This is a genomic window from Nonomuraea sp. NPDC026600 (assembly GCF_040638335.1).
Taxonomy (GTDB): Bacteria; Actinomycetota; Actinomycetes; order Streptosporangiales; family Streptosporangiaceae; genus Nonomuraea.
The window spans coordinates 1-56,641 of sequence record NZ_JBEZYD010000035.1 but is presented as its reverse complement, the minus strand read 5'-3'; the positions used below and the strand labels follow the sequence as shown (position 1 = coordinate 56,641).

The 56,641-nt window shown below is 70.6% G+C and carries 51 protein-coding genes (1 of these 51 cut by a window edge); 25 read left to right on the top strand and 26 right to left on the bottom strand.

Translation table 11 applies throughout. The features are described from left to right. On the top strand, positions 1–854 hold the 3' portion of the coding sequence (locus AB0F17_RS49870; protein WP_358038860.1) for a hypothetical protein. It extends 193 nt beyond the left edge of the window; only the last 854 of its 1,047 coding nucleotides appear in the window; its start codon lies off the left edge, out of view; it ends in the stop codon at positions 852–854. Positions 855–860: 6 nt separating this feature from the next. Here AB0F17_RS49870 and pseI read toward each other — a convergent pair whose 3' ends face one another. Both pseI and AB0F17_RS49860 read right to left on the bottom strand, forming a co-directional pair. After that, the gene (pseI, locus tag AB0F17_RS49865) at positions 861–1,904 is read right to left on the bottom strand and encodes a pseudaminic acid synthase (RefSeq protein WP_358038857.1); all 1,044 of its coding nucleotides are present in this window, start codon (positions 1,902–1,904) and stop codon (positions 861–863) included. After that, the gene (locus tag AB0F17_RS49860) at positions 1,901–2,404 is read right to left on the bottom strand and encodes a GNAT family N-acetyltransferase (RefSeq protein ID WP_358038854.1); all 504 of its coding nucleotides are present in this window, start codon (positions 2,402–2,404) and stop codon (positions 1,901–1,903) included. The genes pseI and AB0F17_RS49860 overlap by 4 nt, the downstream gene beginning before the upstream one ends. Positions 2,405–2,559: 155 nt before the next feature. On the opposite strand from AB0F17_RS49860, the gene AB0F17_RS49855 reads away from it, so the two are divergent. From AB0F17_RS49855 to AB0F17_RS49845, 3 genes are read left to right on the top strand one after another with little or no spacing between them, the layout of a single operon-like run. Further along, on the top strand, positions 2,560–3,999 hold the full coding sequence (locus AB0F17_RS49855) for a glycosyltransferase (protein ID WP_358038852.1): 1,440 nt from the start codon (positions 2,560–2,562) through the stop codon (positions 3,997–3,999). Between the two features lie 49 nt (positions 4,000–4,048). Continuing rightward, positions 4,049–4,894, top strand: a complete 846-nt coding sequence (locus AB0F17_RS49850; RefSeq protein ID WP_358038849.1) for a CDP-alcohol phosphatidyltransferase family protein — start codon at positions 4,049–4,051, stop codon at positions 4,892–4,894. Positions 4,895–4,911: 17 nt separating this feature from the next. Further along, positions 4,912–5,961 carry a sulfotransferase gene (locus AB0F17_RS49845; RefSeq protein WP_358038846.1) on the top strand — a complete coding sequence of 350 codons (1,050 nt, stop codon included), beginning with the start codon at positions 4,912–4,914 and terminating at the stop codon, positions 5,959–5,961. Between the two features lie 4 nt (positions 5,962–5,965). Here the strand turns inward: AB0F17_RS49845 and AB0F17_RS49840 are convergent, their stop codons facing one another. From AB0F17_RS49840 to AB0F17_RS49805, 8 genes are all read right to left on the bottom strand, one after another. Continuing rightward, on the bottom strand, positions 5,966–7,030 hold the full coding sequence (locus tag AB0F17_RS49840) for a glycosyltransferase (protein WP_358038843.1): 1,065 nt from the start codon (positions 7,028–7,030) through the stop codon (positions 5,966–5,968). Beyond that, positions 7,027–9,660, bottom strand: coding sequence for a CDP-glycerol glycerophosphotransferase family protein (locus tag AB0F17_RS49835; RefSeq protein WP_358038840.1), 2,634 nt, complete (start codon positions 9,658–9,660; stop codon positions 7,027–7,029). Before AB0F17_RS49835 ends, AB0F17_RS49840 begins: the two co-directional genes overlap by 4 nt. A 96-nt stretch (positions 9,661–9,756) precedes the next feature. Further along, positions 9,757–10,452: an SRPBCC family protein gene (locus tag AB0F17_RS49830; RefSeq protein WP_358038837.1), complete on the bottom strand. Its 696-nt coding sequence runs from the start codon at positions 10,450–10,452 to the stop codon at positions 9,757–9,759. Between the two features lie 90 nt (positions 10,453–10,542). Continuing rightward, entirely contained in the window at positions 10,543–11,397 is an 855-nt protein-coding gene (locus AB0F17_RS49825; protein WP_358039124.1) for a xanthine dehydrogenase family protein subunit M, read from the bottom strand. Further along, entirely contained in the window at positions 11,394–13,709 is a 2,316-nt protein-coding gene (locus AB0F17_RS49820) for a xanthine dehydrogenase family protein molybdopterin-binding subunit (RefSeq protein ID WP_358038834.1), read from the bottom strand. The genes AB0F17_RS49825 and AB0F17_RS49820 overlap by 4 nt, the downstream gene beginning before the upstream one ends. Next, on the bottom strand, positions 13,706–14,188 hold the full coding sequence (locus tag AB0F17_RS49815) for a (2Fe-2S)-binding protein (RefSeq protein WP_358038831.1): 483 nt from the start codon (positions 14,186–14,188) through the stop codon (positions 13,706–13,708). Before AB0F17_RS49815 ends, AB0F17_RS49820 begins: the two co-directional genes overlap by 4 nt. A gap of 71 nt (positions 14,189–14,259) precedes the next feature. Beyond that, entirely contained in the window at positions 14,260–14,463 is a 204-nt protein-coding gene (locus AB0F17_RS49810; RefSeq protein ID WP_358038828.1) for a hypothetical protein, read from the bottom strand. Beyond that, complete coding sequence (locus tag AB0F17_RS49805) at positions 14,453–16,087, bottom strand: PspC domain-containing protein (RefSeq protein ID WP_358038825.1); 1,635 nt, start codon at positions 16,085–16,087, stop codon at positions 14,453–14,455. Before AB0F17_RS49805 ends, AB0F17_RS49810 begins: the two co-directional genes overlap by 11 nt. Positions 16,088–16,200: 113 nt before the next feature. Between AB0F17_RS49805 and AB0F17_RS49800 the strand changes: the two genes are divergently transcribed. The 6 genes from AB0F17_RS49800 (at position 16,201) to AB0F17_RS49775 (ending at position 21,283) form a co-directional block, all read left to right on the top strand. Then, entirely contained in the window at positions 16,201–17,412 is a 1,212-nt protein-coding gene (locus tag AB0F17_RS49800) for a PspC domain-containing protein (protein ID WP_358038822.1), read from the top strand. Next, entirely contained in the window at positions 17,409–18,041 is a 633-nt protein-coding gene (locus tag AB0F17_RS49795; RefSeq protein ID WP_358038819.1) for a response regulator transcription factor, read from the top strand. The genes AB0F17_RS49800 and AB0F17_RS49795 overlap by 4 nt, the downstream gene beginning before the upstream one ends. Before the next feature lie 136 nt (positions 18,042–18,177). Next, positions 18,178–19,584: a glutamate--cysteine ligase gene (locus tag AB0F17_RS49790; protein ID WP_358038816.1), complete on the top strand. Its 1,407-nt coding sequence runs from the start codon at positions 18,178–18,180 to the stop codon at positions 19,582–19,584. Between the two features lie 5 nt (positions 19,585–19,589). Further along, positions 19,590–20,225: a neutral zinc metallopeptidase gene (locus tag AB0F17_RS49785; RefSeq protein ID WP_358038813.1), complete on the top strand. Its 636-nt coding sequence runs from the start codon at positions 19,590–19,592 to the stop codon at positions 20,223–20,225. Between the two features lie 80 nt (positions 20,226–20,305). Continuing rightward, entirely contained in the window at positions 20,306–20,563 is a 258-nt protein-coding gene (locus AB0F17_RS49780) for a WhiB family transcriptional regulator (RefSeq protein ID WP_358038811.1), read from the top strand. Between the two features lie 24 nt (positions 20,564–20,587). Continuing rightward, positions 20,588–21,283 carry a CPBP family intramembrane glutamic endopeptidase gene (locus tag AB0F17_RS49775; RefSeq protein ID WP_358038808.1) on the top strand — a complete coding sequence of 232 codons (696 nt, stop codon included), beginning with the start codon at positions 20,588–20,590 and terminating at the stop codon, positions 21,281–21,283. A 174-nt stretch (positions 21,284–21,457) separates the two neighbouring features. Here the strand turns inward: AB0F17_RS49775 and AB0F17_RS49770 are convergent, their stop codons facing one another. Beyond that, positions 21,458–22,177, bottom strand: a complete 720-nt coding sequence (locus AB0F17_RS49770) for a PIG-L deacetylase family protein (protein WP_358038805.1) — start codon at positions 22,175–22,177, stop codon at positions 21,458–21,460. Between the two features lie 200 nt (positions 22,178–22,377). On the opposite strand from AB0F17_RS49770, the gene pcrA reads away from it, so the two are divergent. Then, positions 22,378–24,597 (top strand): DNA helicase PcrA, encoded by a 2,220-nt coding sequence (gene pcrA, locus AB0F17_RS49765; RefSeq protein WP_358039121.1) that lies wholly within the window; start codon positions 22,378–22,380, stop codon positions 24,595–24,597. On the opposite strand, the gene AB0F17_RS49760 is transcribed toward pcrA, so the two are convergent. Next, entirely contained in the window at positions 24,594–25,601 is a 1,008-nt protein-coding gene (locus AB0F17_RS49760; RefSeq protein WP_358038802.1) for a L,D-transpeptidase, read from the bottom strand. The two genes, pcrA and AB0F17_RS49760, sit on opposite strands and share 4 nt — an antisense overlap. 134 nt (positions 25,602–25,735) lie before the next feature. Next, positions 25,736–26,509 carry a hypothetical protein gene (locus tag AB0F17_RS49755; RefSeq protein ID WP_358038799.1) on the bottom strand — a complete coding sequence of 258 codons (774 nt, stop codon included), beginning with the start codon at positions 26,507–26,509 and terminating at the stop codon, positions 25,736–25,738. Between the two features lie 145 nt (positions 26,510–26,654). Here AB0F17_RS49755 and galE point away from each other — a divergent pair, with 145 nt between their 5' ends. From galE to AB0F17_RS49735, 4 genes are all read left to right on the top strand, one after another. Then, entirely contained in the window at positions 26,655–27,641 is a 987-nt protein-coding gene (gene galE, locus AB0F17_RS49750) for a UDP-glucose 4-epimerase GalE (protein ID WP_358038796.1), read from the top strand. Positions 27,642–27,731: 90 nt separating this feature from the next. Beyond that, positions 27,732–28,172 carry a MarR family transcriptional regulator gene (locus AB0F17_RS49745; RefSeq protein WP_358038793.1) on the top strand — a complete coding sequence of 147 codons (441 nt, stop codon included), beginning with the start codon at positions 27,732–27,734 and terminating at the stop codon, positions 28,170–28,172. Further along, entirely contained in the window at positions 28,162–28,431 is a 270-nt protein-coding gene (locus tag AB0F17_RS49740; RefSeq protein ID WP_358038790.1) for a zinc ribbon domain-containing protein, read from the top strand. The genes AB0F17_RS49745 and AB0F17_RS49740 overlap by 11 nt, the downstream gene beginning before the upstream one ends. Continuing rightward, positions 28,428–28,790, top strand: a complete 363-nt coding sequence (locus AB0F17_RS49735; RefSeq protein WP_358038787.1) for a VOC family protein — start codon at positions 28,428–28,430, stop codon at positions 28,788–28,790. Before AB0F17_RS49740 ends, AB0F17_RS49735 begins: the two co-directional genes overlap by 4 nt. Positions 28,791–28,828: 38 nt before the next feature. On the opposite strand, the gene AB0F17_RS49730 is transcribed toward AB0F17_RS49735, so the two are convergent. Then, positions 28,829–29,716, bottom strand: coding sequence for a hypothetical protein (locus tag AB0F17_RS49730; protein WP_358038784.1), 888 nt, complete (start codon positions 29,714–29,716; stop codon positions 28,829–28,831). A 158-nt stretch (positions 29,717–29,874) separates the two neighbouring features. Further along, positions 29,875–30,777, bottom strand: coding sequence for a hypothetical protein (locus tag AB0F17_RS49725; RefSeq protein WP_358038781.1), 903 nt, complete (start codon positions 30,775–30,777; stop codon positions 29,875–29,877). Between the two features lie 221 nt (positions 30,778–30,998). Here AB0F17_RS49725 and sucC point away from each other — a divergent pair, with 221 nt between their 5' ends. The 3 genes from sucC (at position 30,999) to AB0F17_RS49710 (ending at position 35,002) form a co-directional block, all read left to right on the top strand. Further along, entirely contained in the window at positions 30,999–32,180 is a 1,182-nt protein-coding gene (gene sucC, locus AB0F17_RS49720; protein WP_358038778.1) for an ADP-forming succinate--CoA ligase subunit beta, read from the top strand. A 3-nt stretch (positions 32,181–32,183) separates the two neighbouring features. Beyond that, positions 32,184–33,059: a succinate--CoA ligase subunit alpha gene (gene sucD, locus AB0F17_RS49715; protein WP_358038775.1), complete on the top strand. Its 876-nt coding sequence runs from the start codon at positions 32,184–32,186 to the stop codon at positions 33,057–33,059. Between the two features lie 338 nt (positions 33,060–33,397). Beyond that, positions 33,398–35,002, top strand: coding sequence for a DUF6350 family protein (locus tag AB0F17_RS49710; RefSeq protein WP_358038772.1), 1,605 nt, complete (start codon positions 33,398–33,400; stop codon positions 35,000–35,002). A 34-nt stretch (positions 35,003–35,036) separates the two neighbouring features. On the opposite strand, the gene AB0F17_RS49705 is transcribed toward AB0F17_RS49710, so the two are convergent. Beyond that, a complete protein-coding gene (locus AB0F17_RS49705) occupies positions 35,037–35,456 on the bottom strand; it encodes a hypothetical protein (protein ID WP_358038769.1) in 420 nt (139 codons plus the stop codon). 73 nt (positions 35,457–35,529) lie between these two features. Between AB0F17_RS49705 and purN the strand changes: the two genes are divergently transcribed. The 3 genes from purN (at position 35,530) to AB0F17_RS49690 (ending at position 37,987) form a co-directional block, all read left to right on the top strand. Next, on the top strand, positions 35,530–36,159 hold the full coding sequence (gene purN / locus AB0F17_RS49700) for a phosphoribosylglycinamide formyltransferase (protein WP_358038766.1): 630 nt from the start codon (positions 35,530–35,532) through the stop codon (positions 36,157–36,159). After that, positions 36,156–37,697, top strand: a complete 1,542-nt coding sequence (gene purH, locus AB0F17_RS49695) for a bifunctional phosphoribosylaminoimidazolecarboxamide formyltransferase/IMP cyclohydrolase (RefSeq protein WP_358038763.1) — start codon at positions 36,156–36,158, stop codon at positions 37,695–37,697. The genes purN and purH overlap by 4 nt, the downstream gene beginning before the upstream one ends. Positions 37,698–37,804: 107 nt before the next feature. Further along, on the top strand, positions 37,805–37,987 hold the full coding sequence (locus AB0F17_RS49690; RefSeq protein WP_358038760.1) for a hypothetical protein: 183 nt from the start codon (positions 37,805–37,807) through the stop codon (positions 37,985–37,987). Positions 37,988–38,013: 26 nt separating this feature from the next. Here the strand turns inward: AB0F17_RS49690 and AB0F17_RS49685 are convergent, their stop codons facing one another. From AB0F17_RS49685 to AB0F17_RS49675, 3 genes are all read right to left on the bottom strand, one after another. Continuing rightward, complete coding sequence (locus AB0F17_RS49685; protein ID WP_358038757.1) at positions 38,014–39,012, bottom strand: ROK family protein; 999 nt, start codon at positions 39,010–39,012, stop codon at positions 38,014–38,016. A gap of 150 nt (positions 39,013–39,162) precedes the next feature. After that, positions 39,163–40,158 carry a hypothetical protein gene (locus tag AB0F17_RS49680; protein WP_358038755.1) on the bottom strand — a complete coding sequence of 332 codons (996 nt, stop codon included), beginning with the start codon at positions 40,156–40,158 and terminating at the stop codon, positions 39,163–39,165. Then, positions 40,155–44,387 carry an NEW3 domain-containing protein gene (locus AB0F17_RS49675; protein WP_358038753.1) on the bottom strand — a complete coding sequence of 1,411 codons (4,233 nt, stop codon included), beginning with the start codon at positions 44,385–44,387 and terminating at the stop codon, positions 40,155–40,157. The genes AB0F17_RS49680 and AB0F17_RS49675 overlap by 4 nt, the downstream gene beginning before the upstream one ends. 110 nt (positions 44,388–44,497) lie before the next feature. Here AB0F17_RS49675 and AB0F17_RS49670 point away from each other — a divergent pair, with 110 nt between their 5' ends. Beyond that, positions 44,498–45,343, top strand: coding sequence for a bifunctional methylenetetrahydrofolate dehydrogenase/methenyltetrahydrofolate cyclohydrolase (locus tag AB0F17_RS49670; protein ID WP_358038749.1), 846 nt, complete (start codon positions 44,498–44,500; stop codon positions 45,341–45,343). A gap of 99 nt (positions 45,344–45,442) precedes the next feature. On the opposite strand, the gene AB0F17_RS49665 is transcribed toward AB0F17_RS49670, so the two are convergent. Genes AB0F17_RS49665 through AB0F17_RS49645 form a run of 5 tightly spaced genes read right to left on the bottom strand, consistent with a single transcriptional unit; the run spans position 45,443 to position 50,564 of the window. After that, a complete protein-coding gene (locus AB0F17_RS49665) occupies positions 45,443–47,323 on the bottom strand; it encodes a thiamine pyrophosphate-dependent enzyme (RefSeq protein ID WP_358038746.1) in 1,881 nt (626 codons plus the stop codon). Further along, entirely contained in the window at positions 47,320–48,090 is a 771-nt protein-coding gene (locus AB0F17_RS49660; RefSeq protein WP_358038743.1) for an ABC transporter ATP-binding protein, read from the bottom strand. The genes AB0F17_RS49665 and AB0F17_RS49660 overlap by 4 nt, the downstream gene beginning before the upstream one ends. Next, entirely contained in the window at positions 48,083–48,853 is a 771-nt protein-coding gene (locus tag AB0F17_RS49655; protein ID WP_358038740.1) for an ABC transporter permease subunit, read from the bottom strand. The genes AB0F17_RS49660 and AB0F17_RS49655 overlap by 8 nt, the downstream gene beginning before the upstream one ends. A 14-nt stretch (positions 48,854–48,867) precedes the next feature. Continuing rightward, a complete protein-coding gene (locus AB0F17_RS49650) occupies positions 48,868–49,635 on the bottom strand; it encodes an ABC transporter permease (RefSeq protein ID WP_358038738.1) in 768 nt (255 codons plus the stop codon). Continuing rightward, complete coding sequence (locus tag AB0F17_RS49645; protein WP_358038736.1) at positions 49,632–50,564, bottom strand: ABC transporter substrate-binding protein; 933 nt, start codon at positions 50,562–50,564, stop codon at positions 49,632–49,634. Before AB0F17_RS49645 ends, AB0F17_RS49650 begins: the two co-directional genes overlap by 4 nt. Before the next feature lie 98 nt (positions 50,565–50,662). On the opposite strand from AB0F17_RS49645, the gene AB0F17_RS49640 reads away from it, so the two are divergent. Then, positions 50,663–51,433, top strand: a complete 771-nt coding sequence (locus tag AB0F17_RS49640; protein ID WP_358038733.1) for an IclR family transcriptional regulator C-terminal domain-containing protein — start codon at positions 50,663–50,665, stop codon at positions 51,431–51,433. Between the two features lie 25 nt (positions 51,434–51,458). Here AB0F17_RS49640 and AB0F17_RS49635 read toward each other — a convergent pair whose 3' ends face one another. Both AB0F17_RS49635 and AB0F17_RS49630 read right to left on the bottom strand, forming a co-directional pair. Further along, the gene (locus AB0F17_RS49635) at positions 51,459–52,364 is read right to left on the bottom strand and encodes a MurR/RpiR family transcriptional regulator (protein ID WP_358038730.1); all 906 of its coding nucleotides are present in this window, start codon (positions 52,362–52,364) and stop codon (positions 51,459–51,461) included. After that, on the bottom strand, positions 52,349–53,752 hold the full coding sequence (locus AB0F17_RS49630) for a glycoside hydrolase family 3 N-terminal domain-containing protein (RefSeq protein ID WP_358038727.1): 1,404 nt from the start codon (positions 53,750–53,752) through the stop codon (positions 52,349–52,351). The genes AB0F17_RS49635 and AB0F17_RS49630 overlap by 16 nt, the downstream gene beginning before the upstream one ends. Before the next feature lie 116 nt (positions 53,753–53,868). Here AB0F17_RS49630 and AB0F17_RS49625 point away from each other — a divergent pair, with 116 nt between their 5' ends. Both AB0F17_RS49625 and AB0F17_RS49620 read left to right on the top strand, forming a co-directional pair. Next, the gene (locus tag AB0F17_RS49625) at positions 53,869–55,398 is read left to right on the top strand and encodes a family 10 glycosylhydrolase (protein WP_358038724.1); all 1,530 of its coding nucleotides are present in this window, start codon (positions 53,869–53,871) and stop codon (positions 55,396–55,398) included. Between the two features lie 20 nt (positions 55,399–55,418). Then, positions 55,419–56,519, top strand: a complete 1,101-nt coding sequence (locus AB0F17_RS49620; protein ID WP_358038721.1) for an anhydro-N-acetylmuramic acid kinase — start codon at positions 55,419–55,421, stop codon at positions 56,517–56,519. Positions 56,520–56,641 lie beyond the last annotated feature (122 nt).

Genomic DNA, 56,641 nt, shown 5'->3' with positions numbered 1-56,641 from the left:
CCGAGCCGGAGGCGCTGGTCGAGCTGGTGCGGGTGTTCGGGCTGGACGCGGTGGTGCTGGACTCGTACGTGCTGGCCGCCGGCACGGGGGCGGCGCTGCGGGCGGCGGGCACGGCCGTGCTGGCGATCATCGACGGCGACCCGCTGGGCCAGGACGCGGACCTCTACCTCGACCAGAACCTCGGCGCCGAGCTGCGCCCTTTCCAACCGCCCCGAGAAACCGAGGCCGGTCCCGGGGGCGAGAGGTCCGCCGGTCCCGGGGGCGCCCGGCTGGTCGGTCCGCAGGGTGGGCGGCTGGCCGGGGCGCGTTATGCGTTGCTGCGGGACAGCGTCCTGCTGATGCGGGGGACCGCCCGCCGCCGCCCGGCCCGGTCGGAGGGGCCGCTGGTGCTGTGCTTCTTCGGCGGCACCGACAGCGCCGGTGTGGCGCCGGTCTGGGCCGGGGCGCTGTGCGCCACCGGGCTGCCGTTCCGGGCGACCGTGGTCAGCCCGGTGCCGTTCGACGTGGACGGGCCCGTCACGGTCATCCCGCCGACGGACCGGCTGCCCGGCCTGATGGCCGAGGCCAACCTGGTGGTCACCGCGGCGGGCTCGGTCGTCTGGGAACTGCTCCACCTGGGTGTGCCGGCCGCGCTGAGCTGGGTGGCCGACAACCAGTTGATCGGCTACGAGGCGCTGGTCGGCGGCGGCATCGCGGCGGGGCTGGGACCGGCTCCGGACGCGGCGGCCGTCGGCGTCCTCACCCGCCTGCTCGCCGACCCCGCGGTCCGCGACGAGTACGGCAGACGCGGCGCCAAGCTGATCGACGGCCGGGGCAGGGAACGCGTCGCCGACGCGCTCCTTGCCCTCCTGTGAAGCAGGTTAGACCAGGTCCCAGGTCAGCGGCGTGCCGACCGTGGCGTCCCTGGCGAAGCGGCGGCCCATCACCTGCGCCGCCGCCGCCGGAGGCAGCCCGCCGGCCGGCCGGATGGAGCGGACGTTCTGCTCCGTCACCGGCTCGCCCGCCCGCACATCCCGTACGACGTACAGCGACCGCCGGAACCGCAGCCCCTCGCTCTCGGAGGCCCGCGGCCCGATGACCGCGCTGCCCAGCGACTGCCAGGCCCGCTCGCTCTCCACCACGAGCGCCGCGAGCTCGGTGGGCTCCAGCGAGAACGCCGAGTCGACACCCCCGTCGCCCCGGTCCACGGTGACGTGCTTCTCGATCAGGCACGCGCCGAGCGCGACCGCCGCCAGCGCGGCGCCGAGTCCGGGCGTGTGGTCGGAGATGCCGACGACCGCGCCGGTGAGCCCGGCGAGCAGCGGCAGCGAGCGCAGGTTGCTCTCGGCGGGAGCGGCGGGGTAGGTCGCGGTGCAGGTCAGCACGGCGAGCTGGGCGCAGCCCGCGTCACGGGCGGCGGCCACGGCGGCGTGGATCTCGCCGATCGACGCCATGCCGGTGGACAGGATCAGCGGCTTCCCGGTGGCGGCGGCGAGCCTGATCAGGGGGAGGTCCACGATCTCCGAGGAGGCGATCTTGTAGGCCGGGGTGTCCAGGCTCTCCAGCAGCTCGACGGCCGTGGGGTCGAAGGGCGAGGAGAACGGGATGAGCCCCCGCCGGCGAGCCTTGGCGAAGATCGGCTCGTGCCACTCCCACGGCGTGTGGGCCCGCTCGTAGAGCTGGTAGAGGCGTTCGCCGCCCCACAGCTCATGGTCGTCGCCCAGGCGAAAGGCAGGGCCGTCGGCGTCGACGGTGATCGTGTCGGGGCGGTAGGTCTGCAGTTTCAGCGCGTGGGCGCCGCTGTCGGCCACCGCGTCGACGATGGCGAGCGCCTGTTCGAGGCGGCCGTTGTGGTTGCCCGACATCTCGGCGATGACGAAGGGAGGCTGGTGCGCCCCGATCGCGCGCCCGGCGATGGAGATCATGCGTTGTCGTCCTTCCTCATGAGTCGCACGGTCACGACATCCCGGGGGACGCCGTCGATGTCGCGCTGGTGGACGGCGACCTCGGCGAAGCCGAAGCGCCTGTGCAGCCCCCTGGCCGCCTCGTTGCCGGCGAGCACCTGGCCGCTCAGCGTGGTCAGCGCCAGCGGGCCGAACGCGTGGTCGATGGCCGACCGCTCCAGCCCGATCCAGGCCGGCAGCAGCGCGCCCGACCGCTCCAGCCCCGCCAGATCGAGGTAGAAACCCCAGTCACCGCTCCGTGAGCCGGGGTCGAGGCCGGAGAACGTCACCACCCCCGCGGCGGTTCCGTCGTGCACGTAGATCAGCACGCGGGTGGCCGGGTCGTCCTTTACCGAGGCCCACCACCGGGCGTGCTCGTCCTCGGCGATGACGTGGGTGGTGAAGCTGGCCGCCCGCACCTTCGGGTGGTTGCGCCATCGGCGGATGGCGGGCAGCTCATGGTCGTGTACGGCTCTCAGCACGGCGTCTCCCTACTCAGCGCGCTCGACTGACTGCACAACGTAGCGGATTCATCCGGCAAAGAGCCGATCAGCAGGCGGTAGCGAAGGTCGTGCCGGGGTGATGGCCAAGGCATGCTGCCCTCGACCCCAACCCCGACCCAAGGGAGCTTCTCGGTATGACGCCCATGCTCAGCGTCGTCGTCCCGATCTACAACGTGGAGCCCTACCTCGCCGAATGCCTGGAGTCCCTGGCGGCGCAGACGCTGGAGGACATCGAGGTCATCCTGGTCGACGACGGCTCCGTGGACGGAAGCGTGCGGGTGGCGCGGGAGTTCACGGAGCGAGATCCCCGCTTCGTCCTGTTCGACCAGCCGAACCAGGGCCCCGGTCCGGCGCGCAACGCGGGGATCCGCCGGGCCCGCGGCACCTATCTGGCCTTCGCCGACGGTGACGACGTCGTGCCGCCCAAGGCGTACGAGCTGCTGGTCGGGTCGTTGCGGGAGAGCGGCTCGGACTTCGCGTGCGGCGGGGTGCTGCGCTTGACGGAGGGCGAGCTGGCCGTGTCGTCGCTGCACGAGAAGGTGTTCAGGCGGCACGCGCCGCGCTCGCACATCCTGGACCGGCAGGTCCTGATCAGGGACCGCACTGTGTGGAACAAGGTCTACCGGAAGGACTTCTGGCACGAGCACGGGCTGGAGTTCCCGGCGGGGATCTATGAGGACGTGCCGCTCAGCATGCGGGCGCACGTGCTGGCGACGGGCGTCGACGTGCTGCCCGACATCGTCTACCACTGGCGCAAGCGCGAGGAGGGGGAGAGCTCCATCACGCAGCGGCGGGCGGAGCTGTCGAACCTGGCCGAACGGCTGGCCGCCATCCGGGCGGTCCGGGCCTTCCTCGCGGAGAAGGCGCCCCAGCTCATCGACGCCTTCGACGGCCTGGTGCTGGAGAAGGACCTCCTCTTCCTGTTCCAGGGGCTGGAGTACTGCCAGGACGACGAGATCGGGCCGCTGCTCGAACTCTCGGAGCAGTGGCTGGCCGGGATGAGCCCCGTCGCGCTCGGCTCGGTGGCGTCGCTGCGCAGGCTCGAACTCCACCTGCTGAGCCGCGGCCTGGTCAAGGAGCTGCGGGAGGTGCGCGGCTTCAGGCGCGACTCGGTCAACGGCACCCCGATCCTGCCGCGCGAGGTCGGCTGGTACGGCGACTACCCCTACTTCCGGGACCGGACCCTCAAGATCCCCGACGCGGTCTTCGAGGCGAGCGAAGAGCTCAAGCTGGTGGCCATGGTCGACGAGTGCGACTGGGTGGGGGACCGGTTCGAGGTGCGCGGCGAGGCGTACATCCACCGGGTGCCGCGGCAGCCGACCCGGGTCGACATGTGGCTGACCGACGGTGAGCGCCGGGTGATGCTGGACGTGGAGCGTACGGGCGAGCGGGGTGTCCAGGTGGCGATCGACCCGGAGCTGCTCGAAAAGGGCGGCCCGAGCTGGCGGCTGCACGCCCGGGTGGAATTGTGCGGCCTGGTGCTGAAGGGGTGCTTTCGCGAAGGTGAGGCGCAGAAGGTCTGGCGGCTGTCGGTGCCAGGATGGTCAAGAACCAGCATGGACATCACCCAGTAGTTCCAGAGAGTAATTGGAAGACGACGGCGCGTCGCCATGCTTGTCAGCCATGAGGACCTATTCGCTCGATGACGTCTACGCGACACGCAAGCGGAGAGACTCCTGGTGGACCGTGTACTTCGTGGACCCGGTCGCCTGCCGGGCCGCTCTGCTGGTGGCCAACCACACCCGGTTGACGCCCAACCAGCTCACGGTCTTGTCACTGGTCCTCGGCATGGTGTCGGCCACTTTTCTGGCGATGGACCGGCTGGCCGCGGGGGCGGTCATGTTCTACCTGAGCTTCATGGTGGACTGCCTGGACGGCAAGATCGCGCGGCTCAAGGGCTCGGGGACGCCCTTCGGTCTGTGGCTCGACTACCTCGGTGACCGGATCAGGGTGGTGTTCTGCGCCGCCGGGCTCGCCTACGGACAGTACGCGATCACCGGCGACGTCGGATACGTCGTCATGGGCGCGGCGGTGGCGGTGGTCGACCTGTTCAGGTACGTCAACGCGCCACAGATGAGGCGAGTCCGCGAGACGGTCCGGGCTGAGGCTGAAGCCGATGCGGAGGTGGAGCCGGAGGCGGAGGCCGCGGGCCACGTGGAGGACGACGAGGTCGAGGTGTGGGTGCCGCGCCAGAGGCCGCCGCTCGGCCGGAGACGTCGTTTCGCACGGCGGATCAACAAGGCCATGGCCCGCCGCCGTATCCGTTCTCACCTGATCAGCGGCATCGAGTTCCACGCCGCTGTGTTCGTGGTCGCGCCGCTTCTGGGACCCGTGGCGCTGATCCCGATCTCCGCGGTCGCCAGCGTCCTGCTGCTGGCCAATGAGGTCGTCCTCGTCCGCCGGATGTGGCTTTTCACACGCAAGCACCGCGTGCCCTCCAAGGGGAGCCGAGAGCACGTTCTCGTCTAAGTTTTCGGGGGTTTTTCATGTCTGACCGGCCCATCTTCGTTGTCGGGTGCCCGCGTTCCGGCACCACGATGCTGCAGCTCATGCTCCACTCGCACCCGCGGATCGCGGTGGCGCCGGAGACCAGGTTCCTGGTGCCGGCCTACCATCGGCGCCGCACGTTCGGCGACCTGCGCGTCGAGGAGCGCCGCCGCGCGCTCGCGCAGTGGATCTCCGGCGACCGCAGCACCAAGTTCCACGAGCTCAAGCTCGCCAAGGACGACTACGTCCGGCAGGTCGTCGAGGGGCCCGGGTCGCTCGGCTCGGTGATCGGCACCACCTTCCGCATGTACGCCGACCGGTTCGACAAGCCCCGCTGGGGAGACAAGCGGCCGAGCTACGTCAAGCAGGTCGACATGCTGCTCAGGCTCTTCCCGGACGCCCAGTTCATCCACCTGATCAGGGACGGCCGCGACTGCGTCTCGTCGCTGAAGGAGATGCCCTGGTACACGCTGGACTCCTTCCACGGGATCTCTACCTGGGCCGAGGCCATCGACGCGGGCAACAAGCTGAGGCGGACGATGCCCGAGGACTCCTACTACGAGCTGCGGTACGAGGACCTCACCGACGACCCGGCGACCGAGATGAAGAAGCTCTGCCACTTCCTCGACGAGGACTTCGACCCGATGATGGTCTCACCGCGCGAGGCGGCCCAGGTGGCGGTCCCGCCGCACAAGGTCTGGCACCGCAACACGCACGGCGAGGTCACCCGCAGCAGGGTGGGCAGCTGGACCAACCGGCTGGACGGCTGGGAGATCGCGCTGTGCGAGCAGGTGCTCGGCTCCCGGCTCCAGGCCAACGGATACGAGCTCACCGGCGCGCCGGCGGCGGCCAAGGAGCACGTGCTGTCCCTGCAGAAGACGATGCAGAAGCGCCGCGCCAGCCGGATGCGCAAGGCGATGCGCGACCGCATCAACCGGCTGCGCGAGCCGAGCCCGGTCGCCGCGCTGCTCACCTCGACGCAGCAGGTGCTCGCCGGGGTGCCGCAGCCGCGCAACGAATCGCCCGAGCTGGCCCAGCGCGCGGGCTGAACCCTCACCTGGCCAGGTGCGCGAACAGGGATTCCCAGCGGTCCAGGACGTGGTCGAGCCGGAAGGCGCCGGCCCGTGCCCGAGCGGCGGCGCCCAGGCGCCGCCGCTCGCGCACCGAGCCCATCAGCCGGGCCAGCTCCGCGCCGAACGCGTCCACGTCCCCGGCCGGGACGAGCACCGGCCCGGCCGACCGCACCCCGCCCGACACGTCGAACGCCACGGCGGGCACCCCGTGCGCCGCCGACTCCAGCAGCACGACGGGCAACCCCTCGTGCTCGCTGGTCATCCCCAGGACCGCCGCCTTCAGGTACTCGCCCGGCATGTCGGCGGCGGGCACCCGGCCTCTGAACACCACCCGGTCCCCGGCGCCCTCGCGCACGGCGTGCGCGCGCAGCCGCTCCAGCTCGGCGCCGTCGCCGATCAGGTGCAGCTCCCACGGCGGCGGCGGCGCGGCCCTGGCGAACGCGCTGATGAGCCGGTCGAACCGTTTGATCCCCTCCAGCCGCCCCACTCCCAGCACCCTGGGCGTGTCCAGCCCGGACGCCTCCAGCGGCCAGCGCGCCAGCGGGTTCGGCAGGGTCCAGGTGTTGGGCAGCAGCGCGTCCTCGGAGAAGCGCCAGGCGTCGTCCTCGCTGAGGAAGATCGCCTGGTCGAGCTTGGGGTAGTGCCGCCTGATCGAGCCGAGGTGCCAGCAGCCGCGGGCGTGCTCGTACGAGCCGTGATACTGCCCGACCGGACGCAGTGAGCGGGGCAGCAGGGACGCCAGCCGGGTCACCACCCCCGGCGAGGTCAGCACCGCGAAACCGGCCCGCATCGGGCCGAGCAGGGCGGCCAGCCGCTCGTCGGCCCGCCGGCGGGCCCGCGGGCTCTGTGGTCCCACGGGCTCCGGGCTGATCACGTGGTGCCGGTAGCGCGGCGCCTCGACGTAGCGGAACGGCGCCGCCGCCCGGTGCAGCCCGACCACGTGCACGTCGTAGCCGCGTGCGGCCAGCCCCTCCGCCAGCGTGTGCGTCACCTGCTGGATGCCGCCCAGCGTGTCGGCGTCCATGCACGCGAACATCACGGTCATGACGCCGCCCGGCGCCCGAAGAAGGCGTCCACGACGCGTGCGGCGGCGTCCCCCCGCTCGTCGGCGCACCACAACTGATGGAAGGCCGCGTACCGCTCGGCGTAGGCCGCGTGCAGGGCCGGCAGTTCCCGCATCGCCGCCACCACCTCCTCGGTCGTCGTGACGCACGGCCCGGGGGCGATGGCGGGCAGGTCGTGGTAGACGCCCCGCTCGGCCAGCCGGTACTCGTCCCAGTCGTCGATCAGGAACACCATGGGCTTGCCGGTCAGCGCGTAGTCGCACATCACCGAGGAGTAGTCCGTGAGCAGCGCGTCCGAGGCCAGTATCAGGTCGTTGATCTCCGGGTACGACCCGGCGGGCCGGACGAAGTGCCTCAGGTGCTGCGGGGTCCGGAAACGTTCCACCGGGTGCGTCCGCAGGATCAGCACCCACTCGCCGGACAGCTCCTCGGCCATCAGCTCCAGGTCCGCCCGGATCGACTGGCCGCTGTTCTTGGCCCGGTCGCGATAGGTGGGCGCGTACAGCAGGATCTTCGTGCCCGGCGGTATCTCCAGCCGCGCCATGACGTCGTGCCTGGTCTCCCGGCGCACCAGCGCGTCGCAGCGCGGCGTGCCGTACCTGAGGACCCAGCCCCGGTAGCCGTTGGACGGCAGGAAGATCCGCGAGAACTCGGCGCTCGGCGAGATGAGCGCGTCCCAGCGGGCGACGGCGGCGCGCCACTCGTCGCGCGGCCGGTCGAAGTCGGCGCGCAGGTCGGGCGCGTCGAAGCCGACCGACTTGATGCCCTGGCCATGCCAGGTCTGGAGATAGCGGGTCCCGGGTGGTTTCGGGTAGTTGAGGGGGAAGCCGTGGCTGTCGACCCAGATGCCCGCGCGGGCCAGCAGCCACACGTAGTGCCAGCCGCCGCGGCGTACGAGCCGCGCGTCGCCGGGGAAGTTCGCCCGGCTCCTGGCCACGGACCAGACGACGTCGATCGGCAGGTTCCGCCGCCGCAGCTCCTCGTAGATGGCGCGCGGGCTGCCGGTGTAGCCCTTGCCGACGTCGGCCTCGAACAGGGCCAGGTCGGGGCGCGGCGGGAGCAGGCGGATCACCGCCTTGTAGAAGCGTAGCTTCATCGCCGGCGTGCTGAGCCGCTTCATCAGCCGGTGCTTGATCCGCCGGCGCAGCGGCGTGACCGATGGCGCGCGCACGCGCAGGTACGCGGCGTTGCCCTCGGCGGTGACCGTGCGCCCCCGTAGCGCGATCGGCTCCATGGTGGGCGGGGCCATCAGCCGGTCGGTCGTGGCGCGGCCGTCGGAGATCCTGGTGAAGCCGATGCGCGGATCGCACGAGCCCGCGGGCGTGAAGGTGATCTCACTCACGTACCCGCCGTCACCGGACGGGACGGGCTTGATGGGGACGCGTTCGCCGCCGAGCTGGAGGAAGGCCGCCCATGCGCTGGGCAGCATCCCAAAAGGGTCGTAGGTATGCACGACCATGCGGATCCGCTCGCCGTCGGCGGCGATCTCGGTCACCTCGTGCCGCAGCCGGGCCGCGGTGTAGGGCAGCTCGGCCATCCGCAGCCTGGTGATGTCCATGCCGGGCGTGACCGTCGTGCCCCAGTACGTACGGCCCGCGTGCCGTACCGCGGTCCGCGGGGCGGCGCACGGGTAGGACAGCGACCGGGCGGCCACCATCAGGTCGTCGACCCGGTCGTCGAGGATGAGCCGGCAGCAGACCCGGGCCATCGGCTCGATCCACTCGAACGCCTCGGCCGGCACCTCCTCCAGGTACGGCCGGACGATCGAGGCGAACTCCGCGACCCACGCCCGATCGCGCCTGGGCAGCGGGTTGAGGTACACGCGCAGGTCCTGCCTGAGGAAACGCTGCTGCCTGGCCGGCACCAGGTCTCCGGCGTCGTGGGCGCGCAGCAGGTCGTCGCTCAGCCGGGCCGCCGCCACGCGGTGCCGTACGTTGTCCATCTCCTTGATGTTGAGCGAGATGGAGCTGTCGTCGGGTGCGCGGTGCCAGTGGTAGACCACCCAGGGCACGACCGCGAACCGGCGCGACATGGCGTACAGCCCGGTGGCGAAGACGTGGTCCTCGTAGTGGATGTCCTCCGGGAAGCGCAGCCCGTTCTCGCGCAGGAACCGCACGTCGTAGAGCTTGTTGGTGCTGAAGGAGTCGAGGAACAGCTCGGGCTCCTCGCGGATGCCCGCCACGACCCGCCGCCTGGCGAACAGCGAGGGATAGTAGGGCGCCAGCCGCCCGCTCCCCTCGTACAGCCGCGAGATCTGCCCGGCCACGAAGTCGGCGCCGGTCCGCTCGATCTCGCCGAGCAGGCTCTTGCAGGCGTGCCTGGGCAGCTCGTCGTCGCTGTCGAGGAACATCACGTACGGCGCCGCCGCCGCGTCGAGACCGTCGTTGCGCGGCGCGCCGCAGCCGCCGCTGTTGGTCTGCCTGCGCAGGTAGCGGACGCGTGGATCGCTCCGTGCGAGCTCGCCCGCCACCCGGGCCGTGTCGTCGGTGCTCGCGTCGTCGGCGATGATCACTTCGAGATCGCGCAACGACTGGCCGAGTACGGAGCGCACGGCCCTGGGAAGGCGGGTCGCGTCGTTGTAGGTGATGACGACAACGGTGCAGTCCGGCATGCCATCTCCCCCGAAGGTCCCCCGAAATGAGACATGTGGAGATAAGCTGCCCCGGCTCCGAGTGAAGTGTCCGGACTTGATGGTCTTTTTGCTGAATCAGCGCATGAGCCGTCTGATCAACCAGCCGATGAGCAGCAGCGCCGCGAGCGCCCCGGCGACGGGCGCGACCCGCTTCAGCAGCGGCGTCCCGGCGATCTCCAGCAGGTCGAGCGCCTCCTCGTCGGGCGTGAGCGACGTACGCAGCGTCCCGGCGGGCCGGACGTCCTCCTCGGGGCTGGGCACCGCGCTCAGCCGCGGCCCGCCCTCCTGGGGCTCCTCGGGTACGGCGGTCGCCTCGTGGGCGGGCTCGGCCAGCAGTTGCGCGAGGTTGCCCGCGAACCTGTCGATGAGCCTCGCGCCGACCTCGGCCATGACCCCGCGGCCGAACTGGGCGGGCCGGCCGGTCACGTTGAACGACGTCTCGACGGAGACCGCGGTGGACCCGTCGCCGGGCGTCAGCGTGGCCTTGACGGTCGCCGAGGCCGTGCCCGCGCCGCGGGCCTCCTTGCCCGACGCCTGGATGGTCAGCGTGTGAGCGTCCTTGTCCACGTTCTCGAACCTGGCCGAGCCTCGGTAGGTCACGGTGATCGGACCGACCTTGACCTTCATCCGGCCGGTGAACTCGTCGCCCTCGAAGATGTCGAGCGACGCCCCCGGCAGGCACGGGGCGACCCGTTCGACGTCGAGCAGCATGGCCCACGCCTGCTCGACCGGCACCGGAACGCTGAACTCGTGCTCGAACCGCATCGCCATCGATCCGCTCCTCTCGCGTCATTGCGCCCCGCCTGATTGCGACATTACGTCTGAGAGGGGGCGCCCCGGAAGAGGTGCCCCCTCGAACGGTCAGAGGGATCCGGCGGCGTTCAGAATCGCGCGATGGGTCAGCACTCTGGCCAGATGCCGGCGATAGTCGGGCTGGGCGTGCAGATCGGCGGGCGGCGAGGTGCCGGCCGCCGCCTCCTCGCACGCCTGCCGTACCTGATCGCCCAGTTGAACGCCCCGCAGGGCGGTCTCGACCGCGTGGGCCCGCACGGGCGTCGGGCCCATGTTGGTCAGGCCGATCCTCGCCTCCTCGATCGTTCCGTTGGACCGCTTGACCGCCGCGGCCACCCCGACGATGGCCCACGACTGCGCGGTCCGGTGGAACTTCTCGTAGTGATAGCCCCAGCCGGCGCCGAGCTTCGGGATCCGCACTCCGACCAGGATCTCTCCCGGCCGCAGCGCCGACTCCAGGTAGTCGACGAAGAACTCGGCGGCGGGTATCTCCCGCTCGCCTTCGGGCGACCTGGTCACGAAGACGCCCTCCAGCGCCAGGACCACCGCGGGCAGGTCGCCCGCCGGGTCGCAGTGCGCCAGTGAGCCGCCGAACGTGCCGCGATGCCGTACCGCGGGATCGGCGACCTTCGTGGTGGCCAGCGCCACGAGTGGGCAGTCGCCGTTGACCACGCCGGAGCGCATCACCTCGTCGTGCGTGGCCATCGCGCCGATGAAGACGTGGTCGCCACGGTCGTGCACGCCCGTCAGCTCGGGCAGGCGGCCCACGTCGACCAGCTTCGACGGGTAGGCCAGCCGCAGCCGGAGCAGCGGGAGGAGCGACTGCCCGCCGGCGAGGACCTTGGCGTCCTCGTCGGCGGCGAGCTCCTGGACGGCCTCGCCGAGCGAGCCGGCGCGGACGTAGTCGAACTGGGCCGGGATCATCGCAGCGCCCTCCAGATCCGCTCGGGTGTACATGGCATCTGGATGTCGTGCACGCCGCGCGGGCGCAGCGCGTCGACGATGGCGTTGACGACGGCCGGCGTCGAGGCGATCGTGCCCGCCTCGCCGACGCCCTTGGCACCCAGCGGATTGCTGGTGGCCGGGGTCTCGGTCCTGTCGGTGACGAAGTCCGGCAGGTCCATCGCCGTCGGCAGCAGGTAGTCGGCCATCGTGGTGGTGAGCAGGTTGCCCTCCGTGTCGTAGACGGCCTCCTCGTACAGCGCCTGCGCGACGCCCTGCGCGATGCCGCCGTGGATCTGGCCCTCGACGATCAGCGGGTTGACCACCTTGCCCACGTCGTCGACCGCCACGTACGAGCGGATCTTCGCCATGCCGGTCTCGGTGTCCACCTCCACGGCGCACAGGTGGGTGCCGTGCGGGAAGGAGTAGTTCTCCGGGTCGAAGGTGGCGTCGGAGTCGAGCCGCGCCTCGACGCCCTCGGGCAGGTCGTGCGCGGTGAACGCGGCGTAGGCCAGCTCCTGGATGCTCTTCTGGGAGTCGGTGCCCTTCACCTTGAACACGCCCTCGGCGAAGTCCAGGTCGTCGGGCGAGCATTCGAGCAGGTGCGAGGCGAGCTTCCTGGCCTTGTCCTTGACCTTGTCGCACGCCTTGAGCACGGCGATGCCGCCGACGGTCAGCGAGCGCGAGCCGTAGGTGTCCATGCCCCGGGGCGCGATCGCCGTGTCGCCGTGGAGCACCGTGATGTCCTCGAACGGCACGCCGAGCGCGTCGGAGGTGATCTGGCTCCACGCCGTCACGTGTCCCTGGCCGTGCGGGGAGCTGCCGGTGACGACCTCGACCTTGCCGGTCGGCAGCATGCGCACCGAGCCGTGCTCCCAGCCGCCCGCGCCGTAGTTGGCCGCGCCGAGCATCCTGGACGGGGCCAGCCCGCACATCTCGGTGAACGTGCTCACGCCGATCCCGAGCTGGACCGGGTCGCCCCGGTCACGCCGGTCGGCCTGTTCGGCGCGCAGCTTGTCGTAGCCGAACAGCGCCATCGCCTTGTCCGTCGCCGCCTCGTAGTTGCCCGAGTCGTAGGTCAGCCCGGAGATGGTGGTGAACGGGAACTCCTCGTGCTTGATCCAGTTGCGCCGCCGCACCTCCAGCGGGTCCAGGCGCAGCTCGGCGGCCAGCTCGTCCATCAGCCGCTCGATGCCGTACGTCGCCTCGGGGCGGCCCGCGCCACGGTAGGCGTCGGTCGGCATCTTCGTGGTGAAGACGCCCGTGCAGCCGAACTCGTAGGCGTCCATCTTGTAGATGCCGTTGAACATCGACGCGCCGAGCAGCGGCACGCCGGGCGTGACCAGCATCAGGTAGGCGCCCATGTCGGCCAGCAGCTCCACCTGGAGCCCGCGGATCCGCCCGTCGGCCTCGGCCGCCAGCCTGAGGTGCTGGATCTGGTCGCGGCCGTGGTGCACGGTCAGGTTGCCCTCGGAGCGGGACTCCGTCCACTTGACCGGCTTGCCCAGCCGCTTGGTGAGCAGCAGGCACAGCACCTCTTCCGCGGTGACCTGCAGCTTGGAGCCGAACCCGCCGCCCACGTCGGGCGCGATCACCCGGATCTTGTGCTCGGGGATGCCGGTCACCACGGCCAGCATGACGCGCAGGACGTGCGGGATCTGCGTGGCCGACCAGAGCGTGAAGGAGTCGCCGTCGGTGGTCGCGAGCACCGACCGCGGCTCCATCGCGCTCGGGATCAACCGCTGCTGGATGTAGGTCCGGTCGATGACCACCGGCGCGTCCCTGAAGGCCGCCTCGACGTCACCTGAGGTGATCTTCACGGTGAACGCCTGGTTGCCCGCCTCGTGCACCTTGGGGCTGTCCGGGGTGAGCGCCTCGTTCATGTCGAGTACGGCCGGCAGCGGCTCGTAGTCGACCTCGATCGCCTCCAGCGCGTCCGCGGCCAGGTAGCGGTCGGTGGCGACCACGCAGGCGACGGCCTCGCCCACGTAACGCACCTCCGACACGGCCATCGGCGGGTGGTCGGGGATCACGATGTCCTCGCTCACCGGCCAGGCGCACGGCAGGCTGCCCTGTTCGGCGGCGAAGTCCTGGCCGCTGAACGCCGCCACGACACCCGGCAGGTCGCGCGCCGCCGAGACGTCGACGCCGGTGATCCGCGCGTGCGCCATCGGGCTGCGCAGGAACGTGACGTACAGCATCCCCGGCTGCCGCAGGTTGTCGGTCCACTGGGTGCGCCCGGTCAGGAGCCGCGCGTCCTCCTTGCGCTTCCGCGCCTTCCCGACCTCGGTCACGGCGTCCTCACCGCCTGGCCCATCTCCTGCGCGCCCCGCCGTACCGCGCGGACGATGTTGCAGTAGCCGGTGCACCGGCAGAGGTTGCCTTCCAGGCCCTCCCTGATGGCGTCCTCCGACGGGTCCGGATTCTCCCTGAGCAGGTCGATCGCGGCCATGACCATGCCGGGCGTGCAGTAGCCGCACTGCAGGGCGTGTTCCTCGTGGAAGGCCTGCTGCATCGGGTGCATCGTCCCGTTGGCGCCCAGGCCCTCGATGGTGACGATGTCGCAGCCGTCAGCCTGTACGGCGAGCACCGAGCAGCTCTTCACACTCTTGCCGTCGAGCATCACGGTGCAGGCGCCGCAGTTGCTGGTGTCGCAGCCGACCGGGGTGCCGGTCTTGCCCAGACGTTCTCGTAGCAGGTGAACGAGAAGAAGTCGCGGCTCGACTTCCTCCTCGTACTTGACTCCGTCGACGGTGACGGCTATCCGAGGCATACGTCCTCCCCAGAGGAGCGCGGGAAACGCGGACAAAGCCAACGTACGCTCGTGTTTTTCCCGGTCAAGGGTTACTTGCCGCGGATCACCCGCGCGATTACCGCCACGAGCCCCGCGAAGCCCAGTCCCACGATCACGAGAGACACCAGGACCAGGGAGTCCGTGATCGCCCGGGTCAGGATCAAGATGCCGAGCACCAGAAAAAGCGTGCCGCTCAGCAGCGCCATCCAGTCGGTCCTGTGCACGCTGCGCGGCTTGTCGACCTCACGCTGCACGTCGCACCTCCATGTCGCCGACGCCGCCCCTCAGGTTCAGCACGATGGTCGAGACGGCGCCCTTCGGGTGCGTGTCGGGCTCCAGCACCTTGTCGAACTTGACGTCGACGCCGCCTCTGAGCGACTGGTCCACCTTGATGTCGCCGACCTTGTTGCTGGCGTGCACCTCGACCCTGGCGGTCGGCGGCACGATCACCGTCAGCTCGCCGATCGAGACCTTGGCGTTGAACGTCAGGCTGGTGCCCGGAGTGAGCTTGAGTGCGGACAGGTCGAGCCGGCCGTCCCCGACGCCCACGTCGTAGAGTTTGCTCGCCTCCGCCATGCTGGTCGGCCGCCAGACGAAGTCGCCGACGTTCCGCGGCAGGTCCCCGACCATCAGGCCGAGACCGATCAGCAGCGCGACCAGGGTGCCGATCGCGACCAGCCCCGCGCCGCGGCCCCACCAGGCCGCGATGAGCAGCCCGGCGCCGATGGTGACGAGTACGGCGCCGCCGACCAGGGTGGGACTGACCCCCGAGGCGGACCTGCTTTGGACCGCCACGACGATCCCTCCAATGATGATGGCCAGCAACATGGTGATGGCACCGATGAACGATCTGGGCCGCTTCTGGCGGGGCGGAAGCAGAGGCGGGGGCGCCAGCCGGCCGTACAGGGCGGGGTCGTACGGTGAGTAGCCGCCGGACCGCCTGCGCGGGTCGAGCGGCTCGTAGGGGCCCCTCGGCGCGAACGGCTCGCCGTAGGTGACGGCGGTCCTCGGCTCGGTACGGTAACGCGGCGCGGCGGGCGGCGTCGTCTCGCCGCCGGGCCTCTGGAACGGCGACCCGTACGGCTCGTGACGCGCCTCGTTCGACGGCTCGTCACGCGGCTCCTGGGACGGCTCGTGACGCGCCTCCTGAGACGGTTCCCGAGACGGCTCCTGGTATGGCTCCCCATACGGCTCAGCCCGGGCGGCGGCCGGCTCGTCGAGCGGTGCCTCGGCGGTGACGGGGTTGACGCGCGTCGGGGCGGTCGGCGGCTCGGGGGCGGCGGGCGGCGCCGGCTCCGTCACCGGCTCGCGCGCGTACGAGTCGGCGGGGCGGGACCGCGGATAGCCCGTCGTGGGCGCGGTGGGGCTCGGGATGGGCGAGTGGGAGAAGTCGTACAGGAACGGGTCGGGCTCGCCCTGCGGGGGGCGGCGGTTGAGCCGCTCGGGCATCGACCGGACCAGCCCGAGCAGGTCCACGCCGCTGGTGTGCGCCGCCAGCAGCCCGATGGCCAGCATCATGCCGACCACCAGCGTGCCGGTGCCCAGCCAGACCGACGCCAGGTTGATGCCGAGCCCGGCCGCGAGCACCGCTGCGAGCAGCGCCATCACGGTGTCGGCGGCGAAGTCGCGCCGGGTCCACTGCTCGATGTAACCGGGCCGCCCGTTCGGCTCCTTCATCAGCAGGAACGCCGCGATGTACAGGAACAGCCCCAACCCGGAGCCGAACAGCAGCACCGCGAACCCCGCGCGGAACACCACCGGGTCGATCCCGGTGTGCCGCCCGAGCCCGGCGCAGACTCCCATGAGGAAGCGCCCCTCGCTGCTGCGTCGCAGCGCGCTGGGCGGCGCGGCCGGTCTCTTCGGCGGTGCTTCTGTCATGCCACTATCGTGGCCCCACCCGGCGGCGATCTCCATCGGGGAGACCCCTGACCCGACCCGGGGGTTGTTCCCTGATGTCCCCAACGCACGCGACATGTGACGATGGCGATGTTATGGCTGACCAAAAGACTCTTGCCGAACCCGGTGGCGACGCGCCGTACCGCCGGATGATGCGCCCCATGGAGGGCCGGCTGCTCGGCGGCGTCGCACAAGGGCTCGCGGCTCAGCTGAAGCTTGATCCGGTAGTGATCAGGTTGATGTTCGTGCTGCTCAGCGTGGTGGATGGTGTCGGCATGGTGGCCTACGCCGTGCTCTGGATGATCACGCCCCGCAAGCCGCACGAGGGGCAGCAGTCGCCACAGCGCGACTGGAGCCAGCTCGCGGCGTTCAGCGCGATCGGTGTGGCGCTGTTCGCCGCGAGCTGGCTGACCGGTGCCTCCAAGGGAGGCATCGGCCTGCTGCCGTTCGCTGTGGGCGGCATCGGCGCGATCATCCTGTGGCAGCAGGCCGATCCCGAACGCCGCCGGAACTGGGTGAGCGGGGCGACCAAGAGCATCAGGAAGAACCGGGTGCGCACGCTGCTCGGCATCGCGCTCGTCGTCATCGGCGCGGCGGGCTTCCTGGCCGCCCAGGGAGAGTTGTCCAAGGCCAGGCCCGGCCTGATGTTCACCATCGTGGTGGTCGGCGGGCTGGCGGTGATCGCCGCGCCCTGGCTCGCGGGCCTGTGGAAGGAACTGCAGCTGGAGCGGCGCGAGCGCATCAGGTCGGAGGAGCGGGCCGAGGTCGCGGCCATGGTGCACGACTCGGTTCTGCACACGCTCACGCTGATCCAGCGCGTCGCGCACGACCCGCGCGAGGTCACCAGGCTGGCCCGCGCGCAGGAGCGCGACCTGCGCAACTGGCTCTACCAGCCCGCCCAGGACGCCGACGCGACGCTGGCCGCGGCCGTACGGAGGATCGCCGCGGAAGAGGAGGACGCGCACGGCGTGCCGATCGAGGTGGTCTGCGTGGGCGACATCCCACTCGACCCGGCCGGCAAGCTGGCCGCCATGCTGAAGGCGTCGAGGCAGTCGATGGTCAACGCCGCAAAATACTCTGGAAGTCCTTCTATAGCCGTCTATGCAGAGGTAGAGGGCGAAGAAGTCACGATTTTCGTGAGAGATCGTGGCAAGGGATTCGACCTCGACGCGGTGCCTCTCGACAGAATGGGGATCAGGGAGTCCATCATCGGGAGAATGGAACGTCACGGCGGTGCCGCCAGACTGCGCACCGAGCCCGGTGAGGGGACAGAAGTGATGTTGACGATGAAGGTGGAGACGCAATGACCAGGGTGCTGATCGTCGACGATCACCGGCTGTTCCGCGCGGGCGTACGAGCCGAGCTGGGCGACACCATCCAGGTCGTCGGCGAGGCCGAGGACGTCGAGACGGCGGTCAAGGCGATCGCCGAGCTCAGCCCCGACGTGGTCCTGCTCGACGTGCACATGCCCGGCGGCGGCGGGCAGGAGGTGCTGCGCAGGGTGCTCGGCGCCGGTTCGCAGGTACGTTTCCTGGCGCTGTCGGTGTCCGACGCGGCCGAGGACGTGATCGGCGTCATCCGCGGCGGCGCCCGCGGCTACGTGACCAAGAACATCAGCGGCAAGGAGCTGACCGACGCCATCCGCCGGGTGGCCGAGGGCGACGCGGTCTTCTCGCCGCGGCTGGCCGGGTTCGTGCTCGACGCGTTCGCCTCGTCGGAGGCGCCGTCCATCGATCCCGAGCTCGACTCGCTGACGCAGCGCGAGCGCGAGGTGCTCCGCCTGATCGCCCGTGGCTACGCCTACAAGGAGATCGCCAAGGAGCTGTTCATCTCCGTCAAGACGGTCGAGACGCACGTGTCGTCGGTGCTGCGCAAGCTCCAGCTGTCCAACCGGCACGAGCTGTCCCGCTGGGCCACCGCCAGGCGGCTCGTCTAGCGGCTTTGCCCGTTTGTCTCATGCGGAGGCCGAGGTGCTGGCTTAGTTGGCTCTGGCATGCGACATTTCCAGAATGGGCAGGGACGTACCGGTCGTCGTGTTCAGCCGAGACGATCGACGGAAATATCGGGATAAGGTGCGGCGATGCCTTGATGTCTTCGCCCAGATGCTCCGCGAGGCCCGCTTCGAGGCCGACCGCGACCGGCCCCTCGCCGGGCTGGAGATCGAGCTCAACATCGTGGACGCGGCGGGCGAGGCGGCCATGTGCAACGCCGCGGTGCTCGCCGCGATCGAGCAGCCCGACTGGGCCACCGAGCTGGGCCAGTTCAACATCGAGATCAACATCGAGCCCCAGGAGCTGGGCGGCGACGGGCCGCTCAGGCTGGAGAACGACGTCAGGGCCCGGCTCAACCACGGCGAGGAGCGCGCCCAGTCCGAGGGCGGCCACCTGGTCCTGATCGGCATCCTGCCCACGCTGCGCGAGCAGGAGATCGGCGAGGGCGCGCTGTCGGCCAACCCGCGCTACCGGCTGCTCAACGAGCAGATCTTCGCCGCGCGCGGTGAGGACCTGCACCTGTCGATCGAGGGCGTCGAACGCCTCGACACCCACGCCGACAGCATCACCCCCGAGGCCGCGTGCACCAGCGTGCAGCTCCACCTTCAGGTCAGCCCGGAGCAGTTCGCCGCGCACTGGAACGCCGCCCAGGCCATCGCCGGACCGCAGGTGGCCGTCGCCGCGAACTCGCCGTACCTGTTCGGCAAGGAGCTGCACCGCGAGACCAGGATCACGCTGTTCGAGCAGGCCACGGACACCCGTCCCGCCGAGCTGAAGGCCCAGGGTGTACGGCCGCGCGTCTGGTTCGGCGAGCGGTGGATCACCAGCGTGTTCGACCTGTTCGAGGAGAACGTCCTGTACTACCCGGCGCTGCTGCCGCTCTGCGAGGACGAGGACCCGCGGGCCGAGCTGGAACAGGGCCGCATCCCGGAACTGCACGAGCTGACCCTGCACAACGGCACGATCTACCGGTGGAACCGGCCGGTGTACGCGGTGGCCGACGGCGCCCCGCACCTGCGCATAGAGAACCGGGTGCTGCCCGCCGGGCCGTCCGTGGTCGACATCGCGGCCAACGCGGCCTTCTACTACGGGCTGATGGCCGTACTCCCGCATGCCGAGCGGCCGATCTGGAGCCAGATGTCGTTCGCCGCCGCCGAGGACAACCTGAACAGCGCGGCCAGGCACGGCCTCGACGCCCGCCTCTACTGGCCGGGCCTGGGCGAGGTGTCCGCCGGGGAGCTGATCCTGCGCCGCCTGCTCCCGATGGCCCACGAGGGACTCAGCAAGTGGGGCGTGGACCGGCCCGTGGCCGACCGGCTGCTCGGGGTCATCGAGGGCCGCTGCCTGTCCGGCCGTACCGGGTCGACCTGGCAGGTGGAACGCGTGCAGGCGCACGGCGGCGACCGGCACGAGGCGCTGCGGGCGATGACACTTGACTACATAGAACGCATGCATGGCAACGAACCGGTGCACACTTGGGACGTGTGATGCCGATGCGACGATCCTTGGCCGTTGTCCTGGTGTTACTCCTGGCCGCGTGCGGGCTGTCCCGGCCGGCCTCCCTGGACGCTTCGGGGGCCGACACGTTCGAGGGTGACGTACGGACCGCGCGGGAGCTGACGGAGGCGTTCTGGAAGCAGCAGTTCAGCACCCTCGGCCGGACTTATCGGCCTGTTGCCGATTTTGTCCCCTATTCCGGTACGTCCGGGCCGAGCTGTGGCGGCGAGCCTTCCGTGCCGAACAACGCCTTCTACTGCCCTGCCGGCCATTTCATCGCCTATGACCAGGACTGGATGGAGTCGCTCTGGACCGAGATGGGGGACGGCTCGGTCTACCTGATCATTCCCCACGAGTTCGGGCATTCGGTGCAGGCGCAGCTACGGGCCGGGTTCGAGCTGAACGTACAGGCGGAGCTGCAGGCCGACTGCTACGCGGGCGGCACGCTCGCCTCGCTGGTCAACGCGGGCGCGCTGCGGGTGGAACCGGGGGACGAGGACGAACTGTTCCGCAACCTGGAGGCGGCGGGCGACCCCACAGACGACTGGCTCAACCCCAGCGCCCACGGCACGGCCGAACAACGCCAGCAGGCCTTCACCAACGGCGTCCAAGGTGGCGTGGCCGCCTGCTGAGAAGCTGCGGCTGGGGATGTACTCGCGTGTCAACCCAAAGGATGATGCGGCCGATCATGACGTCGGCATACCGTTGCCCCATGCCATTGGGAGAGATCGGCTGGCTGCGCGGGGGCGCCTGCAGATCCAGCGATCCTGAGCTGTTCTTCCCGCTCGCGCCCTCCGCCACACAGGAGGCGCGAGCCAAAGCGATCTGCGCCACCTGCCAGGTCCTGACCGACTGCCGCTCATACGCGCTGAGCGCGGGGGAGGCGGACGGCATCTGGGGCGGCCTGACCCCGGAGGAACGCCGCCGCTCCCGCTTCCCCTCAGGATGGCGCAGCCCAGCCGCCACCTAGCGGCACGCGACGTAGCCTGCAGGGGTGCTACTTCGCTCGATCGCCGTCCTGGCCGTGGCCAACGTCCTGAACAACCGGGTGGCGCCCCGGCTCGCGCCCCTGACCTCCGCCGCCGCGACCGCCGCCCTGGTGGCCATGGCGCGGCGGTCCGGGGTGTCGTGGCAGGAGCTCGGGTTCGAACACGGGCAAAGGGGCGCGGGGATCGGCGGTGCCCTGGCAGCGGGTGTCGCCGCCGTCTACACGGCCGGTGTCACGATGCCGCGCACCCGGCCGCTGTTCCAGGATGACCGGGCCCTGTCGCTGTCGCGCGCACGCGTCCTGGAGGAGGCGCTGGTCCAGGTGCCCCTGGGCACGGTTCTGCTGGAGGAGGTGGGCTTCCGCGGCGTCCTGCACGGCACACTCCGCCGTACGCACGGAAGCGTCGTGGCAACGGCGGTGTCGTCGGCCCTGTTCGGGCTGTGGCACATCCTCCCGGCAATGGACATGGCCCGCGCCAACCCCGCGCTCGGCGCCCTGACGGCCGGCGAGACGCCGGGCCATCTGGACACGGCACGGGTGGTGACGGGCAGCGTCATATCGACGGCCGCGGCAGGCGTCTTCTTCTGCGAACTACGCCGCCGAGGCGGCCTGACGGCCCCGACCATGCTGCACCTGGCAACCAACTCCCTCGGCTATCTCTTCGCCAGAATCGCCGGAAAACAGCCCCCACCCAGCAAATGAGAGCGGCCCCGCAAGAACGCCTCAGACCGTCTGCTCCCGGCCTCCGCAACGGCTGGCCCGTTCCCCAGCCGGCCCAGCCCCCAGAGGGCCTGAGGACGGTTCAGAGCCGCGCCGGTCCGGGGGTAAGGCCCGGCACCCACTCCACGGCAGGCCGGGACGGCCCAGGGGTGGGGGTCAGGCGGTGGTGACGGTTTGGAAGCCTTCCGCGTAGTGGCCTTCGCCGAAGCCGGCCTGCTCGCCCCACGAGGCGAAGCGGCTCTTGACGAAGTCGGCGAAGCCCTCCACGTGGGCCACCTGGCTGACGTGCGACTGCAAGGCCGTCAGCTTGCGGTCGATCGCCTCTGTGATGTCCGTCCAGTGGTTGGGGGTGGAGCCGCCCATGAGCCAGACCTCGCGGACCGTCCAGGCCGCCAGGCCCTCTTCCTTGACCAGTTCGGGGAAGGCGTACGGGTTGCGGGCGTCGGGGTAGACGGCGTCGAGTGTGGAGCCGCCCACCGCGCGGTGGTCGGGGTGGCTGGGGGCGATGAACTGGTAGTTGCGCTCGGGGTGGTGGGTGATCACCAGGTCGGGGCGTACCTGGCGGATGACCCTGGCGATGTCCTTGCGCAGTGCCAGCGACGGCACCACGGTGCCGTCCGCGCGGCCGAGGAAGCGGACGTCCGTGACGCCCACCGCCTTGGCGGCCGCCGTCTGTTCGGTCCTGCGTAGTTCGGCCATGCCGGTGTTGTCGAGCGTACGTTCGTTGCCGCCCGCGTCGCCGTCCGTAACCAGCAGGTAGGTGACCTCGACACCCCGATCGACGAAGAGTGCCACCGTGCCCGCGGCACCGAAGTCGGCGTCGTCGGGATGCGCGGTCACGACAAGTACCCGGTTGATCTCGTTGTCGGCCAGCATCTGTTCCCTTTCGGATTGTCCATTGACGACAACCAGCGGCTCGTGGCGGGCATTCCGGACGCCGACCGATGGGGCCGCGGTTCAGGAGCCGGGGTCCGATCGGTGGGGTCAGGTTGGGGATTCCAGCCGTCAAGGCGCCGATTGTCGGTGGAGAGTCTTAACCTAGGTGCGTGCCGACCCAAGTCTCTGTTGACCACCCCTTGCTCGATGGCCTCAACCCGCAGCAGCGGGAGGCCGTGATCCATCACGGCGGTCCGCTGCTGATCGTGGCGGGGGCGGGTTCAGGAAAGACGCGGGTGCTCACCCATCGCATCGCCTACCTGCTCGCCGAGCGTGAGGTGCATCCGGGCGAGATCCTGGCGATCACCTTCACCAACAAGGCCGCGCGCGAGATGAAGGAGCGCATCGACCGGCTCGTCGGGCCCAGGTCCAAGGCGATGTGGGTGATGACGTTCCACAGCGCCTGCATGCGCATCCTGCGCCGCGAGGCCAAGCGGCTCGGGTTCCCCTCCAGCTTCTCCATCTACGACCAGGCCGACTCGCAGCGGCTGATGGCGATGGTGTGCAGGGAGATGGACCTCGACCCGAAGCGCTACCCGCCGCGGTCGTTCTCCGCCCAGGTGAGCAACTTCAAGAACGAGCTGGTCGACTACGAGACCGCGCTTGACAAGGCGGGCTCCCACCTGGAGAAGGTGCTCGCGGAGGCCTACAAGAGCTACCAGCGCAAGCTCACCGAGGCCGGCGCGATGGACTTCGACGACATCATCATGAACACGGTGACGCTGTTCCAGCTCTTCCCCGACGTGGCCGAGCACTACCGGATGCGGTTCAGGCACGTGCTCGTCGACGAATACCAGGACACCAACCACGCCCAGTACATCCTGATCAGGGAGCTGGTGGGCCGCCCCGACCTGCGCACGACCGACGGCGAGCTGGTCCGTTCGGGCGCCGACCAGTCGGAGCTGTGCGTGGTCGGCGACGCCGACCAGTCGATCTACGCCTTCCGCGGCGCGACGATCCGCAACATCCTGGAGTTCGAGCGCGACTACCCCGACGCGCGCACGATCCTGCTGGAACAGAACTACCGCTCCACCCAGAACATCCTGGCCGCCGCCAACGCCGTCATCTCCCGCAACGAGTCGCGCAAGCCGAAGAACCTCTGGTCCGACCAGGGCGACGGGTCCAAGATCGTCGGTTATGTGGCCGACAACGAGCATGACGAGGCCATGTTCGTGGCCCAGGAGGTCGATCGGCTCAGCGACGAGGAGGGCGTCAAGGCCGGCGACGTGGCGGTCTTCTACCGCACCAACGCGGCCTCCCGGGTGTTCGAGGAGATCTTCATCCGCACCGGCCTGCCGTACAAGGTGGTCGGGGGCGTGCGCTTCTACGAGCGCAAGGAGGTCAAGGACCTGCTGGCCTACCTGCGCGTGCTGGCCAACCCCGCCGACGTTGTGTCGATGCGCCGCATCCTCAACGTGCCCAAGCGCGGCATCGGAGACCGGGCCGAGGCGATGCTCGAGGCGCTCTCGTCGCGCGAGCGCATCTCCTTCTGGGACGCGCTGCGCAGGGCCGACGAGGCGTACGGCATGGCGACGCGGTCGCTCAACGCCGTGCGCGAGTTCGTCGCGATGATCGAGGAGCTGATCGGCAAGGCCGAGGGCATGCCGCCGTCGGCGCTCGCCGAGGAGGTTCTGGTCGCCACCGGCTACCGCGCCGAGCTGGAGGCTTCGGAGGATCCGCAGGACGAGTCCCGGCTGGAAAACCTCAACGAGCTCATCTCGGTGGCCTCGGAGTTCGAGGATGCCAATCCCGAGGGCACGCTGGTGGAGTTCCTGGAGCAGGTGTCACTGGTGGCCGACGCCGACCAGATCCCCGAAGCCGACGGCGGGCAGGGCGTGGTCACGCTGATGACCCTGCACACCGCCAAGGGGCTGGAGTTCCCGGTCGTCTTCCTGACGGCGATGGAAGACGGCGTCTTCCCGCACGTCCGCTCGCTGGGCGAGCCGAAGGAGCTGGAGGAGGAGCGCCGGCTGGCCTACGTCGGCATCACCAGGGCCCAGAAGCGCCTCTACATCACCCGGGCCGCGGTACGCAGTTCGTGGGGTTCGCCGTCGTTCAACCCGGCCTCGCGGTTCGTCAGCGAGGTGCCGGTGCAACTGCTCGACTGGCGTACCCCGCCGGAGAAGTCGGCGTGGAGTGCGGCGACCCGGCGCGAGCCCGCCAAGACGGCGGCGCCGAAGAAGGGCGCCCGCGTGGTGCCCACGCTGGCGCCCGGAGACCGGGTCACGCACGACGCGTTCGGGCTGGGCACCGTCGTCGCGGTGGACGGGGTGGCGGAGAAGACCAAGGTCAAGATCGACTTCGGGAGCGGAGGCGAGAAGACGCTGCTCCTCGCCTACGCTCCGCTGGAGAAGCTCTAGCTCTTGGCGGCAGTGCCCTTGGTGAGGGCGCTGCCCTTCTTCCACTCGGTCCAGTTGAGCTGCCAGTAGCCCCAGCCGTTCTGCCAGCCGAGCTGGCGCTTGGTGCCGGTGATCTTTACGACGTCGCCGCGCTGGGCGATGCCGTAGAACCACTTGGCGCCGGCCGGGGTGGCGCGGACGCAGCCGTGGCTCTGGTTAGAACGTCCCAGAAACTGGTAGTAGCCGGCGCTCTGGTGCACGTACTCGCCGCTGTCGGAAATGCGCACGGCCCACGGGATCTCCTCCTTGTAGTACTGAGGGTCCTTGGGGTCGGTGACGCCCATCCACGCCGAGGTCATGGTCTCCAGCGGCTTCTTGTTCATCGTGAGGTGAGTGCCGCTGGTGGTCAGGTAGACGTCCACGCCGTTCTTGACCATGCCGCCCCGGCCCGCGCTGATCGGGATCGACTTGACCAGCTTGCCGTCGCGCCGGACCTTCATCACGTGGCTACGGGTGTTGACCACCGAGACGTTGGAGTAGCCGACGGCGAAGCGGCGGCTGACGTCCTTGGCGGCCTCGTTACCGGGAATCTGGCTCAGGCGGGCGTTGAGCTGAACCTTCTGGTGCGGGCGCCAGTACGTCTTGGTGCGGTAGATGACCTTGCGGTCGGAAACCCAGCGCCAGGCACCGTCGACCTGCCGCTCCGCCTGCACCTGCAGTGCGGCCTCGGCCGCCGCCCGGTCGGGCACGTCGCGGTCGAACGTCACGATGATGGGGAAGCCGACACCCACCTTCTCCTTGGCTTCACCTTCGGGGGTGATGTCGGCGATCTCCAGCTTGGCCTTCTTCGCCGCGACCTTCTGTACCGAGGTTCTCGGTACGGCCCGCTTCGGTGCGGCCGCACCGGCTGCGGGAACTGAGGTGGCGGCGGCCTGAGCCACCGGGGCAGGCGTTCCTTCCGTGGTACAAGCCGCCACTGTGGTGATCAGGGCGGCCACAGCCAGCATCCGGGGGAGGGGATTCAAGGGTTACTCCAGGACTATGTGCTACTCATGAGGCGTCTCATAAGTGAGACAACCAAAAGAGGTCGTACGTGGACGCTCGGCTGTAACGATCACATAACACCTCCTGAGCTGCGGGTTTGGGGCGTACCCCCGGCTCAGTCCTTGAGCTCAGTGGTGACCTGGTTCGCGGGCGGGGACTTGATCGAGACCTTGGTGCCCCAGCCGGTGTAGCGGGTGTCGGTGGTGACCGCCTTCCCTTCCCACCAGGAGATGTCCAGGAAGTCCGTGGCCTGCCACGTGGTGGTCAATCGGCTCGGGAGCCCCTTGCCGTCGACCTTGAGGGTGTACGTGACGGTGGCCTCGGTGTCGCTGCGCATCGGGATCGAGCTGCTGAACCAGGGGGAGATCTTGAAGAGCTGGCTGAAGGTGATCTGGCCGCGGTAGGTGGACCCGCTGAGCTTGCCGTTCTTCACCAGGGCCGCGAGCGTCGCCGGCTCGGCCGGGCTCACCACCTGGCCGAACCAGCTGCTCATGGTGGTGAGGTTCATTTTGCTGTACGTCTTGAGCCAGGTCTTGCCCTTCGGCAGGTCCTCGCTCAGGTCGCCGCCCGTCACCCATGCGACGTCACCGATCGCGATCGTCCGCTCGGGCGTGGTGTTGTGCCCGTCGTACAGCGGGCTGGAGAACTTGCCGGTGATGTCCCAGCCGGTGAGCCCCTTCTTGCCGAACCGGATCTTGCCGGTCCGCACGACCAGCGGGTCCTTGTTGATGCTGCCGACGAACGCGCTGGTGTCCGTGAAACGAACCCCGTGCCCGGCCACGAGCTGGGCTTTCAGTGCCGCGACAGGGTTCTTGGCGGCCGCCTGGGCGGGAGCGGATGAGATGAGTACGGCGACGGCGGCCGTAAGTGCGGTGATCATGAGTTTCATGAGGGGCAATCCTGCCGACAAATGATCACAACTGCACCTCATTACTTGCCCGAGAAAGCCACTGGTCCGTCTTGCCCAGGGGGACTCCGGCACCGGACTTCGCGGATGACGCCGGGCTTGGCGGGGGACCCAATAGGGTGCCGGGATGCGGGTACTGATTTCGGGTGGGGCGGGGTTCATCGGGAGCACGATCGCGTCGGCGTGCCTGGACGCGGGGATCACGCCGGTGATTCTCGACAACCTGGTCACGGGGCGGCGGGAGTTCGCCGAGGGCCGGACTTTCTACGAGGGCGATATCGCCGACGGGGCGCTGGTCGACAAGATATTCGCCGAGCAGCCGGGCATCGAGGCGGTCATTCATTGCGCGGCGCTGATCGTGGTGCCGGATTCGGTGGCCGATCCGGTCGGCTACTACCGGGCTAATGTCACCAAGAGCCTGGAGTTCGTGGATCACCTGCTGCGCAACGGGTGCGGGCGGATGATTTTCAGCTCGTCGGCGTCGATTTACCGGACCGGGGACGATCATACGGTCGACGAGAGGTCGGCCCTCGACCCGCAGAGCCCGTACGCGCGGACCAAGGCGGTGTGCGAGGCGATGTTCGCCGATATCGCGGCGACGCGGCCGATCAGAGTGCTCTCCCTGCGTTACTTCAATCCGATCGGGGCGGATCCGGCGATGCGCACCGGGCTGCAGTTGCGGCGGCCCAGCCATGCGCTGGGCAAGCTGATCGGCGCGCACGAGGAAGGTGTGCCGTTCGGGATCACCGGCACCGACTACTCGACGCGGGACGGGTCCGGGATTCGCGACTACGTACACGTCTGGGATCTGGCGGCGGCGCACGTGGCCGCTCTGCAGCGGTTCGACGCGCTGTCCGACGCCGAAGCGGTCATCAACCTGGGCACCGGGTCGGGGACGACCGTCCGGGAGCTGGTCGACGCGTTCAACCGGGTGGTGGCCCGGCCGGTCGAGGTGGTGGAGACCGAGCGGCGGCCCGGCGACGTGGCGGGCGCCTACACGCGCAGCGATCTCGCGGACCGGCTGCTGGGGTGGCGGCCGCGCTACTCGATCGAGGACGGGATCAGGCACTCGCTCGAATGGGCTGCCCTTCGGGACTCGCGCCTCGCCGGATGACCTGCCTGCCTGTTCGGTCCGGCGAGTCTGGACCAAGAGGTCGTTCGGCGGTACGATTCGTACACGAACTGTTCGTATGCGAAAGGAACGATGGACGAGGCGGAGGCGGCACGTGAGGTCGCGCGGCTCTACCCGGCCGTCTACCGGCGGTTCAAGGCGTCCAAGCGGCCCATCGCGGCCGGGCTGACCGCGCGGATGCATGCCGTGCTCGGTCACCTCATGGCCGCCGGGCCGTTGACGCTCGGTGAGCTGACCGAGCACCTGCAACTGTCCAAGGCGGCCACCACCGAGCTGGTCGACCGGGTCGAGGAACGCGGGCTCGTGGCCAGGATCAGGGACGAGCGTGATCGGCGGCGGGTGTTCGTCGGGGTCACGGACGAGGGGCGGGCGGCTGCCGCCACGGCCTCGCCGCGCGTGCTGGCGGACGATCTGCTGGCGCGGGCCGTACACGACATGACGCCGGAGGAACGCGAGGGGCTCATCACCGGGCTCCGCGCGCTGCTTCGGGAGGAGGGCAACGATGTCCGCTGACGAGAACGTGAGCTGCGAAAGCTGTGGGATGCCGATGAACTCGGCCGAGGATCACGCGCCCGGACATCCGGAGAGCACGTGGTGCCGGTTGTGCAGCAAGCCCGACGGCGCGCTGCAGGACTTCGACGAACGGTTCGAGCGCATGGTCCAGTGGCAGACGCAGCGCACCGGCCGGCCCAGGGCCGAGGCGGAGGAGGCCACCAGGGCCTACATGCGGACGATGCCCGCCTGGCGCGGCCACCCGAGGCTCGTCCCGTGAACATCCTCGGGGTGGACAACATCCTGGTCGGCGTGGGCGACCTGGCGCGGGCCAAGGAGTTCTACGGCGGCGTGCTGGGGCTGCGGGAGAAGTTCTCGACGGAGGAGCTGGCGCTGTTCGCCATCGGCGCCGAGACTCCCGGGCTGCTCGTACGGGTGCGGGAGGGGCGGCCGGGCTCGATGCGGGTGTGGCTTGAGGTGCCCGACGCCCGCGCGGTGGCGAAGGAGGTCGGCGGGGAGGCGTTCGAGGTGTTCACCGGGTGGACGGTCGAGATCGCCGACCCGTGGGGGAACGTCATCGGGCTGACCGACTACGCCAAGCAACCCCGCCTCTCCCGCCTGACGACGGGAGAGGCGTGAGCCCCACTGCCTCACGATCAAGCTGAGCGGATGCTCGGTTACTTCACGATCCGGCTGAGCGGGAGCTCCAGCGAAGGAATCGTGTCGTCGTCCGTGCCGGTCTTGGGCGTGTCCGTGACCTGGTCGGCCGGCGGTGCCGTGATCTTCACCGCGCTGCCCCAGCCGCTGTAAAGGGTCTCGACGCTGAGGCCCGCGCTCTCAGGCGCGCCTACCCCCAGCGCGGCCAGCGAGAACGTCGAGACCAGCCGGGAAGGCAGGCCATTGGCGTCGACGGTGAGCTTCCAGGAGATGGCGACCTTCGCCGTCTTCTTGCTGGGCGTGCCGAGCAGGAGGTTGCCGCGGAAGGACGGGGAGATCCTGCGCAGTTCACCCACGGTGATCTTGCCCGCGTAGCCGCCCTTGGCCGCCTTGGCGCCCTTGATCAGGGTCTTGATCGTGGCCGCCTCGGTGAGGTTGAGCGGCTGGCCGTAGACCCCGGTCAGACCGGAGAACGGCGCGTTCGGCACCTTGAGCCAGGTCTTGCCCTCGGGCAGCACCTGCGACCAGAAGCCGCCGGACATGTACGACGTCTTGCCGACCGTGATCGTCCGCTCCGGCGTGGACAGGGCCTTGAAGGCCTTGGCGTCCTCGTCGTCTTCGGCGGGCGCGGGGCCCAGAGCCTTGACGTTGAACTTGCCGACGATGTCCGATGCGGCGACGCCCGAGTTGCTGAACTGGTAGGACCCCGTCCGGCGGGTGATGATGTCGCGCCTGCCGCCCTGGATGGCGGTGGAGCGCTCGCTGAACTTCACACCCTTACCGGCGACGAACTGCTTCTTCACCGCGGCCACCGGGTCCTTGGCGGCAGCCGGTGCCGCCTGTGCCGGTCCGGCCGTGATGAGCGTGGCGGCTGACGCTAAAGCCAGCCCCGCGATGATGCGCTTCATATCAATGCCCTCGTCTCTTGATTTACGGAAGCGGGAGGATCTTGCCAAACAAAGATCACAACGATATCTCAGACGATTGTCCGCAGAGGGGAAAATATGTGGATTTTTCGTGCAGAAGGGCCCGGACGCGGTCCGGGCCCTTCTGTGGAAATCTCTGACTATTCGGTGTTGCCCTCGTCATCGGGCGGAACGCTGACGTAGTTCCGGTCGATGGCGGCCGGCGGCTCGGGAGCCTTCTTCATCAGGTCCTTGAAGTCCACGACCTGGTCGGCGGGAGGCGCGGTCACGTTCACCGCGGTGCCCCACTCGGTGTATCGGCTTTCGGTCGAGGCGCTGAGGGTGACCTTCTTGGTGACCCGCATAGACCACGAGATGGCCAGTCGCTTGACCAGTTTCTGCGCGTCGAGTGTGAGCCGCCAGGAGATGACGGTTTTGGCCGGCTTGCCGGTCGGCTTCGTAGCGATCTGCTCGCGGAACGTCGGCGACACCTTGTACAGCTCGGCGAAAGTGACCGAACCGCGATACTGGGCGCCGCGCACCGTTTTGGTCTTCGCCAGCAGATATTTCAGCGTCGCCGGTTCGAAGACGTTGATGAGCTGGTCGCCGTAAGCGGCTGACGACGGGCTGCCGTTCATGCCGATCCAGGTCTTGTTCTCGGGCATGAGCGTGCCGTAAAGACCGCCGTTGACGTACAGGCGCTTGCCGGCGCTGACCAGGTAGATCCGCTCGGTGAGCAGATCGACGGAGTCGGAGATGGAGGCGTCCTTCGCGGCCATCTTCTCCAGCCGCGCCCGCTCTTTCTCGGTGAGGATCGGGGTGCGGGTGTTCTCGGCGCCCGCGATGCCCTTGGCGTCGAAGCCGATCACGCCCTGCCTGTCGGCTCGGGTATAGGACTCACGGCCGACCGTGATGCTGGTGTGCTCGGTGAGCTTGACTCCCTGCCCCGCGACGAACTGCTTCTTCAGTGCCGCCACCGGGTCCGCCGGTTTGGCCTGCGCGAACGCGGGGCCGGCCACGGCCAGCGCGGAAACTGCCACCGCGCCGGCGATCCATCGCCTCATAGATGTGGGTGCCCTTCTTCAGATGTCCCGAAATATCGTGCTGAAGTGAGATCACTGTCACATAACGGGATATCCGAGACCCGATGACCTGGGCAGGTCAAGCTTGGGGCTAGGCTTCACTGGCGGAAACGCCCGGCACGCACGCACGGGGTGGCCCGGGCCGTCGAACATTCAGTCGGACAAGCGTCGAACATCAGTCGGATAAGCAAGGACGGACCCTCGTGGACCTGTTCGAACATCAGGCGAAGGAGCTCTTCGCTGACTACGGCATTCCGGTGCCACGCGGCATCGTCGCCCACACCGTGGAGGAGGCGAGGGCGGCAGCGGAGCAGCTGACCGGCCGCGTCGTCGTCAAGGCCCAGGTGAAGACCGGTGGCCGTGGCAAGGCCGGTGGCGTGAAGGTGGCCGATGACGCCGCCGACGCCGTTGAGAAGGCCAAGGCCATTCTGGGCATGGACATCAAGGGCCACACGGTCCACAAGGTGCTCGTGGAGGAGGCCAGCGCGATCGCGGAGGAGTACTACTTCTCCTTCCTGCTCGACCGCGCGAACCGTACATTCCTCGCGATCTGCTCCGCCGCCGGTGGCATGGACATCGAAGAGGTCGCGCACTCCGCGCCCGAAAAGGTGGCCAAGATACCGGTCTCCGCGCTGGACGGCATCGACCGCGCCAAGGCGCGTGAGATCGCGCTCGCGGGCGGGCTGCCCGAGGTCGCGCTCGACGGCGCCGCCGAGCTCATCGAGAAGCTCTGGTGCGCCTTCGTCGACGAGGACGCCACGCTGGTCGAGGTCAACCCGATGATCCTGTCGGCGGACGGCCAGGTGAAGGCGCTCGACGGCAAGGTCACGCTCGACGACAACGCCGTCTTCCGCCAGCCGGAGCACGAGGCGTACGCCGACAAGGCCGCCGAGGACCCTCTTGAGGCCAAGGCCAAGGAGAAGGACCTCAACTACGTCAAGCTCGACGGCGACGTGGGCATCATCGGCAACGGCGCGGGCCTGGTCATGTCGACGCTCGACGTGGTCGCCTACGCCGGCGAGGGGCTGCCCGGCAAGCCGTCGCCCGCCAACTTCCTCGACATCGGCGGCGGTGCCTCGGCCGAGGTCATGGCCGCGGGCCTGGAGATCATCCTCTCCGACCCGAGCGTGAAGTCGATCTTCGTGAACGTCTTCGGCGGCATCACCTCCTGTGACGCGGTGGCCAACGGCATCATCTCGGCCTTCAAGCTGCTGGAGAGCCGTGGCGAAGCGGTGACCCACCCGCTGGTGGTCCGGCTTGACGGCAACAACGCCCTGCTCGGGCGGCAGATCCTGGCCGACGCCGCACTCCCGCGGGTCGAGCTGGTCGACACGATGGACGACGCGGCCAAGCGGGTCGCCGAGCTCGCTGCGGTAGGTGCGTAACACATGGCTATCTGGCTGACCGAGAACAGCAAGATCATCGTTCAGGGCATGACCGGCGGTGAGGGCACCAAGCACACCCGCCGCATGCTGGCCTCCGGCGCCCGCGTGGTGGGTGGCGTCAACGCCCGCAAGGCGGGCACGACGCACGAGGGCCTGCCGGTGTTCGGCACGGTGAAGGAGGCCATGGAGCAGACGGGCGCCGACGTGTCGGTCGCCTTCGTGCCCCCGGCCTTCACCAAGGACGCCGTCAAGGAGGCCATCGACGCGGAGATCCCGCTCTGCGTGGTGATCACCGAGGGCGTGCCGATCCACGACTCGACCGAATTCTGGGCGTACGCGATCGCCAAGGGCAACAAGACCCGCATCATCGGCCCGAACTGCCCCGGCATCGCCTCGCCCGGCGCCTCCAACGCCGGCATCATCCCCGCCGACATCACCACGGCCGGCCGCATCGGCCTGGTGTCCAAGTCGGGCACGCTGACGTACCAGCTCATGTACGAGCTGCGCGACTTCGGCTTCTCGACCGCGGTGGGCATCGGCGGTGACCCGGTCATCGGCACGACGCACATCGACGCGCTCCAGGCGTTCCAGGAGGACCCGGCCACCGACGCGATCGTGATGATCGGTGAGATCGGCGGCGACGCCGAGGAGCGGGCCGCCGCCTACATCGAGCAGCACGTGACCAAGCCGGTGGTGGCTTACGTCGCGGGCTTCACCGCCCCGGAGGGCAAGACGATGGGCCACGCCGGTGCCATTGTCTCGGGCTCCGCCGGCACCGCTCAGGCGAAGAAGGAGGCCCTCGAAAAGGTGGGCGTCCGCGTCGGCAAGACCCCGTCCGAGACCGCGCGCCTCATGCGCGAGATCATGCAGGCACGCTGACTTTCCGGCTCCAGCATCATCGCCCCGCCCGTTCGTGGCGGGGCGTTTTGCTGTCCGCGCCCGCCCGGTCCGCGCCCGTCCGATCCGCGTCACGGCCGACGAATGACCACGCGGGTGGTCTCACCGTCTCGTAGCGGTGCCCGGCCCCGCATCACCGGAGGAGCGTATCCCTGGACAGCGCCCGGCCATGGTCGGTGGGTGGGGCCTGCCGGGCCGGCCGTAAAACAGCAAAACCCCGCCGGGGCCTGCCGTAAAAAAGCAAAAGCCCCGAATTTGGCAGAGGGTGCGCGGCGCGTCAACCAAGCGCGCGTTGGGAAACCTTGAGAAAATAACTACTTGTGACGGCGCTACTCGAATCGGTCCTTGGCCGGCTGCCCGGCGTCTCGAGTGATGACGACGAGGCGCGCCGGCCGCTTCCCGTGTCCGGGATGCTCGCCGCCGCCATCACGCTCGGCGTCGGCCTGGCCGTCCTCACCACGCTGACCCTGGTCGGCTGGATCGCCGCGCCGCGCGGCGCGCTGGGCGCGGGGCTGCCGGGGGTGTTCCGTACGGCGGCGCAGGTCTGGCTGGCCGCGCACCACGCCGGGTTCGCGATCCCCGGCGGCAAGGTGGGGCTGCTGCCGCTCGGCCTGACGATCCTGCCCGCCGTGCTGCTCTACCGTGCCGGGCGATGGATGGCCCGCGACGCCGACCTGCGGCTGCGCCTGCCCGCGCGGCTGCCCAAGAACAGCCCGCGCGAGCAGGCCAACGCGCGCCGCCGGGCCCAGCTCGTGCTGGTCGCCCAGGCCGGGGTCTCGCTGGCCGCCCCCTACGCCCTGCTGGCCGGGCTCATCGCGCTCGTCGCCCGCAACGAGGTCACGCAGCCGTTCATCGGCGAGGCGCTGATCAGCCACTTCGCGCTGGCGTTCCTGGCCGGAGCGCTGGCCACCGCGCGCACGATCGGCCCGTGGCGGGCGATGCTGCGCCTGCTGCCCGAGCGGGTGCGCGCGCTGACCGTCGGCACGGCCGTCGCCATCTCGGTGCTGCTCGTCGCCGGGCTCGCCCTCGTGCTGACAGCTCTGATCATGAACTTCGGGCAGGTGCGCGAGCTGTCGAACGTGCTCTCGCCCGGCTTCGTCGGCGGCCTGCTGCTCCTGCTGGTCCAGGCCCTCTACCTGCTCAACACCGTCATCTGGGCCGCCTCCTACATCGCCGGGCCCGGGTTCGCCGTCGGCGCCGGCACCCTGGTCGCGCCCACGGGCGTGCAACTGGGCACGGTGCCGAGCCTGCCGCTGCTCGGCGCGCTGCCCGAGAGCGGTCCCGTGCCGGGCTGGACGATGGCGGTGATCGCGCTGCCCTTCGCCGCCGGGACCGTGGCGGGCATCGTGGTGGCCAGGATGGCGCCGTCGCCCTCGTACGAGGCCGCGCCTTTGTGGGGGTTCTTCACCGGGATCACCACCGGACTGGTCGCCGCGCTGCTCGCCGCGCTGTCCGGCGGCCCCATCGGCGGCGGGCGGCTGGCCACGGTCGGGCCGTCGCCCTGGGAGGTGGCGCTGTCGGTGGGCCTGGAGGTGGGCGTCGCCGCCGGCATCTCCGCCGGGGTGGCCAACCTGCTGCTGCTGAACCGGAAGGCCCGTGCCCCGCTCGACAAGGCCGCCGTCCCGGTACGGAAGGCGGGCGCCGCGATCGCCAGGGCGGCGAGCAAGGTCGGCCTGGCCGAGGCCGACGCCCGGCCGCTGCCCGGTCACTGGATGGACGCCACCGAGGCCGACACCCAGGCCATCCCGGTCATCCGTGACGACTGGCAGGACGAGCACGCCTCGGCCGCGGCGGAGACGCTGGCACAGGCCCTGCCCACGCTGAGCGATCGGGACCGGCCGCCGCGTAAGGACATCGTCGACGAGTCCGACGACCGGGGCGGCCACGTCATCTACGTCGACCCGTACGCCTGGGACCGCGACTAGGGCTGCCCCGCGCGCCCAGGAGATCGGACCGCGACTAGGGCTGCACCGCACCCAGGAGTTCGAGCACGTCGGGCGGGAGCTTCTTCTGGGCCGCGTCCCTGAACTGGGCGAAGCACTCGCCCTGCGACGAGACGGTGCCCGCGCCCTTCATGCATTCCTGGTAAGTGGAGTATTCGTCCATCAGGTAAAGCTGCATCCCCGTGGCCATGGCCGACAGCGCGAGCGCGATCGAGGAGACGGCGATGCCGCCCACGGCCATGCCCGGTGGCTTGCCCGCGCTCTTGAGCTGCGGGAGCGCGCGAATGCCCGCCATCAGCGCGAACACCGCCATGACCAGCCCCGCCAGCGGCAGCATGAACGTCATGGCCAGCGCTGCGATGGCCAACCAGATCGCGCGGCGGCCCGCGGAATCCGCGGGCTGCTGACCCGCCGGTGCCTGCACCGGTGTCGACACCTGACCTCCTCTGCGTCGCCGGACGAAGAGCGGATACGCTTGCAGCCCCACCCTGTTTCCCATTGGAGTGCGCGTGTCAAAGGCTGGGCGGCTCGTCGTCCTCGTCTCCGGCTCTGGAACAAACCTACAGGCCCTGCTGGACGCTTCCGCCGACCCGGCTTACGGCGCCCGTGTGGTGGCCGTCGGCGCGGACAGAGACGGTATCGAGGGATTGGCTCGGGCGTCGCGGGCCGACGTCCCTACTTTCGTCGAAAAACTGGGTGATTACGAGAAGCGTACGGAATGGGATGTGGCGATCGCGGGCCGCATCGCCTCGTACGAGCCTGATCTGGTGGTGTCCGCGGGCTTCATGAAGATCCTCGGCGCCCCGACGCTCGACACGTTCCCGCTGCTCAACACCCATCCCGCGCTGCTGCCCGCGTTCCCGGGCGCGCACGGGGTGCGCGACGCGCTCGCCTATGGCGTCAAGGTGACGGGCTGCACGGTCATGCTGGCCGACTCCGGCGTCGACAGCGGGCCGATCGTCGCCCAGGAGGCCGTGACCGTGCTGCCGGGCGACGACGAGGCGGTTCTGCACGAACGCATCAAGACCGTCGAGCGCCGCCTGCTCGTCGAGATCGTCGGCCGGATGGTCCGCGAGGGCTGGACGGTCAGCGGACGGACCGTCCGCATCGGTAACCAACCAGAAGGGGAATCGAAGTGACTCGCATCGCCATCCGGCGCGCGCTGATCGCGGTGTACGACAAGTCCGGGCTGGAAGAGCTGGCCAGGGCGCTCGACGGCGCGGGGGTGGAGATCGTGTCAACGGGCGGCACCGCCGCCGCCATCGCCTCCTACGGCATCCCCGTCACCAAGGTCGAGCAGTTGACCGGCTTCCCCGAGTGCCTCGACGGCCGGGTCAAGACGCTGCATCCGCGCGTGCACGCCGGGCTGCTGGCCGACCTGACCAAGCCGCACCACGTGGCCCAGCTCGAGGAGCTGGAGATCGACCCGTTCCAGCTGGTGGTGGTCAACCTCTACCCGTTCGAGCAGACGGTGGCCTCCGGCGCGTCCGACGAGGAGTGCGTCGAGCAGATCGACATCGGCGGGCCCGCGATGATCCGCGGCGCCGCCAAGAACCACAGCACCTGCGCCGTCGTGGTCGACCCGCGTTTCTACGGCGACGTGCTGGGCGCGCTCGCCGAGGGCGGCTTCACGCTGACCGAACGGAAGCGGCTGGCGGGCATCGCCTACGCCCAGACGGCCTCCTACGACGTGGCCGTGGCGTCCTGGTTCGCCAACGCCTACCGGGTCGACGACGACTGGCCGTCGTTCATGGGCGTCACCTGGAAGCGCAAGTCGACCCTGCGCTATGGGGAGAACCCGCACCAGTCCGCCGCCCTCTACAGCGGCGGCCTCGACGGCCTGGCCAACGCCGAGCAGGTGCACGGCAAGGAGATGTCGTACAACAACTACCTCGACGCCGACGCCGCCTGGCGGGCGGCCTGGGACTTCGCCGACCCCTGTGTCGCGATCATCAAGCACCAGAACCCGTGCGGCATCGCCGTCGGCTCCGACGTCGCCGACGCGCACCGCAAGGCGCACGCGTGTGACCCGGTCTCGGCGTACGGGGGCGTCATCGCGGTCAACGGGGCCGTCACGGCCGAGCTGGCCGGGCAGATCGCCGAGGTGTTCACCGAGGTCGTCGTCGCGCCGTCGTACGATCCCGAGGCGCTGGCCGTGCTCACGCAGAAGAAGAACGTCCGCCTGTTGATCTGCCCCTCGGGCCCGGCGAACGCCGCCGAGTTCCGCCGGATCGACGGCGGGCTGCTCGTCCAGCAGACCGACCGTGTCAACGCGCCCGGAGACGCGCCGGAGAGCTGGCAGCTCAAGGCGGGCGAGCCGGTCTCGGACGCGATGCTGGCCGACCTGGCGTTCGCGTGGCGGGCCGCCCGCTCGGTCAAGTCCAACGCCATCCTGCTGGCCTCCGGCGGGGCGACCGTGGGCGTCGGGATGGGGCAGGTCAACCGGGTCGACTCGTGCCGGCTGGCGGTGGCTCGTGCCGGTGAGCGGGCCGCGGGGTCGGTGGCGGCGTCGGACGCGTTCTTCCCCTTCCCCGACGGGCTGGAGGTGCTGATCGAGGCGGGCGTCAAGGCCGTCGTGGAGCCCGGCGGGTCCGTACGCGACCAGCTCGTCATCGAGGCGGCGGAGGAGGCGGGCGTGGCGCTCTATTTCACTGGGACGCGCCACTTCTTCCACTGATTCGTCAAGGGTAAAAGGGCGGCGTAAAGCCGCCCTTTTGCACACAAGCATAGGTAATGTCCGGTTACCCTGTGGGCCTTGCCGGTCTTTCCTCGGGAGTTCCCCTTATGGCGCTGCTCGACTCAGCTCTGTATGCCTTCGTGACCATGAACGGGATCGCCACCAGCCCGGTCGTGCTGGTCGTGCTCGCCTTCATCGGTGCCTACCTGGGCGTACGCGTCGTGGAGGTCATCCCGTTCACCCGTCGCATCATCGAGCGCCGCGAGGCGCAGGCGGCCGAGCGCGAGTAGCCCGCTCGTCCGCCGGTTCGCGCGGCTCAGACGGCTGACCGGGAATGGTCCCAGGCCAGCTTGGCGGCTCCGGCGAGTCCGGCTCGTACGCCCAGGGTGGTCGGCTCCACCTCCACCGCCCTGACGAACGCCAGCCCGGCGACATCGTCCAGTGCCCGCGCCAGCGGGTCGAACAGCACCGGCCCCGCCGCTGAGACACCGCCGCCGATGACCACCTTGGTGAGTTCGACCGCGGCCGCGGTGGAGGCGATCATGCCGGCGAGCGCCCTGGCACCGCGTTCGAACGCCGCCACCGCCACAGGATCCCCGGCCGCCGCGTCCCGCGCCAGCGCCCGCGCATCAGCCGCTGGCACCCGCGCATCAGCCGCCAGCGCCCGCGCGTCGGCCGAACCGTCCCGCGCGTCGGCCGAACCGTCCCGCGTGTCGGCCGGACCGTGCGCGCCCGGGGTCCAGCCGTTGGCCAGGGCCCAGCGGGCCAGGTTCGGGCCGCTGGAGTAGCGCTCGACGCAGCCGCGCCCGCCGCACTCGCAGCGTTCGCCGTACGGGTCGATGGACATGTGACCGACATGTCCGCCATTTCCGTTGGGGCCGAGCAGCGGGACGCCGTCGATCACCAGCCCGCCACCGATCCCGGTGGACACCACGATCCCGAGCAGCGCCGAACTCCCGCGCCCCGCCCCCAGCCAGTGCTCCCCGAGCGCCATGCACTGCGCGTCACCCGCGAGCATGGTCGGCAGCCCGGTCAGCTTGCGGACCTCGTCACGCAGCGGGAAGCCGCGCCAACTGGGCATGTTCACCGGGCTGACGGTCCCGGCGGCCAGGTCCAGCGGCCCGGCACAACCGATCCCGACCGCCTCGGGCGCGGGCCCGCCCCCGGTCACCTCCTCGATCAGGGCCGCCAGAGCGACCATGACCTCCGCCCGCGGCGTGGGCCGGGTGGCGGAACGCAGCATGGAACCCGCCTCGTCCACCAGCGCGGCGGCGAGCTTGGTTCCCCCGATATCAATGGCAAGTACGCAAGTCATCTGAGTGTTGGCGCGGAGACCCGGTCCTTCAGGGCCGGGAGGAAGTGCCACTCCTCCTTTCGAAAACAGTAGGGAAAGTGTCGGTCGCGCTCGGCGATGTGCGCGGTGGGTGAGGGCGACAAACCACCAGCTTCAGCAGGTGGTAGTTGATCAGTGTTTGTGGTGGTTGTCGGGCTGGCGGGGATCGCCAGGGTGTTCCAGTCCGGGCACGAGCTCGACCTTGGCGGCCCGCAGCTCGTCCAGCCACCGCGCGAACATACGACGCCGCGCGGCTTCCCTCCGCGAGACCGTACCGGGGTTCGAGGGGGAGCGGGTCGGCGGGGTGGGTTCCGGGTGGGCCACCGCTACGTGCCAGCCCAGGGCGTCTTCGACCGGGCCTACCAGCATCCCGTACGGCCGGCGCGGGATGGCGTCCGCGATCGCCGCGGGCAGGGAGCCCAGCGTCACCGGGCCCAGCGGTTCCAGGTCGTCGGCCGTGGCGGCGGCCGCGTCGGCGTGGTCGGCGAACACCCGATGGCGTACGTCATGCCGGGCCACACCTTGCGCGGGCACCGGCGACCGCCACTCCGGCGGCACCTCGGCCGTGGCCGTCACGTGCTCGAACAGCGCGCGTACCCACGGGCTGCCGTTGTAGGCGGCGGCGTTGATCGACCCCAGCTCCACGGCGGCCAGCGGGTCGAGCGGCCCGGTCTCCCCGGCAGCCGTCGGGTCGAGCGGTCCGGTCTCTAGGGGAGTCAGCCCCCGGGCGGCGGCCTCGTCCTCGCACAGCGCCTCGGTGAGGATCACCTGCGTCAGCCACCTGGCGAGCTGCCGGTCCTCGGAGCTTCCCGGGACAGGCAGTGCCGCATTGAGCGGGCTGTCGCGCAGCTCGCGTACCCGCCGTTCCAGCGGCTCGCGGGAGATCGGCCGACCGGCCACCCAGCCGATCACCGCTCCGACGCCAGGCGCGGTGGGCGCCCCGGTCGCAGCGGGCCGTTCCCGCATCGGCCCGGCCAGCGGATCACCGTGCCGGTGCCCACCCAGGCTGGGCGACGCGTCATGGCCATGGTGGTGTCCCGCCGACGGCGCGTGACCGTCGTGGTGGTGACTGGGCACCGAGTGACCGTCGTGCCGGTGTCCGGCCGGGTCGGTGAGCGTGTGTTTCATCGGGCTACCTCCAGGCGGACCGCGGGTGCGTACTGGCAGCGGCCGTACCACATGACCTTGGCCAGCGCCCAGAAGTGCCCGGCCGCCATGTCGTACGGCACCTCCACAGGGAACGACACGTCGACCGTCTCGCCCGGTGCCACGGAGAAGCCCTGGATGACCGTGGGCAGCAGCTCCCACGAGCCCCACGGGGCGGCGAGCTGGGACTCGCCGTGGATCTCGTCCGAGGTGGTGTTCGCCAGCCGCACCACGAGGGACGTGCGGTCGCCCGGCCGGAGGGAGAGCGAGTCCGTGAGCGTGGTGACGGAGAGGCCGGTCGCGCGGCCCTCGGTGGCCTGGGTGCCCTGGAACGCGTCGCTCATCTTCGGGACGGCGCCCTCGACGGGCAGCTCGGGTACGTCGCCCAGCGCGACAGTGGCCACGTCCTCCACGAGCTGATCGCCCACCTTGGTACGGGCCGCGACGAAGTACAGGCCCTGGCCGGGGGCGGGTGTGACGGTGACGGGGAAACGGAGGTGGCCGCCGGGTTCGAGGCGGAAGGCGCGCTGGGCGGGTGTGGCGCTCCAGCCGTCCGGAACGCGGAGGTCCACCACGCCCTCGTGCGGCGCGTCGACGAGGTGGGACGACACCACAACCTCCACCTCGACCGCCCCCTGCGCCGCCGCGATGAGACCGGGTGTGACGGCGATCGACACGGGGAGGTAGCCGAGGGGCGCGGGTCCCTTGTTGTGCAGCCAGTAGCGGCTGTAGACGGGCTGGGCCTGCTCGGCCGTGGCGCCCAGGTCGGGGCGGGCGGGCCGGGCCGGGGTGGGGACGAGATAGGTAGCGACCTCGGCCCCGGCCAGGTCGAGCGCGGTCACCGGATCGCCGGGCCGTTCCAGCAGGTCGGCGTGGACGAGGCCGCCGAGGTCGAGGACCGGCGACTCGATCGCGGCCCGCGAGCCGAGCCCGGTCGACTCCACAAGCCGGATCGTGACACCGCCAAACCCGCCACCAGCCTCGCCGCCGACGCCAGCCCTGCCGCCACCAGCCTCGGCGCCGACATCGGCCCTGCCGCCACCAACCCCACCAGCATCAGCCCCGCCGCCGACGGACAGGCCGTGGGCGTGCGGGTTGCCAGTGGCCTTGAGGGTCCCGAGCAGGACGTCCCGGGCGGGCTCCACCCGCAGGAGGGAGTGCACCTGCGGCAACGCGCCATCAGCGCCGTCCGGGACGACCCGCGCCAGCAGCGGCGTGATGAACTCCTGCCCCGCCGCGGGCAGCCGCAACGCCCGCCAGTCCCCATCTCCTCCGGCCAGCGCGTACGAGAACTCATGCGTCCAGTGCTGTACCTGGAACCCGGCGCCATCAGGCCCGGTACGCCGAGGCGGATCCAACCACACCCCCGACGGCCACCCGGTACACGACCGCATCAGCGACAGATGCAACGCCCCCGAAGAATCCACCGCGAACCCCGGCAACCCATACGTGAGCAGCGCGACCGTCCGAGACTCCAGCACCTCCGCGCCGACCGGGCACACGGCGGAGATCACGGCATCCGCCAGATCCTCCACCAACTCCTCCACCGGCCCGGCGACGATGAGCGCGGGCAGCGCGCGTACGTCGCGCAGGTCGGCGCTCGGCCGCCACACCTCGGCCAGCGGCCGCTCCGCGGGCACCCACACCAGCGGCGCCCCCGACTTGAGCGCGTCGAGGAAGGCCGGGTCGCTGCGGGAGAGGAGCTCGGCGGCCAGCGGGTTCGCGTCCGGGCCGCCCAGGATGATCCGGAAGTCCGGCAGGTTCGAGTCGACGTCCAGCCAGCCGTACCGGGATCCGGAGGCGGACGAGGTCGTGGCGGTCACGCCCGCGCGGGCCAGCGCCACCACCAGCGAACGTGCCCCGGGCGCGTCCTCCAGAGCGGGCACCACCACCTCGGCGACCCCCAGCGCCCGCGCGCCCGCCTCGCCCAGGTCCACCCTGGCCGTGGCGGACAGCCCGAACCAGGTGTTGGCCGGGTTGTCCAGCGTCCACGGGTGCTCGGCGACGTCGACGTCCGGCTGCGCGAACCCGCGCCCCACCACGGCACCCGCCACGTCGGAGACCGGCAGCGCGCCCGCCACCTGGGCGGGGAAGCGGACCCGCAGCAGCCGGTCGGCGCCGGTGTAGTCGAGCACGCGGGTGGTGAACTCGACCCGGTCCGAACCCGTCCACAGCGTGATGATCTGCTCGTAGGAGACCTCGCCCACCTGGCCGGTGATGGTCAGGCGCTGTCCGAGGGGACTCCGCGCGGCGTGTACGGCCAGCGCGGCGGCCTCGCCGGAGCCGGTGACGTGACCGGTCGGCAGCAGATGCCACGGCCCCTCGCCCATGTCGGGGTGCGTCGGGTATTCGTCGTACAGCCGCAGCTCGTTCCCGAGCCCCGACAGCAGCTCGCGGCCCGCGGCGCGGTCGAACACCGACGCGAGGCCGCCGCCCCGCGACGGATCGGCCACGACGCGCCACCGGTCGTTCGAGATCGAGGTGGCCTCGGGCAGCGGCTGCCAGGTGCCGGGCGTCTCCTGGACGATTCCGTACGTACGCCAGCCCATCGAGGGCACGTCCTCGGCCAGGAAGACCAGCGTGCCGTCCTCGTCGATGGCCGGGACCGCGTCGACCCGCTCGCCCGGCGCGAGCCGTACCCGCACCAGGCCGTCACGCGCGAACGGCAGCGTGTTGGTCACCACGACGCTGCGGCCGTCGAGCGAGATCTGGCCGGCCAGCGCGTCCAGCGCGCGGTCGCGGGCGTCGGCGGCCAGGTCGTGCGCCTCGCGCCAGCCTGTCAGCAGGTCGATGTAGACCTGGTCGGACTCGGAGCCGGTGATCCCGTCGTGGTGCGCGCCGTACGCGAGCTGCCGCCACACCTTGTCCAGCGCGGTGTGCGGATAGCCGCCCAGCCCCAGCAGCGACGCGAACGCCGACAGCCGCTCGGCGTCGAGCGCCGCCACCTCGGCCGCGCGCTGAGCCTGCTTGGTGTCGATGTACGAGACGTCCTTGCCGGTGTAGACGGGGTTCATGTCCCGGGTCTGCGGGCTGAACGCGGATATTTCCCCGCGCACCGCGTCGAGGAAGTCCCGGGGTGTGCCGCAGACGAACCGGGGCCAGACATACCGGGCCGCCCAGGTCCGGTGGATGTCGGTCACCCACTTGTTCGGCGGGGTGTAGTCGGTGCCGACGGGCAGCAGGATGTTCCTGGTCGCGGCCACCGGCTTCAGCGACCGGTAGAGCTCGTACGTCGCCCGCGTCGCCTCCTCCAGCGACGGAGAGGAGTCCATCCACCAGCCCGCCGAGTAGTGGGCGGGCATGTAGTGCGTCAGCACGCCCCGCCCCGACGGCGAGATCCACTCGAACTCGCTCGGGAACTGCATCAGGGAGGCGTCGTTCTTGGCCTGCCTGAAGTTCTTGCTGATCGGCCCCCACTGGTGGAACGGCCCCCGGGCCCACGCGCTGCCGGTCAGCCCGGCCGCCGCCAGGTAGCCGGGGAACTGCGGGTCGTGCCCGAACACGTCGAGCTGCCAGGCGGTACGCGGATCGCCGCCGAGGATGTCGCGCTGGTAGCCGATGCCGTAGACGATGTTGCGGATCGTGCTCTCGGCGCCGGTCAGGTTCGTGTTGGGCTCGTTGTACGTTCCGCCGAGGAGCTCCACCCGGCCCTCGGCGAGCAGCGCGCGCAGGTCGGCGCGGCGCTCGGGGTGGGTGTCGAAGAACGGCTTGAGATAGTCGACCTCGGCCAGCACGAACCGGTAGTCGGGATCACGCAGCGCCAGCTCGATATGCGCCTCGACCAGCGCGAACGCGTTGTGCTCCCACAGCGGCCTGGTCGTCGCGTCGACCGAGAGCAGCTCCCAGGGGCTGGTGTAGGCGGCCTGCGTGTTCCACCAGACCGGGTCGTAGTGGAAGTGCGACACCATGTACATCGTCCAGCCCGGCTCCTCGGCCGTGACCTCCACGTCGAGCGACGCCTCGCCGAGTGTGACGGTGCAGGGCACCACGGTCCCGGCCGGTACGGTGACGTCCAGCGGCACCTCGACGGTGCGCGGACCCACCCCCGGCGGCACGCTCACGGGCGCCGCGCAGGACACCCCGGGGCCACGGACATCGAGCGGCGCCTCCTGCCCGCCCAGCTCCAGCGTGACCTTGAGCACCTGGTACGGCCGCTCCACCGAGCCGACGAACAGGTCGGTCGACTCCGCTGACAGCAAGTGAGCAGGCAAAACGACTCCTTAAAGGACATATAGGCGGCGACGTCACCATATGCTGTTCCAAGATCCATGACAACGATGTCATCGCCGCCTCCTGCGAACTCATGGAAGGATTGCCAGATATGAGCGCAGTGAGACTCGACGGCAAGGCGACCGCCGCAAAGATCAAGGCAGACCTCGCGACCCGGGTGATCGCGCTCAGACAGCGCGGCATCACCCCCGGCCTCGGCACCGTGCTGGTCGGCGACGACCCCGGCAGCCAGATCTACGTGGCGGGCAAGCACCGCGACTGCGCCGAGGTCGGCATCTCCTCCATCCGCGTGGACCTCCCCGAGGACGCGACTCAGGCCCAGGTCGAGGCGGCCATCGACGAGCTCAACGCCTCGCCGGAGTGCACCGGCTACATCGTCCAGCTCCCGCTGCCCCGCCACCTCGACACGATGGCGCTGCTGGAGCGGATGGACCCGGCCAAGGACGCCGACGGCCTCCACCCGATCAACCTGGGCCGCCTGGTCCACATGGTCGACGCGCCGCTGCCGTGCACGCCGCACGGCATCGTGCTGCTCCTCGAGGAGTACGGCGTGCCGATCAAGGGCGCCGAGGTGGCCGTGGTCGGACGCGGCATCACGGTGGGCCGCTCGCTCGGCCTGCTGCTGACCCGGCGCAGCGAGAACGCCACGGTGACCCTCTGCCACACCGGCACCCGCGACCTGGCCGCGCACGTTCGCCACGCCGACATCGTGGTGGCCGCCGCCGGAGTGCCCGGCCTCATCACCCCGGCCATGGTCAAGCCGGGCGCGGCCGTGCTCGACGTGGGCGTCTCGCGGGTGGACGGCAAGATCGCCGGTGACGTGGCCGCCGAGGTGGCGGAGGTGGCGGGCTTCCTGACCCCCAACCCCGGTGGCGTCGGCCCGATGACCCGCGCCCTCCTGCTCTCGAACGTGGTCGAAGCCGCCGAACGCGCCTGACCCACCACAAAGCCGACCGCGCCCGGTCCGGCCGCCGGCCGGGCGCGCTCACAGGCCGACCGCGCCCGGCCGCCCGAGGCCGCGTACGCCTCTGGGGCGTTACGGCTGGAAGTCCGCGTCCACGGCGACGGTCACATCGAGCAGCAGGGGCTCCTCGCGGGCCGCGAGCGTGGGCAGCACCTCGTCGAGCACCGCCGCGAGCTCCTCCGCCGTGTCCACCCGCCTGGCCTCGCAGCCCAGCGACCGGGCCATCCCACCCATGCTGACCTCGGTGAACGCGGGCCACGGCGCCTTGCCGCCCGCCTTGTCGGCCTGCCGGTCCATGACCGCGTACCGGCCGTTGGCGAGCACCACGAACAGCGCGCCCACCCGGTAGTGCGCCGCGCTCCACAGCGCGTGCACGCCGTACAGGGCCGAGCCGTCGCCCACCACCGCGACCACCGGCCGGTCGGGCAGCGACATACGCAGGCCGACCGCCGCGGGCAGGCCGAACCCCAGCCCGCCCATGGCCGCCGACACGAAGCCGAGCGGGTTGCGGGCCGGGACCAGCCGGTGCAGGTCCGGGCGCGACGACGGGGTCTCCTCGACGAGCACCGCATCGGCCGGGAGCCGCCTGGCGAGCTCGTGCAGCACGTGCACGGCTCGCAAACCGTCCCCTGTGAGGGGCGGCGCGTGCACGGCTCGCAGACCGTCCCCTGCCAGGGGCGGCACGTGCGTGGCTCGCACATCGCCTGCCAGGGGCAGCGCGGGTCCGGCGGGCGCGGGCCGTACCGTCGTCGATCTGGCCGGGACGAGCACGGCCAGGCGCTCGCAGACGGCGGACGGGGCGGCGAGATAGGCCAGGTCGGCGGGGCTGCGGTGCGCCTCGGCCGGGTCGTCGGTGACCAGCGCGACCGTGGTGCCGGGCTCGACCAGCGGGCCGGCGTCGAACGGGTACTGGCGGAAGACCGGGGCGCCCACGGCGAGCACCACGTCGTGCCCGGCCAGTGCCGCGCGCAGCCGGGTGCGATCAGCGGGCAGCACCCCGGCGTACTGCGGGTGGTCCTGCGGGAACCCCGCCATCGCGCCGAACGACTCCTGCCAGACCGGACACCCCAGCCGCTCGGCGAGCGCCACCACCGCCGCCCAGCCCGCCTCCCGACCACCTGAGCTCGCGAACAAAGCGCCACCACCAGACACGCCCGCAGCGTCCATGCCCGCAGCGGGCGCGCCCGCAGCGTCCATGCCCGCAGCGTCCGCGCCCGCAGCGTCCATGCCCGCAGCGTCCGCGCCCGCAGCGTCCGCGCCCGCAGTGCCCGCGCCCGCAGCGTCCGCGCCCGCAGTGCCCGCGCCCGCGACGACCGGGCCCGCGGTGCCCGCGCCCGCGACGATCGCCGGGGAGCGGGCCCCGGACAGCAGTTCGACCAGGGGCGTGAGTGACTCGTCCGGTACGGCGGCAGGCCGCAACAGGCGGGCCGGCGCCGCGATCGTCTCGTCCTCGAACGGCGCCGCCCAGTCGTCCATCGGCACCACCACCAGCGCGGGCCCCCGGAAGGTGACCGCCTCGTGGCAGGCCCGCGCCACCGCCCCCGGCACGTCCTGGGGCCGCGTCGGTTCGTCGACCCGCACCGGATAGTCCCCGGCCAGCCCGGACAGCCGCCCGGTCAGGAACGGTTCCAGCGCCAGATGGCGGCGATCCTGCTGCCCGACCAGGATCACCAGCGGCACCCGGTTGGCCCGCGCGGTGGCGATCGCGCCGACCGCGTTGCCCAGACCCGCCGCGGTGTGCAGGACGGCCAGCGCCGGAGCCCGATGCCCGATCGCCCACCCGGTGGCCATGCCGACCACCGACCCTTCGTGCAGGGCGAGCACGAACCGCAGGTCGTCGGGCAGCCCGGTCAGCAGCGCGACCTCGGTGGAGCCCGGATTGCCGAAGATCGTGGTCAGCCCGAAACGCCTGAGCACGTCGAACGTGGCCTCCCGAACCGTGACCGTGCTCATCGGGCCTCCCTGGCGCGCTGGATCCGCTCGTAGATGTGCCCACGCAGTTCGCCGAAGCGCGGCAGCGACCGCGTGGTGAGCTGGTCGCGCTGGGCAGGCAGGTCGATCTTCAGATCTTCCATGATCACTGTCGGTGACGACGATAGCACGATCACGCGTTGTCCCAGGTAGACGGCCTCGTCGATGTCATGCGTGACGAACAGTACGGTCACCCCGAGGTTCCGCCAGAGCGCCAGGATCAGGTCCTCCAGATCGGCCCTGGTCTGCGCGTCCACGGCGGCGAACGGCTCGTCCATCAGCAGCACCTGCGGCTCGTACGCCACGGCCCTGGCGATCGCGACCCGCTGCTGCATGCCGCCGGAGAGCTGCCACGGGTGCGCGTCCGCGGCGTCCAGGAGGCCCACCGACTCCAGCGACCCGTGGACCAGCTCAAGGCGGCGCGGCGTGGGCACCCGTTTCTCCTTCAGCGGCAGCTCGACGTTCTGGCGCACGGTCATCCAGGGGAACAGGCTCCGGCCGTACTCCTGGAAGACCACGGCCATGCGCGGGGGTGGCCCGGTGACCGGCACTCCGGCCACCCGCACCTGGCCGCCGCTGACCGGCAGCAGCCCGGCGATGGACCGCAGCAGCGTGGTCTTGCCGCAGCCGGAGGGCCCGACCACGCACACCAGCTCGCCCGCGCCGACGCTGAAGGTCAGCGAGCGGATCGCCTTGACGCTGCGGTTCGGGCTCTCGTAGACCTTGCGCAGCTCCGCAATCTCAAGCACGGGCGGCTCCAGCGCCGTAGTACCAGGAAAGGACCCGCCGCTCCACGAAGCGGAAGAGCAGCGACAGCGTCAGCCCGATCAGCCCGAGCAGCAGGATGCCGCTCCACATCTCGGCGATCTGGAACTGCCGCTGGAACAGCACGATCGTGAACCCGAGCCCGCTGGAGCTGGCGAACATCTCGCTGATGACCATGAGGATGATCCCGATGGACAGCGCCTGCCGCAGCCCGGCCATGATCTGCGGACTGGCCCCGCGCAGCACGAAGCGGCGCAGCCGGGTGGCGCCGTGCACGCCGTGCACGCCGTACATCCGGCAGGTGTCGGCGAGCACCTCGTCCAGCGCCCGTACGCCTTCGACGGTGTTGAGCAGGATCGGCCAGACACAGCCCGAGACGATGACCAGCACCTTCATCGGCGTGTCGATCCCGGCCAGCAGCATGAGCAGCGGCACGAGCACGGGCGGCGGGATCGCCCGGAAGAACTCCAGCACCGGCTCCAGCGTCGCGCGCAGCCGCGGCGACAGCCCGATCGGCACCCCGAGCCCCACGCCCAGCACGGTCGCGAGCGCGTACCCGGCGAGCAGCCGCCCGATGCTGGGCAGCACGTCGTCGAACACCCGCGCCGAGAACCAGGTCTGCCCGAACGCCCGGGCCACGCGTACGGGATCCGGCAGGTAGAACGACCGGCCGCTGACCAGCCACCAGCCCAGCACCAGCAGCACCGGCAGCCCGAAAAGCCTGATCACCCGCACGCCTGCCTTCACCGGCACAGCCCCCTTCACGAGCCGGTTTCCGATCGCACGGCGGGATGCCACGACAGCACCCGGCGCTCCAGGAGCCGCACCGCGGCGTTGACCCCGATGCCGACGAGACCGGCGAGCACGATGAGCGCGTACACCGTGGGCACGGCCCCGCTGTTCTGCGCGACCTGGATCTCCGCCCCGAGCCCCGGACTGCCGATCACCAGCTCCGCGGTGACCGCCAGGATGAACGCCACCGCCGCCGCCAGCCGCAACCCGGTCATGACGTACGGCAGCGCGGTCGGCCAGACCAGATGCCGGACCCGCGACCAGGGCGACAGCCCGTAGGACCGGGCGGTGTCGTAGGCGACGGAGTCGACGGCCGCCACGCCGTACAGGACCTGGATGAGCACCTGCCAGAACGAGGCGTAGACCACCAGCAGCAGCGTCGAGCCGAGCGAGGGCCCGTACAGCAGCGTCGCCAGCGGGACCAGCGCCACCGAGGGGATCGGCCGCAGGAACTCGACCGTGGAGTGGGTCGCGGCACGCAGCCCCGGGACGATCCCGATGACCACCCCGGCCGCCACCGCCAGGCAGAAGGCGATCGCGAGGCCGAGCGCCCAGCCGAGCACGGTCTCGCCCAGCGCGAGCCACAGCTCGGCCGTGACGAGCTGGCCGGCCAGCGTGCCGAGGATGCGCGAGGCGGGCGGCAGGAACCGCTCGTCGACCAGCCCGAGCCGGGGCACCGCCTCAAGCAGCGCCAGCAGGCCGCCGAGCCCCGCGAGCCCGTACAGAAACCGCCTCACCGCACCAGCGCCGAGACGTCGATCTTGTCCTTGAGGATGCCGTCGGCCAGCGCGAGGTCGGCGATGGTCTGCACGGACGCCTTGTTGACCTCGGCGGGCCACTTGGGCAGGTAGATCTTCGCGATCACCTCAGGTGCGATCTTGGTATAGGTCTTGAGCACGTCCCTGACCTCGTCGGGGTGGCTGTCGGCGTACTCCAGCGACTTGCGGATGGCCGCGGTGAAGCGCTTGGTCAGGTCCGCGTCGGTCTTGCCGGTGGTGAAGTACATCGCCACGGTCAGGTCGGGGGCGGCGTCGGCGAAGTTCCAGGCCACGGCGCGGGCGCCCTGGCTCAGCGCCTGGCTGACGAAGGGCTCGACCACCCAGACGGCGTCCACGCGGCCGGCCTGCAGCGCGGCGGGCGCGTCCGGGAAGGGCAGCTCGACGAACTGGATGCCCGACGGGTCGCCACCGGCCTTGCGTACCGAGGCGCGGACGGTCGTGTCGCCGATGTTCTTGAGCTGGTTGACCGAGATCTTCTTGCCCGCCAGCTCCTTGGCCGACCTGATCGGGCTGTCGTTCTTCACCAGCACCGCGCTGAAGTCCTTGCCCTGCTGACCGGTCGAGGAGACGCCGTTGGCGACCACCTGCACGTCGAGCCCCTGCTGCTTGGCGGTCAGCAGCGAGGTGGTGTTGGCGAAGGCGAACTGGAACTGCCCGCTGACCGCGCCGGAGATCGCGGCGGCGCCGCCCTGGACGGGAGTGATCGTCAGGTCGATGTTCTGCTCGTCGAAGAAGCCTTTGGCCTTGCCCAGGTGGATCGGCGCGGTGTCGACGATCGCGATCACGCCGGCGGTGACCTTCGTCTTTCCCTGGTTCGCCGGCTGAGAGGAGCCGCCGCACGCGGCTGTGAGGAGGAGGACGGCTAAGACCACGAGAGTGCGAGACACTTTGTCTCCTGTTGTTCGCAATGCGCACAGATATTCTCTGAACGAACACCCCGTATCGTGGAAGCTACGCCTTTGATGACCTATGTTCAAGGACCGTCATGGTTGATCACGTACAGTCGCTGGCCCGCGGTCTCGCGGTGATCCGCGCGTTCAGCGCCACGGCGCCCGAGCTGACGCTGAGCGAGGTCGCCCGCGCGACGGACCTCAGCAGGGCGGCGGCCAGACGGTTCCTGCTCACGCTCGCCGACCTCGGGTACGTGCGCTCGGACGGGCGGCTGTTCTCGCTCACGCCCAGGGTCCTGGAGCTCGGCTACGCCTATCTGTCCAGCCTCTCGCTGCCCGAGGTGGCCGATCCGCATCTCGAACGGCTGGCCGCCGAGGTGCACGAGTCGGCCTCGGTCGCCGTGCTCGACGGTGCGGACGTCGTGTACGTGGCGCGGGTGGCCACCGCGAGGATCATGCGGGTGACGATCAACATCGGCACGCGGTTCCCCGCGTACTGCACGTCCATGGGCCGGGTACTGCTGGCGGCGCTCTCCCCGGAGCGGCTCGACGGCTACCTCGGCTCGGCCGAGCTACGCGGGCTCACCTCGCGGACGATCACCCAGCCGGCGGCGCTGCGTGCGGAGCTCGACCGGGTGCGCGCGCGGGGCTGGGCGATGGTCGACCAGGAGCTGGAGGAGGGGCTGCGGTCCATCGCCGTGCCGATCCGCGACCGTTCCGGGCAGGCGGTCGCGGCGGTGAACGTCTCGACCCACGCGAGCCGTACGACGTCGCAGCAGGTCAGGCGGGACCTGCTGCCGCCGCTGCTGGCCACGGCCGCCAGGATCGAAGCGGATCTGGCGACCCTGTCCGTGGCCAGGGCGTAGCGCGGTGGACCAGTAGCACGGTGAACTAGCGGCGCCGGTAGCGATCCGTGGCCTGCTTCGTGGCGCGGATCGCGGCGTCGGCCGCGTCGTACGTGCGCTGGGCCAGCCCGACGAAGATGCAGTCGACGATCAGGAGCTGGCTGATCCGGCTGGCCAGCGCCCCCGGCCGGAACGCGGTCTCCCGCCCCGCCGACACCAGCGTGTGGTCGGCCAGCCCGGCCAGCGACGACCGCGGATTGTTGGTGATCGCGACCAGCAACGCCCCCGCCTCCGCGGCCGTGCGCGCCGGGTCCAGCACGTCCGGCGTCTCGCCGCTGCAACTGATCGCCACCACCACGTCGCCGGTCCGGAGCAGGGCCGCGCTGGTCAGCGCCATGTGGGCGTCGCTGAACGGGTGGCTGGACAGGCCGATCCGCAGCAGCTTCTGCGACATGTCGATCGCCACCAGCCCGGAGGCCGCCACGCCGTACACGTCCACCCGCCGGGCTCCGGCGATGGCCGTGACGATCTCCCCGAGCAACTCGGGGTCGAGCTGCGCCGCCGTGTCGGCCAGCGCCTCGGACTCGGCCCGCGCCACCTTGGCGATGACGTCGGTGAGCGGGTCGTCGGGGCCGAGGTCGCCGGGCACCAGCCGTTCGGGCTGCTTGGCCACGGCGGCGGCCAGGGCGAAGCGCATCTGCGAGTAACCGGCGAAGCCGAGCGCCCTGGCGGTGCGCACGATCGTCGCCTCGCTCGTCCCGGACACCCCGCTGAACTCGGTGATCGTGCTCCGGACGACCACACCGGGGTCGGCGAGAATGATGCGCGCGATCGCCTGCGCGGCCGGGGTCAGCGACGGAAACACCGCACGGACGGCGGAGACCGGGTTCGACGGCTCGTTCATCCGCCCGCCCGCCCCATCGAGCGACGCCCCGGTCACCGGGTCAGCCATTCCGCGGCCGCCTGCGCCGAGACGCGCGAGATGCCGTGCGTGACCAGGTGCGCGGCGCCGGCGGGCGCCGCGGGGATGCCGGTGTCCACGACGATCACCTCGGGCCGCACCTGTACGGCCCGCGCCACCGTCCCCCGCACCCACGCATGGCGGGCGGCGTCGTGCACCACGAGGACGACCGGCCGATCGTCGAACGGTGGCAGCTCGCCCTCGGGCTCCATCTGGACCCGCTCGGTGCCCGGCAGCAGCGCGCCGAGAGCCGCCGTGATGCCGGTCGGCGTCGAGGGGTCCACGGCCTTGTTGAGGCGCGTGTTGACCTCCACGACCAGCGGCGCCCGGGTCAGCGAGGCCGTTCCCGTCGTGGTCAGCGCGGCTCTGGCGGCGTCCAGGCCGACGCCCTCGTCGACGTCGGCGCAGGCCTTCTCGCGCAGGGCCGACTGCCGGTCGTACCAGCCGGACAGGGCGAGGACCCGGCCGGCGGCCTCGGCCAGGCGATCTTCGGGGAGCACGCCCGTCCGGACGGCGGCCACGATGGCGTCGCGGATCTCGTGCAGGCTCCGTTCGGTCGACAGGCCCACGCAGATGGCGTCGACGCCCGCGCCGAGCGCGCGGACCGCGATCTCGCCGGGGGTGAACATCGCGGCCACCGCCCGCATCTCGATCGCGTCGGTGACCAGCATCCCGTCGAAACCGAGCTCACCCCTGAGGAGCTCGGTCATGACGGTACGGCTGAGCGTCGCGGGCATCGACGGATCGAGGGCGGGGACGAGCAGGTGGCCCGACATGATCGAGCGCACCCCGGCCCCGATCGCGGCCCTGAACGGCGGCAGGTCGCGCTCGGCGAGCAGCTCACGCGAGGCGTGCACGGTCGGCAGCGCCAGGTGCGAGTCCGTGACCGTGTCGCCGTGGCCGGGGAAGTGCTTGGCGCAGGCGGCGACCCCGGCGCCCTGCACCCCGTTGACGTAGGCCACGGTGTGGCGGGAGACCAGATCGGCGGCCGGGCCGAACGAGCGGACGCCGATCACCGGGTTGGCCGGGTTGGCGTTGACGTCGGCCGAAGGCGCGTAGTTGAGCGTGATGTCGGCTTCGGCGAGCATCCGGCCGATCTGGCGGCCCACGCGCTCGGTCAGGGCCACGTCGTCCACCACGCCGAGCGCCCGGTTGCCCGGGAAGGAACTACCGGAGGTGACCTCCAGGCGGGTGACCGCCCCGCCCTCCTCGTCGATCGCCACGACGGCGCCCGGGTTCTCGGCACGAAAGCGCTGGACGAGCTGCTCCCCGGGGTTGTTGCGGGCGAACAGCACCAGGCCGCCGAGTCCTTCGCCGAGCGCCCGGAGCAACCAGTCGGGCGCTGAGGCGCCTTCGTAGCCCGGTTGGAGCACAGTCATCGCTAGTCGGTACAGGTCAGGGGACATGTCGGCATTTTCCTTCACGATTATTGAATTGAAGGTAATTTTCTGTCATCGTCGCCCTCGACACAACCACTTCCGAGAGGCCATCCCCCATGCCCAGCAGAAGGACGTTACTGAAGGGCCTCGCCCTCGCCGCTGCCGCCTCTGTCGTACCGCTCCCCGCCTTCGCCGCCGACTATGTCCCGCCGTTGCGCCAGATGCGGGGGATGTGGATCGCCTCCGTGGTCAACATCAACTGGCCCTCCAAGACCGGGCTGACCGTCGAACAGCAGAAGGCCGAATACCTCGCCTGGCTGGACCTGGCGGTGCAGCGGAAGCTGAACTCCGTCTTCGTGCAGATCAGGCCGACCGCCGACGCGTTCTGGCCGTCGCCGTTCGAACCGTGGTCGCAGTGGCTGACCGGCACCCAGGGGCAGGATCCCGGCTACGACCCGCTGGGCTTCATCGTCGAGGAGACGCACAAGCGCGGGCTGGCCTTCCACGCCTGGTTCAACCCGTACCGGGTCTCGATGCAGGCCGACCCGGCCAAGCTGCACCCCGACCACCCGGGCCGCAAGCACCCCGACTGGATCCTGCCGTTCGGCGGCAAGCTCTACTACAACCCCGGCATGCCCGAGGTCCGTAAGTTCTGCCAAGACGCGATCATGGACGCGGTCACCCGATACGACATCGACGGTCTCCACTTCGACGACTATTTCTACCCGACGAACACCACTGCCTTCGACGACAGCGCCGCGTTCGCCCAGTACGGCGCCGGTTTCCCTGACCTGGCCACCTGGCGGCGCAACAACGTCGACCTCATGGTCTCGGAGATGCAGCAGCGGGTGCGCCAGGTCAAGCCGGACATCGCGTGGGGCATCAGCCCGTCGGGCATCTGGCGCAACAAGGCCAGCGACCCGCTCGGCTCCGACACCGCCGGCGGCCAGTCCTACGACGGCCTGCACGCCGACACCAGGGGCTGGGTGAAGAAGGGCTGGCTCGACTACATCGCGCCCCAGCTCTACTGGTACATCGGGCAGCCGCCGGCCGACTACGCCAAGCTCGTCCCGTGGTGGTCCGACGTGGCCAACGGCACCGGCACGCTGCTCTGGATCGGCCAGGCGGCCTACAAGGCGGGCGACCCGGCCCAGACCGCGCCCGAATGGCAGGTCCCGGCCGAGCTGTCCAAGCACCTCACCCTCAACCGGGACAATCCACCGGTCAGTGGCGACATCTGGTACAACGCCAACGACCTGCGGGCCGACCGGATCGCCTCGATCAGCACGGCCGTGGCCGACCACTACACCCGGCCCGCGCTGGCCCCGGTGCTGACCAGGCTGGCGGGCGGCGAGGCGCCGCACCGGCCGGTGCTGGCGTACGCGCTGCGCAAGCATGATGGGGTGGAGGTACGCGCGGTCGCGACGGACCGGCACGAGCCCTTCCAGTTCGCCATCTTCCGGTTCCCCGGCAAGGCCGGGGCCGGCGCGTTCGCCGACGCCCGCAACCTGGTCGCGGTGGTGCCGGGTGACCGGCAGGTGCGCTGGACGGACCCCGAGGGCAAGCGCGGGGATCACTACTACGTGGTCGCCGTCGACCGGGTCAACCGGACCAGCAAGCCGAGCAACGGCTTCCGGGTCCTCTAACCGGTTTCGAAGGGAGCGCGATGCGGGTTCTCGGTCTCATCTCGGGCACGTCCCACGACGGGATAGACAGCGCGGTCGTGGACTGGTCGCTGGACGGCGGCGTGCTGACCGGCACGCTCGTCCACTCCGGCGAGCGGCCGTACGACCCTGGTCTGAGAGCCCGCATCGTGGCCGCGCTGCCGCCCAGCCGGATCGACCTGGGCGAGGTCTGCGCCCTGGACACGCTCATCGGCCAGGCGTTCGCCGAGGCGGCGGCGGAGGGGCCGCCGGCCGACCTGATCTGCTCCCACGGGCAGACGCTCTTCCACTGGGTGGAGGGTGGCCGGGTGCTCGGCACGCTGCAGCTGGGCCAGCCTGCCTGGATCGCCGAGCGCACCGGGCTGCCCGTGGTGTCGGACGTGCGGGCGCGTGACGTGGCCGCAGGGGGGCAGGGGGCGCCGCTCGTCTCCTACCTCGACCTGCTGCTCATGGCCGGGTTGCCGGGGCGTACCGGGGCGTTGAACCTGGGCGGGATCGCCAACCTGACCGTGCGGGAGCCGGCCGTCGCCTACGACACCGGGCCCGCGTGCGCGCTCATCGACGCCGCCGCCCCGCCGTACGACGAGGACGGGATGCTGGGCGCGGCCGGGACGATCGACGCGGCACTGCTGGCGGAGCTGCTCACCGAGCCGTACTACGCGAAGGAACCGCCGAAATCCACGGGTAAAGAGCTCTTCACCCCTGGCTACGTCAAGGCGGACCTGGCGCAGGCCGACCTCGTCGCCACACTCACCGCGCTCACCGCGGAGACCGTGGCGGCCGAGATCCGCGGGCACGGACTCGACACCGTGATCGTCTCCGGCGGCGGTGTGCGCAATCCCACTCTCATGGGCATGCTGCGCGCGCGGGTGCCGCGGACGCGGCTCGTGACCAGCGACGAGCTCGGCGTGCCCGCCGACGCGAAGGAGGCGATCGCCTTCTCGTTGTTCGGCTGGCTCACCGCGCACGGCCTGCCATCGACCGTGCCCAGTTGCACGGGCGCCTCGGGGGCGCGCGTCCTGGGCACGGTGACGCCGGGCTCCGGTCCACTCGCGCTGCCGGAACCCCTCGCCGTGGCACCGGTCGCGATCCGTTTCCTGTAGTGGGGGGGGGGGGGGGGGCCCCGGGGGGGGGGGGGTTTTGGAGCAATTTATGCCAGCGACCCCCGCCCGGGGGCGGGGGGAGGGGGGGCGCCGGACCCCCCCCCGGGGGGGGGGCCCCCGGG

Coding starts and splice junctions, on each gene's coding strand:
- AB0F17_RS49785 (WP_358038813.1), top strand. CDS start 19,590: ATGCGACGATCCTTGGCCGTTGTCCTGGTGTTACTCCTGGCCGCGTGC.
- AB0F17_RS49745 (WP_358038793.1), top strand. CDS start 27,732: ATGGACGAGGCGGAGGCGGCACGTGAGGTCGCGCGGCTCTACCCGGCC.
- AB0F17_RS49640 (WP_358038733.1), top strand. CDS start 50,663: ATGGTTGATCACGTACAGTCGCTGGCCCGCGGTCTCGCGGTGATCCGC.
- AB0F17_RS49680 (WP_358038755.1), bottom strand. CDS start 40,158: ATGAAACACACGCTCACCGACCCGGCCGGACACCGGCACGACGGTCAC.
- AB0F17_RS49780 (WP_358038811.1), top strand. CDS start 20,306: ATGCCATTGGGAGAGATCGGCTGGCTGCGCGGGGGCGCCTGCAGATCC.
- sucD (WP_358038775.1), top strand. CDS start 32,184: ATGGCTATCTGGCTGACCGAGAACAGCAAGATCATCGTTCAGGGCATG.
- AB0F17_RS49730 (WP_358038784.1), bottom strand. CDS start 29,716: ATGAAGCGCATCATCGCGGGGCTGGCTTTAGCGTCAGCCGCCACGCTC.
- AB0F17_RS49840 (WP_358038843.1), bottom strand. CDS start 7,030: ATGACCGTGATGTTCGCGTGCATGGACGCCGACACGCTGGGCGGCATC.
- AB0F17_RS49630 (WP_358038727.1), bottom strand. CDS start 53,752: ATGACTGTGCTCCAACCGGGCTACGAAGGCGCCTCAGCGCCCGACTGG.
- AB0F17_RS49685 (WP_358038757.1), bottom strand. CDS start 39,012: ATGACTTGCGTACTTGCCATTGATATCGGGGGAACCAAGCTCGCCGCC.
- galE (WP_358038796.1), top strand. CDS start 26,655: ATGCGGGTACTGATTTCGGGTGGGGCGGGGTTCATCGGGAGCACGATC.
- AB0F17_RS49845 (WP_358038846.1), top strand. CDS start 4,912: ATGTCTGACCGGCCCATCTTCGTTGTCGGGTGCCCGCGTTCCGGCACC.
- AB0F17_RS49740 (WP_358038790.1), top strand. CDS start 28,162: ATGTCCGCTGACGAGAACGTGAGCTGCGAAAGCTGTGGGATGCCGATG.
- AB0F17_RS49815 (WP_358038831.1), bottom strand. CDS start 14,188: ATGCCTCGGATAGCCGTCACCGTCGACGGAGTCAAGTACGAGGAGGAA.
- AB0F17_RS49670 (WP_358038749.1), top strand. CDS start 44,498: ATGAGCGCAGTGAGACTCGACGGCAAGGCGACCGCCGCAAAGATCAAG.
- AB0F17_RS49805 (WP_358038825.1), bottom strand. CDS start 16,087: ATGACAGAAGCACCGCCGAAGAGACCGGCCGCGCCGCCCAGCGCGCTG.
- AB0F17_RS49620 (WP_358038721.1), top strand. CDS start 55,419: ATGCGGGTTCTCGGTCTCATCTCGGGCACGTCCCACGACGGGATAGAC.
- AB0F17_RS49800 (WP_358038822.1), top strand. CDS start 16,201: ATGGCTGACCAAAAGACTCTTGCCGAACCCGGTGGCGACGCGCCGTAC.
- AB0F17_RS49625 (WP_358038724.1), top strand. CDS start 53,869: ATGCCCAGCAGAAGGACGTTACTGAAGGGCCTCGCCCTCGCCGCTGCC.
- AB0F17_RS49770 (WP_358038805.1), bottom strand. CDS start 22,177: ATGCTGGCCGACAACGAGATCAACCGGGTACTTGTCGTGACCGCGCAT.
- AB0F17_RS49795 (WP_358038819.1), top strand. CDS start 17,409: ATGACCAGGGTGCTGATCGTCGACGATCACCGGCTGTTCCGCGCGGGC.
- AB0F17_RS49690 (WP_358038760.1), top strand. CDS start 37,805: ATGGCGCTGCTCGACTCAGCTCTGTATGCCTTCGTGACCATGAACGGG.
- AB0F17_RS49665 (WP_358038746.1), bottom strand. CDS start 47,323: ATGAGCACGGTCACGGTTCGGGAGGCCACGTTCGACGTGCTCAGGCGT.
- AB0F17_RS49755 (WP_358038799.1), bottom strand. CDS start 26,509: ATGAAACTCATGATCACCGCACTTACGGCCGCCGTCGCCGTACTCATC.
- AB0F17_RS49830 (WP_358038837.1), bottom strand. CDS start 10,452: ATGGCGATGCGGTTCGAGCACGAGTTCAGCGTTCCGGTGCCGGTCGAG.
- AB0F17_RS49855 (WP_358038852.1), top strand. CDS start 2,560: ATGACGCCCATGCTCAGCGTCGTCGTCCCGATCTACAACGTGGAGCCC.
- AB0F17_RS49850 (WP_358038849.1), top strand. CDS start 4,049: ATGAGGACCTATTCGCTCGATGACGTCTACGCGACACGCAAGCGGAGA.
- AB0F17_RS49635 (WP_358038730.1), bottom strand. CDS start 52,364: ATGGCTGACCCGGTGACCGGGGCGTCGCTCGATGGGGCGGGCGGGCGG.
- AB0F17_RS49725 (WP_358038781.1), bottom strand. CDS start 30,777: ATGAGGCGATGGATCGCCGGCGCGGTGGCAGTTTCCGCGCTGGCCGTG.
- AB0F17_RS49835 (WP_358038840.1), bottom strand. CDS start 9,660: ATGCCGGACTGCACCGTTGTCGTCATCACCTACAACGACGCGACCCGC.
- AB0F17_RS49825 (WP_358039124.1), bottom strand. CDS start 11,397: ATGATCCCGGCCCAGTTCGACTACGTCCGCGCCGGCTCGCTCGGCGAG.
- pseI (WP_358038857.1), bottom strand. CDS start 1,904: ATGATCTCCATCGCCGGGCGCGCGATCGGGGCGCACCAGCCTCCCTTC.